Raw genomic sequence first — 57,671 nt, forward strand, 5'->3', positions numbered from 1 at the left:
CTATCACTGGCGCGCCGTGGGCCGCTATAACCCCGCGGTTGCCGGTCCACACGGGGGGTGTGGCCCGGGGGTGGTAAAACCCCGCCGCGCCACCCCGCTCCTGGGGGTGGTACGGGAGGGGCGTGTTGGGGGTGGCGCCACCGCCGAGGACGATCGTGTCGACGCCCTCGTCGGTCGCCGCGCGCACGGCCTTCATGGTGAGCACGTCGGCGACCGCCTCCTGGAAGGACGCGGCGATATCCGGAATGGGCAGCTGGTCGGGGCCGATGCCCTGCCGCTGCGCGGCCTCCACGTAGCGGGCGACCGCGGTCTTGAGGCCGGAGAAGGAGAAGTCGTAGCGGGCGTCGCGCGGGCCGGTCATGCCGCGGGGGAACGCGATCGCGTTCGGGTCGCCGTCGGCGGCGGCCGCGTCCAGGAACGGGCCACCGGGATAGCCGAGGCCGAGCAGCCGGGCGACCTTGTCGAACGCCTCGCCCGCGGCGTCGTCGACGGTGCTGCCGAGCTCGGCGATCGGCTGCCCGAGGTCGGTGACCCGCAGCAGGTGGGTGTGCCCGCCGGAGACCAGCAGCGCCACCGCGGGCGGCAGCGGTCCGTGTTCGAGCGTGTCCACCGCGACGTGTCCGCCGAGGTGGTTGAGCGCGTAGAACGGCACATCCCAAGCCGCCGCGTACGCCTTGGCCGCGGCGACGCCGACCAGCAACGCACCGGCGAGGCCGGGTCCGATGGTGACGGCGAGCGCGTCCGGCTTGCTGATCCCGGCCGCCGCCAGCGCCCGGCGCATGGCGGGCACGATCGCCTCGAGATGCGCGCGCGAGGCGATCTCGGGGACCACGCCACCGAAGCGGGCGTGCTGGTCGACGCTGGAGGCCACCTCGTCGGCGAGGAGTTCGAGCGTGCCGTCCTCGTGCCGCCGAACGATGCCGACTCCGGTTTCGTCGCACGAGCTTTCGATGCCCATGACGATCACGACAGCACCTCGTCCTGCCTGTCGCGCGCGGCCCATTCGTCGGCCGCGGCGGTGAGTTCCGGGCGCCGCATGGTGTACGCGTCGGCGCCGCTGGGGTGGTAGTAGTTCTTGCGCAGCCCGATGATGTGGAAGCCGTGCTTGGCGTAGAGCGCGATGGCGGGCGCGTTGTCGGTGCGCACCTCCAGGAAGACCGGTCCGCCGCGTTCGGCCGCCGTGGCGAGCAGCGCCTCCAGCAGCAGCGTGCCGACACCGCCGCGATGGCACCGCGGGTCGACCCCGATGGTGTGCACCTCGGCCTCGGGGTGGGCGGCGTCACCGAGCAGCGCGATACCCGCGTAGCCGACCATCCGGCCGTCGGTGTCGCGGGCGGTGATGTAGCGGTTGTGCGCGCCGGCCAGCTCGGACCGGAACGACACCGCCTGCCACGGGTCGTCCTCGGGGAACAGCAGGTGTTCGAGTTCGACGCAGCGGTCGATGTCGAGCACCGTCATCGGGGCGATCCGGTATCCGGACACGGCGCTCACGCTCCGGTCCGGTCGAGGGTGCGGAAGCTGTTCTCCACGGCGTCCGGCCTGCGCAGATACAGCGGGACCAGCGGCTCGGGCGCGGTACCGGCGAGCAGCGCGGTCGCCGCGACGGTCACCAGACCGGCCGGCGACGGCGTTTCGGCGGGCACGACCGGCAGGTCGAAGTAGTCCACGTGCGCAGCCGAACCGGCGATCGCCACGGCGTCCCCGAGCGGCACCTCGGCGGGCTTGCACACCTCCGGGCCCGCGACCCTGGCCCCGTGCAGGTAGCGGGCCCAGTAGACCTCGCGTCGGCGCGCGTCGGTGACCACGAGCAGTTCGCCCGCGTCACGCTGTTCCCCGGCGGCCGCCGCGGCGATGGCGTCGAGACTGCAGACGCCGTGGACGGGCAGGCCGAGCGCGTCACCGAAGGCGGCGGCGGTGGCCATGCCCACCCGGAGCCCGGTGAACGGGCCCGGCCCGATCCCGACGACCAGCGCGTCGAGTTCGTCGCGGCGCACCCCGGCTTCGGCGAGGCATTCCAGGATCTGCGGGGTGAGCACTTCGGCGTGGGCGCGGGCGTCGACCTTCACGCGGGCAGCGAGCGTCGCCACGGCGGGCCGGGTGTCCGCATCGGCGGCAGGTGACAGGTGCACCAATCCCGCTGTAACGGCGGGCGTCGCGGTGTCGACTGCTAGTACGAGCATGATTGTCTCAACAATACCGGGTGGTATCCGCGCCCGGCGCGCCACTGTGCCACGGGCACGGCGGGTTATCCGATCCACTCCCAGATGGCCGTGCGCACATCGGATTCCGGCTCCCGGGCGAGTCGCACCCGCAGGTGCCGCTCCGCGAGGTGCTCCACGACACCCTTGCCCCATTCCACGACGACGACCGCGTGATGCAGGTCGGTGTCGAGGTCGAGGGCGTCGAGTTCGTCGAGGTCGCCGGCGAGCCGGTAGGCGTCGACGTGCACCAGCGGCACGCCGGGCGAGCCGTCGGGCCGCTGCCCGGCCTTATGCGCCCTGGCGATGATGAACGTCGGCGAGCTGACCCGCCCCTCGACGCCGAGACCGGCGGCGATCCCCCTGGTCAGCGCGGTCTTCCCGGCGCCCAGCGGGCCGTCGAGCACCACCAGGTCGCCCGCGCGCAGGTTCCGGGCCAGTTCGCGGCCGAAGGCCTCGGTGTCCTCGACCGTGGTCAGGACGCGTTGCTGCGGCTCAGCCACCGACGACCTCCTCCGTGGCGCGCGGGTCACCGAAACCGGCGCGGGCGAGCAACCGGTCGACCGCGTCGACGGTGCGTTCCGGGTACTGCAGGTGCGGCATGTGCGCGGCCTCCGACATCCGCACCAGTTCGCTGCCGGGCAGCGCGGCGGCCAGCGCACGCGAGTTCCGGAACGGGATCACCATGTCGTGGGTGCCGCCGAGGATCAGCACCGGCAGTTCGGCGAGCACCGCGAGCGCGGCCGACTCGTCGTGCAGCTCAATCGCTTTCAGGAACTTCTCGATGGTCGCGACGGGGGTGCGGTCGATCATCATGGTGGTGAACCGCGACAGCGTCGGGCTCACCGGACCGTGGAACGAGCTGACGTGCAGGAACGGCGCCACGACCTGCTTGCCCGCGCTGCGGCTCACCTGGACGACGGCGGGCGCGGTGCGCACGGCCAGCCGGAAGCCGTCGATCGCGGGGTTGCGCAGCAGCTGCGGGAGCCCGGCCGAGGTCACCTCGGCCGCCGCCGTGCAGAACAGCCCGACGCCGACCACGCGGGCGGCGAACAGTTCCGGGAACTGCGCGGCGGCGGCCAGCACGGCCATCCCGCCGAGCGAGTGCCCGATCAGCACCACCGGCCCGCTCGGCGCGCATTCGCGCAGCACGGCGGCGACGTCGTGGCCGAGCTGCTGCACCGTGCAGCTGTCGGTGGTCGGGGCACCGGAGCGGCCGTGCCCACGCTGGTCGAAGCAGACCATCCGGAGGCGGTCGCCGTACCGTGCGGCGAGGTCGCGGCGCTGGAAGTGGAACGACTCCATGCTGTTGCAGAAACCGTGCACGAACACGATCGTCAGCTCGGCCGCGTCGGTGCCGTACGTGCGGGTGGCCAGCGACACACCGTCGTCGGCGAACACCACACCCGGCTGGTCGTCGTCGATCAGCGCGAAGTTCTCGTCGCGGTACTCGTCACGTTCGGCGGGCCACAGCACGCGCGCGCCGATCCGGCGCAGCGTGTGGGTGACGGCCAGCGCGCCGAGCACGCCCGCGGTGGCCAGGCCGCCGCGCCGGAGCACCTTCGCGCGCCTCATCGGCCGGTCCCCACATAGCGGCGGACCGCGCGGCCCCGGGGCGAGCACACGATCTCGTAGTCGATGGTGTCGAGCAGCCGGGCCCAGTCGAGCGCGCGCGGGTGCCCGGCGCCGCCGCCGAACAGCACCGCCTTGTCGCCCGGGCGCACGCCGCCGACGTTGTCGCCGAGGTCGACCATGAACTGGTCCATACACACCCGACCGACGTTACGGTGCCTGGTGCCGCCCAGCCACACCTCGAAACGTCCACTGAGCGAACGGAAGACGCCGTCGGCATATCCGGCGGGGACCAGCGCCACGGTGGTGTCGCGCGGCGCGATCCAGCGGTGCCCGTACGACACGCCCTGCCCGGCGGCCACCGACTTCACCAGGGTGACCTCGGCCTGCAGCGTCATCGCGGGCCGCAGCCCGAACTCGCCGAGCTCGGGGATCGGGGACAGTCCGTAGACGGCGATGCCGGGCCGCACCAGGTCGAAGTGCAGATCGGGCCGGGTCAGCGTGGCGGCGGAGTTGGCCAGGTGGACCTGCTCGGGCTCCAGGCCGTACTCCTTGGCCTGCGCGATCGTCTCCACGAAGCGCTCCCGTTGCCGGTCGAGCATGGGGTGTTCCGGCTCGTCGGCGTGCGCGAGATGGGAGAAGATCGCCCGGAAGCGCACGGCCTGCTCGTCGACCAGCGCGCGCAGGGCCCGCAGGACCTGCGGATACTCCTCGACCGCGACCCCGTTGCGGTTCAGGCCGGTGTCGACCTTGAGCGAGACGGTCGCGGTGCGGCCGCTCAGCCGGGCGCCCCGCTCGACCGCGCGCAGCTGTGTGAGCGAGGACACCCCGATCTCGATGTCGGCGGCGATCGCGGCGGCGTAGTCGGCGTCGACGGTGTTGAGCCAGCACAGGATCGGCGCGGTGATTCCGGCGGCGCGCAGGGCCAGCGCCTCGGCGACGGTGGTCACCCCGAGCTCGGCGGCCCCCGCCCCCAGCGCTGCCCGGGCCACCTCGACCGCACCGTGGTTGTAGCCGTCCGCCTTGACCACCGCCATCACCCCGGCGCCCTGCGCGAACTCCCGCAGCACGCGCACGTTGTGGGCAATGGCATCCAGGTCGATGACGGTTTCCACTTGCGCGTTCACGGCATAGATCCTGCCAGGACCCGCGCCCTTCGTGGCAGCTGGGTCGCCACGGCCCGACCGCTGCCGCGCGATCCTCGCCCGCCCACAGTGCGGCCGGTCACGCCTCGGCGAGTTCGCGCAGTACGCGGATGGCGGGCCTGATGTGGTCCAGCAAAGGCGACGCCGAGATCGGGGCGGCGGCGGGTTCACCGTCGTAGGCGGCGAGGTTCGCGGCGAGGGCGTGCACCCGGGCGGCCGCCGCTGCCGACCAGACCGGTGGGTGCCCCGCCGCCAGCAGGGCGCCCAGGATCCCGGACAGCACGTCCCCCGAGCCGGCGGTGGCGGCCCATGATCCGCGCGCGTCGTTGACCAGTGTCGGTTCGCCCGGCCCGGCGACGATCGTCGCGCGCCCCTTGAGCAGCACAGCCACCTGCCACTCGGCGGCGAGCGCGCGGACGGCCGCCACCCGATCCGGTCCCGGGTCGGCGCCGGTGAGCCGCGCGAACTCCCCGGCGTGCGGGGTCAGCACCGTCGGGGCCGTGCGGCCACGGACCAGCGCCGGTTCGGCCGCGAGCAGCGTGAGCCCGTCCGCGTCGACCACCACCGGCAGCTCGGTGCCGAGTACCTCAGCGAGCCGGTCGCGGGCCGCCGAGTCGGTCCCCGCGCCCGGCCCGAACACCCACGCCTGCACCCGCCCGGCGTCCGAAAAGGTCTGGCTGGCAATCACTTCGGGCAGCTTCGCGAGCACCTCGGCGTCATCCCCGACGTACCGCACCAGGCCCGAAGTCGCGGCCACCGCCGCGCCGGTGCTCAGCACGCCCGCTCCGGGATACTTCGCGCTGCCCGCGCACAGTCCGACCACGCCCTGGGAGTACTTGTCGTCCGAGGCGCGCGGAACCGGCCACTCCGCGCCGATCGCCGCGGGCTCGAGCTGGGCCAGCTCCGGTTCCGGCAGCTGTAAACCGATCGGCACCAACACGATTCGCCCACACTGCGGCGTCGCCAGCGCGTGTACCGGCTTGTAGGCACCGAACGCCACCGTCACCTCGGCACACACCGCCGGCCCGTCCACCGCACCGGTATCCGGATCGACGCCGCTGGGCAGATCGGCCGCGATGATCGGAACATCCAGTGCCGCAACATGCTCCGCGGCGTCGGGCCGAAGCGGGCCGCGACCGGAGATCCCCACGATCCCGTCGATCACCAGATCCACCGCGCCCAGCCGCTCGACAACCCGGCCACCGCACTTGCGCAGCGCCGCCAGCCCTTCCCGGTGCGCGCGTTCGGGATTCAGCAGCACCGCCGTCACCGCCACCCCGCGCCGCGCCAGCATCGACCCCGCCCACAGCGCGTCGCCGCCGTTGTCGCCGGAGCCGACCAGCAGGCCCACCGCTCGGCCGACCACACCACCGGTGGCGGAACGCAATTCGTCGGCGACCACCGTGGCCAGCCCGTACGCGGCCCGCCGCATGGGCAGTCCCGCGGGCACGCGGGTGAACAGTTCCGCCTCGGCCGCCCGTACCTCGTCGGCGGTGTAGTAGCCGCGCCGATCCGCCATCGTCGCCTCCCGGGTCACCGGCGCGGGCCACGACCGGCCCGCGATCGTTGGCAGACTACGCTCCACAACCATGTCGATGGTTCGTCACCGCGCCGCATCCGCCCGGGTTCTCACCGGATTCGTCGTGGCCGCCACCCTGTTCGCCGCCGGTTGCTCCGGCGACGCGGACGACGCCGCGTCCACCACCACCCGCAAGCCGCGCCCGGTCAGCACCACGACCACGCAGACCGAGCAGAAACCGACCAACCTCACGGTCGAGGTGTCGGGGATGAAGTACTCCCCCGCCGACGCCACCATCAAGGTCGGCCAGACGGTCACCTGGAAGTTCTCCGACAAGGCCCCGCACAACGTGCAGGGCATCGGCGACAAGGCGATGGGCATCAACAGCCCCATCATCGACAAGGGCGAATGGTCCTACACCTTCACCCAGCCCGGCACCTACCGCTACCTGTGCAGCCTGCACCCCGACATGCGCGGCACCGTCACCGTCGAGTGAGCTACTCGACGGTGACCGACTTGGCCAGGTTGCGCGGCTTGTCGACGTCGTAGCCGCGGGCCTGCGCCACCTCGGCGGCGAAGATCTGCAGCGGCACCGTCGACAGCAGCGGCTGGTAGAGGGTCGGCGCCGCGGGGATCTCGATGAGGTCGTCGGCGAACGGGCGCACCGTCTCGTCGCCCTCCTCGGCGATCACGATGGTCCGTGCCCCGCGCGCCTGGATCTCGCGGATATTGCTGAGCAGCTTCGAGTGCAGCACCGGCCTGCCCTTCGGCGACGGCATCACCACGATCACCGGCAGGCCCTCTTCGATCAGCGCGATCGGGCCGTGCTTGAGTTCACCGGCGGCGAAGCCCTCGGCGTGCATGTAGGCCAGTTCCTTGAGCTTGAGCGCGCCCTCGAGCGCCACCGGATAGCCGACGTGGCGGCCGAGGAACAGCACGGTCGGCACGTGAGCCAGCTCGCGCGCGATGGCCCGCACCTGCGACCCGGTCTCGAGCACCCGCCCGATCAGCTTCGGCATGGCCTCGAGCTCGGCGAACTCGCGGGCGACCTCGTCCGGGTACTTCACGCCGCGCGCCTGCGCCAACGCCAAGCCCACCAGGAAGTTCGCCGCCACCTGCGCGAGGAAGGCCTTGGTCGAGGCGACACCGATCTCCGGGCCGGTCCTGGTGTAGATCACCGCGTCGGACTCGCGCGGGATCTGCGCCCCGTTGGTGTTGCAGATCGCGAGCACGCGCGCCTTCTGCTCCTTGGCGTGGCGCACTGCTTCGAGCGTGTCGGCGGTCTCGCCGGACTGTGAGATGGCCACGACCAGCGTCGAGCGGTCCAGCACCGGGTCGCGGTAGCGGAACTCGCTGGCGAGCTCGACCTCCACCGGCACTCTGGTCCAGTGCTCGATCGCGTACTTCGCGAGCAGGCCCGCGTGGTAGGAACTGCCGCAGGCCACCACGAAGACCTTGTCGAACTCGCGCAGTTCCTGATCGGCGAGGCGCTGCTCGTCGAGCACGATCCGGCCGCCGTTCTCGTCGACGACGAAATGCCCGATCAGCGTGTCGGCGACCGCGGACGGCTGCTCCTCGATCTCCTTGAGCATGAAGTAGTCGTGGCCGCCCTTCTCGGCGGCGGCGAGGTCCCAGTCGATGGTGAACGGCCGGGTGACCACGCCCTCGGTGTTCCCGGCGAAATCGGTGACGGTGTACCCGTCGGCGGTGATCACCACGGCCTGGTTCTGCCCGAGCTCGACCGCCTCACGGGTGTGCTCGATGAACGCGGTGACATCGGAGGCGATGAACATCTCGCCCTGCCCGACCCCGACGACCAGCGGCGTAGACTGCCGCGCCGCGACGATCGTGCCCGGATGATCGGCGTGGGTGAAGACCAGCGTGAACGCGCCCTCCAGCCGCTGCAGCACGGCCAGCGCGCTCGCCGTGAAGTCGCCCGCGGTGGGCCCTTCCGCGTAGGCGCGCGCGACCAGATGCACCGCGACCTCGGTGTCGGTGTCGCTGAGCAGCTCGACCCCGGCGTCCTCGAGCTCGCGGCGCAGCGGCGCGAAGTTCTCGATGATGCCGTTGTGGACGACGGCCAGCTTGCCGCTCGCGTCCCGGTGCGGGTGCGCGTTGCGGTCGGTCGGCGCGCCGTGCGTGGCCCACCTGGTGTGGCCCATGCCGCTGGTGCCCGCGAACCGGTCGGTGCCCGCCGCGTCCAGCTCCGCTTCCAGATTGGCGAGCTTGCCCGCCTTGCGCTCGATCGCGATCGACCCGTTCCCGTCGAGGATCGCGACCCCCGCCGAGTCGTATCCGCGATATTCCATGCGTCGCAACGCGTCGACGACAACGCCGAGCGCGTCCCGGTACCCGACGTAGCCCACGATTCCGCACATGGTGGTCCAGCCTAGCGATATGGGCTGGATCTCGCCGGGGCGGTGTAGGTGTCCGCGACGAACCGATCCGATACCCTTCTCTCCGTGTCGGTGTCGGTGAAGTCGCTCCTCAGCACCCTGTCCGTGCGCGGTCCCCACCGGGTGCTGCGCGGAAATCTGGGGATCGCTGGCCAGCCGGGCGTGGTGTACACGCCCGAATCCGGGTCGAATCTGCCCGCCGTCGCGTTCGCGCACGGCTGGCTGACCAGCTCCGAGAACTACAAGAGCCTGCTCGAACACGTCGCGTCCTGGGGTTTCGTCGTCGCCGCGCCCGACACCGAACGCGGCCCGATCCCGTCGCACCTCGACCTCGCCAGTGATCTGCTCACCACGCTCGACATCGTCAGCAAGGTGCGCCTCGGCGACGGCACCATCAGCGTGCACCCCGACCGCCTCGCCCTCGCCGGGCACGGCATGGGCGCCGGCGCCGCCGTCATCGCGGCCGCTCAACGCCGCGTCGCCGCGGTCACCGCGCTGTTCCCCGCCCCCACCTCCCCCGCCGCGGAGAACATCGCCGCCGACCTCGACACGCCCGGCCTGATCCTGGCGGGCGAGCTCGACCTCGACTCTTCCAACTCCAACGCCCGCGCCCTCGCCACCGCCTGGTCCGGCCCCTCGCTCCTGCGCACCGTCGACGGCGCCACCCACACCGGCATCATCGAGGGCCGCCGCCTCTTCGCCGCCCTCGGCGCGGGCCGCTACGAACACAAGACGGAAAAGACCACCCGGGCCCTCCTCACCGGCTACCTCCTGCACACCCTCGCCGCCGACAAGACCTACGCCCCCTTCACCGACCCCGAAGCGGTCATCCCCCACACCACCCTGGTCGACCCGACGGCCCCGGTGGAAGAAGCGGCCCCGAAGCTCTCCCTCGGCACGGTCGCCAAGCTCATCCGGGGATAGCTGGGCATTTCACCGCGGTCATGCGCGAGTAGGCCTAGTGTGGAAGGGCCACACCTCAGCGGGCATCACGCAGGCTGCGGTTGATCCTGGTTCAGACCAGAGCCACCGGTGAGAATCGCACCGACCTTGCCGATCGGCTCCATGAGCGTCTTGATGTCGGTGAAGATCTTCTTCAGATCGCTCAGCATGTCCGCGTACGAAAGACTGTCCCGTGCGATACGCCGCAGGGCAGCAGGGATTACGTGCGCGGCGGCGGCACCGCTCGTCGCGATCAGCTCGATCGTCCAACCGATCGCTGCGCCGACAAGGTTGGCGAGCAGGTCGCGAACCAAGGTGCGTACCGCATCGACAGCCTTGGACACCGATTCCATCGACTTGCCCATGGACGCAGCTATGCCGCTGGCGGCATCGATTTGATCGATAAGACTCGAAGCACTCACACGGTACTGCTGGCCGGAGGCACCCTGCCAATCTTCGATATCCTGCTCTACGCTGGCCTTCCAATCAACGGCGACAGCCGACAATTCCGTCGATATTTTCGTCCACGACTTCGCATACGCCTCGACGATATCCGGGTTACCGGCCAGCTCGTCCAGGCCTTTCCGCATGAACTCGACGTGGTCGAGGATCCATTTCGCGACCTGACTGCCGATGAAGGCGAACGGATCCAACACCTTGTAGGCGACTTCCATGACGGTTCCAGCCAGTCCGAGCATGCCGAGCATCGCCGCATCGACTTGACCCGATGCGAAGTTTCCGTAGACGTCCCATGCATCGCCCGCGACCGTGCCCTTCAGAACTCCGGGCGTACCGGTTTTCTGATCGCCGTTGAGCCCCACATTCGAGAGCAGCGGAAATCCCTCTTGATAGTATGCGCCGTTCGAGTCCACGCCACTGGCAAGCATTCCGTTTGTGGGCGCGGTCGGGTCGTCGAAACCAACCACTGCTATTTACCCCCGTTCGAGTTACCGATCTCGGCTTTGAGTCCGGCCAAGCTCGAACCGATTTTACCGTCGACGTCTTCGACAGTCGATGCCACAGTCTCGAGTTTGCCCGGCAGAACCGAAACCGACTCAGCCAATTTTCGAATTGCCGCGATCGCAGTCTCGTGATCGTCGTCATATATCCATTCGACAAAAGGTCGGGGTATCTCACCGAACCCGTCGTCGGCCGAGCCGAGATAGGTGGCCGCTTGCAGGGCCGCCGTCATCTTGGACATCAGATTCGTCATCTTGGTGGCATGAGCGCGAACTTCATCGGGATCGATCGAAAAATCAGCAGGACTTCCCATTTCAGACCAGCCACGACTTCCTGTTGTAGTACTGCTCGTCCTCGTCGGGCTCGTCTGGTGCCACAACCTGATCACGATTGGGCTTGCGACTCCATGGCTGCGCGGAGCTCGACGGAACCGGCGGCACGTCGAAGGGTTCCGCAACCGGTGGCCGCGAAGCATAATTCGATACGAAATTGTTCGATGCGGCGACATCCTGTGTCACCGCGGTGTCGACCGGATCTGTATCCGGGAACCGCTGCTCGTATCGACTGACCATGTCCACCGCGGGCGAATCGTCCCCCACCAGATCGCTGACAAGGTTCGTGACCCGCTGGCGAAGTTTCGCCTGAGCGATCCGCATGCACTCCATGATGGCGGCAGATGTCATCGCGGGATCCTTGCCCCGAGTGGATTCGGCCAGTTCAATGGCAACGGGAACCCCATTGCTGTCGACAGTGATTTGGACGCTGCCGTCGTCGGATTTTGCCGTTACAGACAATTCGGTCATCGAACGCTGCAGATGGTCATATTTCTTTGCCGCGTCTTCGAGCTGCTCCGCGAATCGACGAGCATGATCGATCGACTGATCAAGCCTGTTCTCCACCAGAATATTCCTCCCCATACCCCGAATCTCGACACCCATGACAGCGAAGTCAAGTTAGCAGATACCCGAGTGGTGAGCCGCGGCCGGCGTTCGCGACATCCGCCGAATCAGACGAGCTTCAGAGCCACGGTGGCGTTGCGCCCGGTCAACGAGGACTGGCAGTGACGTGCCTATGCCAGAATGGCGCGATGAACGTGGGCGAGAGCGAGGTCGAGCGCGGAGGTGCCGTCACCACCCGCGGCCGAGCCGCGAAATATCATGGCGCACCGGGGGATCCGAGGTACCCCTCACCTCGTGCAATGCGCGCTTCGATGGCCGGCTTGGTAGACGGCCTCCTGTGGTGGGCCACATTCTTCGGCTCTGTCCTATCGCTGATCGCGCTCCTCGAAGGGCCTGGAAGCATCGTGGCAGCGGTTCTGGTCCTACCCGTCGCGACCGTCATCACCGTCAACTCGATACTCCTGCCGCGCTGGGTGCATGCGAGCATCGGCGACCTCATTTTCGGGCTGGTCAAGATCCGCCCCGGCGACGGAGGCCGGCCTTCGGTCAGCGATCTCGCGCGCAACATCTGGAACCCCAAGCCGAGTCGAGGCGACTCGGCCACCCCGCGGGTTGTACAGGTCCGCCGCTGCGACACGGTTCGATGGGCGACCACTTCGGAGAACTCGCCGAGGTGACCGACAGGGCTCAGACAGCCCATGGAGCCATCCCAAGCCTGTGCGCTACGACACATTTGGTCGTTCCACGTCACTGACGCGGAACCAACAGTGGAGTCGGTGCGTCCAATCATCGTGTGGTCACCCGAAATTCCCTGTGGACGATGATGTCGAGACGTCTGCATGCGCGGGTGACGATGGCCCCGGCAACAGCGGAGACCCCTCCGCTGCGCATCCCTACGCCGATCGACCGCGCCGTGCATCGACCGTGAACGAGCAGCCTCGTTCCCACTACCACGGTCCGGTAATGTCAACCCGCAATGGGCGGGGAGTCCCGCGGGATACCGGTGTCGGTGGGAGGAACCTGTGCAGATGAGTCGGGGATCGCAGGCGGTCGCTGGGCTGGCGCTGGCGGGGATGCTGCTGGTGGGGGGATGCGGGCAGGAGAAGCCAAGCGACGAGGCGACGCCGGCGCCGACGTCGAGCGACGTGCCGCTGCCCACCGGGTTCGATGGATGCAACCTGCCGCAGTCGTTGATCGCCGCGGAGCAGTTGAAGAACATGGGCGAGGACAAGAACTGGAACTCCCCGGGGAGCTCGCGCAAATGGTCGGGCTGCACGTGGGTTCAGAGTGATGGCTTCACAGCAGGGGTCACGGTAACCACAATCACTCTCCAGAACATTCTCGACAGCCCAAGCAGCACGTGGACGATCGGCGATCGGTTCGCTATCGGAGATCGGGCTGTGGTCACCTACAGCCAACCGGTAGACGACCCTGCGGAAAAATGCATGCTCAACGTCGAGATGAGCGGGGGAAGCATGGAGATCACGTTGCTCAACCAGCCGTCCGCCAGAAAGTCGAAGGGCCGTCACGCCTGCGACATCGCGAAGTCATTGGCAACACAGTTGGCGCCGACGATCCCGGCTGGAAGCTGACGGCGAGCCGGCACGGATAGTCAACTCAACAAGAAATAAGGAGGGGGTTGTGGCTGACGATACGCCATTGGCGAGTTTGATCGAGCAAGCCAGGAACGGCAACCTGAACGTCGGATTCAGTGACAACATCGCAGTCAATGCCGATGAGTTCGTCTACATCGAACGGGACTGCGAGGCTTTCAAAGACAAGATCCGAGTCCTGCAACGCACCGCCGAAGGCATTTCGAAGCGCGAGAATTGGGGACTCGGCGAAGACAAGGACCGCCTGGCCTCCGCCCAAACCCTGGTCGGCCGATTCCGCGGGAAGGCCAAGATCGTCGACCCCGCAAGAGATTCCGACAACAACGTCTACGACGTCCTCGAGCAGCACTACAAGATCGTCGACGACATCCAGATCCTGCATCGCACGATCGCGCAGAAGTATCGCGAAACCGACGCCGCCTTCGCCGCGGAGTACGACCGGATGACGGCGAACCTGCCCGCCAGCCCGATCACCACGAACCCGCCCGGCAAGATCGAGCCCGGCACGACTTCCATCGCGGTGGGGCAGTCATGACGCACTCGACCGAGAAGCCGAAGATCACCGACGATATTCGCGAGCACGCCGACCAGTTCGAGCACTGGGACATCTACCGGTCGTTCAACCCGCTCGACCCCAATGCCGCGCAATCGGCCGCCCAGGAGTACTGGGCGTTGGCGAACGGCTGGAACAACGCCGTCGAGTACTTCGCCGCACGGATCAAGCATTCGAGCACCGCGGCCTGGGAAGGAACCGCCGCCGAAGCCTCCCGGACAGCGATCACGAACTACGCAGCGCGCGCACTGGAGCTCTCACCCGCGTTGTCCGCGTTGGCCTCCGAGGTGACTGTCGCGGCAAATTCGATCGTCACCACCAAACAGTCGGTGGACGAACCCCAAAATGGCCGCGGCACATGGGATCTGACGGGAAAGATCGCGGACTGGGTCACCGACGGACCGCGCTCGCGAGACGAAATCGACCGGGCGAAGACGGAAGCCCGCGAGGCGATGCAAACCCACTACATCGACAAGTTCAAGGTGACCGACGGCAAGATCCCGGTGTTCCCGACGGCGGTGAGCCCTGTCGATCCCCTCTACTCCTTCGATCCGAGCAGCGACCCGGGCGGGACTCCGTCCGACGGCGGCGGGAATCCGACCACACCAACGGCGACGAACCCGTCGGCCACCTCTCCGACCACTGATCAACCCGCGACGACCGAAGATCCGACCGCCACCGAGGGCGACTCCGAGGACGATTCGACCGACGACTCGAGCAGTGCAGATCCGGATACCGGCGATTCGACAGAACCGAGTTCGACGGATCCCGAATCGCCCGCGACAAATCCGGCCGCAACCAACCCGGCGGCGGCCGGCGCTCCCGGATCGGGCTCGCCCGGCGGCGGGACAGGTGGAGGCGGCGCGGGATCCCCGGGCGCCGGAACGCCTTCCGCGCCCGCACCGGGCAAAGGGATGCCGGGCACGCCCCTCGCGGCGGGCGGCACTGCCGCCGGTCTCGGTACCGCCGCCGCGAATGGTGGCCGCGGCATGGCGGGGATGGGCGGCATGGGCGCGCCTGGCGGGCGCGGTGGCGGCAAGGACGACGAATCGACCCACGAGATTCCCGAGTGGTTGAGAAACATGGAGAACACCGAGGAACTCCTGGGCGAAACCCCCAAGACGTTGCCCGGCGGCGTGATCGGCCTGGACCTGTGACGGAATGGACCTGGGAGCCGGACGATTTCGCCGCGCTCTGGTACAGCCTCGGCCGAGACCGCTTTCCCTTTCCGCTCGGCTACACCAGTCGACTGGTTTCGGTGGCCGAGGTCGATCGGCACCGTTCGATGATCCAGAGCCGGTACGACACCGACGAACGCGAGCTGATCGAGCTCGCCTTCCACACCCTCACGGCCTCTCAACTGCGGATCGAAATCCTCGGCGAATCGAATGCCATCGGCAAGAGCGGGACGAAGGAATACCGCGTCATCGGCGCTCGAACGCCACATCATGCGGTGATGCTCACCCAGACAGCGACGCTCGAGGGCGTCGAGGAACGGATTCGCTGCCGGCTGCTACGGCCTGAACAGTTGCCCGGTCGGCTGTCGTGGATTGTTCCCGAATACGCCGCCGGACGTGGCGCCACCGAGACGTTCCATCTCGATGAGCTGGAATCGAAAGGTCGCGAGTCGGACAGCTGGTCGGTCACTCCGCGGCAACGCTTCGACAAGTTCGTCCACCGGCCCCGTGAAGGTACTGCCTGGGCGCAGTTGCGGACAGGCCAGATCACCGACCGTCCTCAACCATGGTCCAGCGCACGCTGGTTCGACTTCCGCGATGACGGTCGCTACCTCATGCAACGCAACCGTGAACACGTGCGGATGACCCCGGCCGGTTCCGAGGATCTGACCAAGCTGTTCACCAACTGGATCGATCGAGCCCTCACTCGGCTACGCGAACAAGAGGAGCAAGCTGTGCCGACCCCGTGGGGAGGAAGTGCGCGATGAACTGGCTCGCCAGAATCGACAGCATCACCAACGAACACATCGACGCCACGCGGCAGGTCGAGGAGCGCGTGCAACAGGTCCAGCGGGAAGCCGAAGAGGCGACACAGCGGATCGGTGAGCGGGTGGCGGCAATGGGATTCGGGCAGGAGACACCGGAAGAACGCGCTGCTCGCGAGGCACGGGAAGAGCGGGACCGCTTGATGTACGAGTACCGCATGCGGGCGCAGCAAGCGGAGGCGCCGGGCCGCCACCGCGAGGTCTATGTGCAGCCCTCGGACTGGACCGACGTCGACGAGGCGCGAGCCGAAGGGTTCGGTCGCGATTCATGGCTGGTGTAAGCACGTTCGAAGGGGCCGCTGATGAGTGACATGCTGAACATAGACACGAATACCGTTCGCGCACAGGGCGCGAAGCTGCAGAGCACCGCGCAAGAACTGACCGCGGTCGCGAACTCCTGGGTGAACATGTTCGACAAGAACGACCTGGGCACGGAGTACGCGGCCGAGGCGGCGGCGATCGTCACCGGGTTCGAACACACGGCAACCGCGGTGAAGAACTGGTCGGGCGCGTGCACCGCGTTCGGCGATGCCCTGACCAACAGCGCCAACAGCGTGCAGTACACCGATGATCAGTTCTCCAGCGCCATCGGCAAAGTATCGGTCGACGGCAATGGTGATCTGACAGTAGGGGGGAAGTAGGGCATGGCAGACGACTCCAAGCTCGGACTCGGCGAGGGAAATGCCGGATCGTGGGTAACCATCAACGGCACCGGCCGCGACGGGTCCGCCGTGTGGGCGGGGTACGGCGATCATGCCGCCGATGACGTCAAGGTCAACGAGGCGCTGGCCGCCGATACCGGTGCCTACAACCCGGGATACGATGCCGCCACAATTCTCATGTGCGGCGGAAACGGCCTGAGCCCCAACCAGGTTTATTCCACCCAGAGCAACTACGACATTCTGTTCTGGTTCCACCTCGTGCAGGCGCGCTATGCGTTCTCCGGCGGCAAAGCAACCGGAATTTCGCTCGAATCGAAGGACGCGATCAGCAAGGCGTACTTCAAACAGAGCAACATGAAGCTGAACAACCTCGTCGGTGCGGCTCAGCGCATTTCCGCCGCCATGCCGAAGATCGAGACCGCCCAGAACGATCAGGAGCAGGTGGTCCGTGTTCTCGACGGCGCCTGGCAGGGTGCGAGTGGCACGGCGGCGAAGACCAAGCTGAGCAACCTCAATACCTGGTCGGACGAGGCCTCCACCGAAATCGGCCAACTGCCCGGCATTCTGAACGCCGCCGTCGACGGGATCAAGAGCTGCCTGCAGCGGAAGGCCAATGCATTCGGCGAACTGTTCAACATCACCAAGATCAACGGTGTCGAGATGGCGAACGGGGACAGTGGTGGTCGAGGGATCAATCTCAACGGTGGGGATGACGATGCGGCCGGAAACGACGATGTCTCACTGATTCTCAGATACGCAGACCGGAGCGGAATCGGCGACAATGTGCGTGCTCGAATCCAGGTACTCGCAGACCAAGGGGTGTTCGGCCCGAACCGCGGCGGGTTGGCCAGATATGCCAACGCCTGGGATCAGGGGCCGAAATGGCAGAACGAAGACCGAAGCGAGCTTGGGTCTGCATACTTCGATGATCAGGCGGTACAGCTTTGCATCCAGTGGCGTACCCATTTTCACGAGAGTGCCGAAGGCTTCTTCCGGGCTTATACCAACCTATGTACCGAGACGGACGCTGCAGTCAAGGGATACTTGAAAGTCATCACAGATGCCCTGAACAACGTCGAGCATCTGTCCACTCCCCCAGCCCCCGAATCACAGCCCGCCGATCAACCGGACACCGGCACCCCGAAAACCAACCCCGCGGGCACCACCACCGACACCTCGAACGGCGGCGGCAGTCTCTCAACCGGTGACACGACCGACGACGGCAAGACTGCCGCGGCCGCAACGGTGAACCCGACCACCACGGACGACACCGACACAGACGATGACACCGACGACGACAACAACTCGTCCACCGACCTGAGCAGCCTGTTGTCCACGGTCTCGAGCGGGCTGTCGACGCTGAGTTCGGTGGTCAGCGAGCTGTCGAGTCTGACCTCGGGCTCCTCGACCTCGGCCGAGTCGATCGCCGAATCAATCGGCACCGGTCTCAGCTCGCTCGGGACATCGATCACCAGTGGCATCGAGCAGCTGAGCACCATGTTCAACAGCGGAGGAACCACCGAATTCACCATCGCGGGAACCACACTGAGTGTGGGGACCGGCGAGAACGGCCAACTCGCGCTGACCACCACGGACTCCACCGGCACGACCCACCAATACGGCCTCACTCTCAACGAGCAGGGAATCCCGGTGGTCACCGACAACACCTCGACAGATTCAGCCGACGGCGGCGCGCCCGCTGCTCCTGCTGACCAAGGGCCTGCGGCTTCTGGCGACGGTGGCAATCCGGCGAACGCGACACCGAACCCCACCGGCGCACTCAACGCCAAAGGCCAGGAAAACGAACACAATCCGGGCACATACACCGGAGGACCGGCGTGGACACCCGAAGAAACGCCCGACACCCAGCAGTTGGCGACCCCGCCCGAGCAGCAGCCCGGCAACTCCGGCGCGCAGCTTGCGGAGGCCGGCCCGCTGTGATCGTCGACATTCCTACCAGTTGGTGATGTCGGTGAACACCAGAATGCACAGGATCACCAACAGCGACACGTAGAACAGGATCAACAGCTGGCGCGGCTGCAATCGTCGCGCGCGTGGCATCGGGAGCGGAACCCGCAGCTGCGGTTCGTCGACTGGCCGCCGCTCCGTCATAGCCACCCACCCGGGCTTGCCCTTGACGACCGGTGGCCGCACCGGGCCCGCGTCGACCAGACGCCTCCGAGGCGGGGCCGCGTCGGCCACTGCCGTCGCCGTCCGGGTGGGGAGGTCCTGACGGGTGGCCACCGGTCGCAGCGGAGCGGCGTCGAAGACCTGCCGGACGGCCGCTGCGAATTCGCCACACGAGTCGAATCTGTCCACCGGGCTTTTGGCCGTCGCCCGGGCGAGAATTGCATCCAGCGCCACCGGCAGATCGGGCCTCGCTCGCACGATCGACGGCGTCGGTGCGGACATGTGTGCCTGGATCACCGCCACCGGGTTGGGGGCCCCGCGCGGCGGCGCGCCGGGGGGAAGGGGGCAGAACCGGCGCCCGCCCCCCGGTTTTTGGGCTAGGGGGGGAAAGGCGCGCAGACGGAGCCCGCCCGCCAGATTTTGGGGTGGCGGGGGGGGGGGGGTCTTGGGGGGCGTGTATCACGGCCAGGGGGTTGGGCGCGGCTACGGGGTACGAGCCTGTCATCAGCGCGAAGAACGTGCACGCCAACGAGTATTGGTCGCATCGCGGATCAAGGGGCAGTGCGGCGAGTTGTTCCGGGGACGCGAAGGCCAGCGTGGCCGTGAACGAGCCGGTCTGGGTCAGGGGATTGTGGTCGACGTGGAGCCGCGCGATGCCGAAGTCGGCGAGCACGACGCGCTCGGGCCGCCCCGGCTCCGCGGCACCGAGCAGGATGTTCGCCGGTTTGATGTCCCGGTGCAATACCCCGTGGTTGTGCGCGAAGTCGAGTGCGTCCGCGACCTCGCAGAGGACGTGGACCGCTCGGGCAGGATCGAAGACACCGACCTCCGCGGCATCGGTGCCTCGCACATACTGCATCGCGATCCACGGGCGCTTACCTTCTATGCCGCGGTCGAATACCCCGACGATGTTCGGATGGTCGAGCCGTGCCGCGAGGTCCGCCTCTCTGGCGAACCTCGCTCTGGCCTCCTCGTCACCGAACATCTGCTCGTCCAGAAGTTTCAGCGCCACCGACCGTGGCAGCCTGGGATGCCGAGCCAGATAGACGGTGCCCATACCGCCGCGCCCGAGCGTCCGCTCGATCTCGTACCCGGCGATGTACCCGTTGTCAGACACTCTGTTGTCCCCCACTGCATTCACCGGTTCTTCGGTGCCCACCAGACGTGCTCAGAGTGCACGATCGGATCGCCTCAGTCCAACCAAGTCGACCGCCGGTAGTACTCGGACTCGGAATCGAAGTCGCCGTCCGACGGTGTCACCGTCGATCTCGCCTCGCGTGCCGCCCTGGCTCGGGCGACTGCCGCGCGGATCTCCGCTTGCCGCTGCTCGTCCGGTGACATGGTCGGGTCGGGAACGAACGGAGCAGGAATCCGGACCGCGGTACGGACGATCTCCTGATCAGATCCAGAGTGAATCGATTGCGGCTCAACGGTTTCACTCGCGTCAGGCTCCGATTCCGGTTCGGTCGCCTCGCGCAGTCGCTCGGCCGCATCGATCGCGAACCGCTCCGCGCGCAGTGCGGTCTGCCGGTTGATCTCCTCGATGTCGTCCATCAGCATGGCCGAACGTCGACGGGCCTCCGCCGCGATCTGTTCGATCTCTGCCGCATAGTCCATGATCGGTCACCCTCCCGGCGTCACGTGTGATCCGCGAAGGCACGGCGGCGTCACAGCGGGCCCGCTTCGGCGAGAACCGCGCCGCTGCCACCGGAATCGCCCACGGGGTGGTTCTCGACACTGGGAGTGTGTTCGCCGTCGGACTCCTGGTTCGTCGAACGTGGCACAGCGGGGATGCCGCCCGGCACCGGGCCCGAAGGCTGGCCCCCCGCACCGTCATCGGTGGGCTCCGGAGCATCCGGGACTGCGCTGTCCGGCTGGTCGGCCGCGTCTTGCCCCGCCGGGTCCGGCTGGCCGGTCTCCTCAGCGCCGGGTTCGGATTGTGGTGTGCCCGAGGCCGGTTCACCCGCTGACTGGCCGTCTCCCTGATCGGTCGATGCGCCCTCGCTATCGGCAGTGCCGGAATCCTGTGTGAGTACAGGGTTCCCGTTCTCGTCCAACGTCAACGAGTATTCGGTCGTCGTGCCGTCGGCGGCCGTCGTGGTCAACGACAGCCCGTTCTCCCCCGCCGTGATGCTGACCTTCGTATCGCCGAGCTGGAACGACGCCTCGTGCTCGCCCGAGAGGAGACTGCTCGCCTGCTCGCTCAACTGCTCGATGCCGTCGCTGACGGAGGTGCCCACCGATTCGATCGCCGAGGTGATCGAATCCCCGAGATCACCGGTCAACGCGCTCGACAGGGTGGTGCCGAGCTCGCTGATCGTCGAGGTGAGCGTGTCCAGGGCCTCGGTGGTGTCGGAGTCGTCGGTCGAAGTCGAATCGTCGGTGCTCGCATCGTCGGTGTTCTGCGTGACAGTTTTCGTTCCCGAGGTGTCGCCGGTCTGTGTTCCGGCGGTAGTCGTCGGATTTCCGGCGGACTGTTGAGTGCTCCCACCGGTCTGATCGCCCTGCGACTGGTTGTCGCCGCCCTGGGCTTGTTGCTGCTGCGGATCACCCTGCGGCTGCTTCTGCTCGCCCGGCGTCCCGGAAACGTCTTTCGCCCCGTCGTAGGACTTCTCATCGACGGCGTCGAGTGCGGTGATGATGGCGTCGTACTTGCCCTCGATGGCGGTCCGCGCGATCGAGCAGGCCGTGGTGAAGGCCGTCAGCGTCTTGTCGTATCGAAACGCGAAGACGTCCTTCAGCCAGCGCTCGCACTCGGTCTTGATCAGTTCTGGCTGCTTCTTGGGGAAGATGGCCCCCGGCATCAATTTCTGCCAGACGTCCTTGTCGATCTCACCGGAGGCCTTGGCGTCGATCACCTGGTCGATGTCCGCCGGCGTGAGGGTGGCGACCTCGACCTTGCCGTCGACCAGAGCCCCGTCGATGGCCTGCACCTTGTCCTTGACCGTCTGCAGGATCGCCGTGCTCGCGGCATTCAGCGCGTCGAGAACCTTCTGCACCGCCGTGGCATCGGTTTCGGCGTGGGTGGCGAGGTTCGCCACGATGCGAATACCGCTGGTCGCCGCCTCGCCCTGCCACGCGACAGGGAGGACCTGGCTGATCTGCTTCTGCTTGTCCTTCTGAGTATTCGCGGTGGTCAGCGCGAGTTGCAGGCCGGCTGCCGCGGCGGACAAGGTCTGCAGGTTCAGTTGACGTTCCGCGTCGTAGGTGGTGTAGATCGCCTGCAACGACAGCGTCTGGGCAGTGGGAAACGCTCGCAGATATCGTGGCGTCAGGTCGGTGAAGAAGCCCAGACCGCGCGCGGCGCCGTCGTCGAGTACGCCGTCCACCGTCTCAGCCATTGGCGTTCACCTGGGCGGCGAGCTTCTTCTGGTCCTGCGCGCCGGCGTTGTCGACGCCGACCAGTTCGATGGTCGTCTTGCCGATCGCGTTCGCCGTCACATCGGTGGCTGTGGTCCACCGGTTCAGCCAGCCGCTGATCCGATCGAACCCGGTGGCGATCCGCTGGCCACGATCGGCGTAGGCCCGCCCTGCTTCGCTGCCCGCGCCCCACGCGTTCACGTTCACCGCCGCCTTGCGCAGCTCGCCGACCGTGCCCCGCAGATCGTTGACCGATTGGGTGATCGCGGCCTCGTTCACCACGACACCGTTCGAGACGGTTGTGCTCATCCCCCACCTCCACGTTTCCGGGCACGCCGCAGCAGCGCGCTACCTACTTCGACGCGGCGCGGCGCCCGACGGTTCCCACCTCCGCCGACCGAAAAATCACTCCCCCAGGTTTCCCTGGTCCGTCCGCCTCCACTCCGAGGTACCGTCCGGGTTCCGGTGGTACTCCCAGGCCGCGTAGTCACCGTCGGATTCGACCACCGTCACGTGGTCGGCGATGCCGTCGTGGTCGTAGTCGGACCAGATGCTGGTGTCGTGGGGGGTGGCGTTGGTGATGGAGTCGACGACGCCGTCGCCGTCGAGGTCCTGGGACGGCTGGTGGAGTTCGACGGGGCCCAGGTTGCCCAGGGGGGTGTGGGCGTCGATGTCGGGTAGGCCGAGGCCGGGGATGTCGCCCGAGGTGACCATGGGACTCCTCCTCAAACGGGAAACTCGCGGATGACGGCGCGGCGGGGGTGCCACCATCTTGTCATCCGCGAGCCGGGACGGGAGGGGTCGGGCCTTACTTCTTGGGCATCATCAGCCACAGGACCAGGTACAGCAGGAACTGCGGGCCGGGCAGGAGGCAGGAGACGACGAAGACCAGGCGGACGATGTTGGCGTTCCAGCCGAAGTACTCCGCGATCCCCCCGCAGACACCGGCGATCCATTTGTCGCTGGTCGAACGGGTGAAGCGGCGGGCGGGGGCAGTCATTGTGTGTTGCCTTCCTGTCGTGCAAGTGATGACTCCACTGTGCCGAGCGGGAGCCCCCGGTCGCATCGGTCGGCAGACCCATTCGCACCCTGATTTCCGCCGGGCCCGATCTCAGGGTCCTACCCCGAGGCGGGCAGACTCTAGGAGGTGAGCACGACATTGCAAGCCACCGGTCTCTCCGCCGGCCACGCCGAGCGGACCCTGTTCGCCGACCTCGATTTCACCCTCGCGCCCGGCGATGTGATCGGGTTGGTCGGGGTGAACGGGGCGGGCAAGTCGACGCTGCTGCGGATGCTCGCCGAGCGGGCGCCGGGCGCGGGCAGCATCACGGTGAGCCCACCGGACGCGACGGTCGGCTATCTGGCGCAGGAGCCGGAACGGATCGAGGGCGAGACGGTGCTCGAATTCCTGGCTCGCCGAACCGGTGTCGCGCACGCGCAGCGGGTGATGGACGACGCGGCGGAACGGCTCGGCGAGGGCGGTGACGACGACTACTCCCCTGCCCTCGAACACTGGCTCGCCCTCGGCGGCGCCGATCTGGATCAGCGGACCGAGGAGGTCGCCGCCGATCTCGGGCTCACCGACGGTCTCGCCGGCGGACTGGCCACGCCGATGACGGGACTCTCCGGCGGGCAGGCGGCGCGAGCCGGCCTGGCCTCGGTGTTGTTGTCGCGCTTCGACATCCTGCTGCTCGACGAGCCGACCAACGACCTCGACCTCGACGGCCTCGACCGGCTGGAACGCTTCGTCACCGGAGTGCGCGTGCCGCTGATGGTGATCAGCCATGATCGAGAGTTTTTGGCGCGCACGGTGAATCGGGTGCTCGAACTGGATCTGGCGCAGCAGCAGGTCGGCCTCTACGACGGCGGATACGAGGCGTATCTGGCCGAGCGGGAGATCGCCCGCAGGCACGCGCGCGAGGCCTACGACGAATTCGCCGACACCAAGGCCGGTTTGGAGGCGCGCGCGCAGATGCAGCGCAACTGGCTCGAGCACGGCGTGCGCAACGCGCGGCGCAAGGGCAAGAACGACGCGGACAAGATGGGCCGCAAGACCCGCGCCGAGTCCACCGAGAAGCAGGCCGCCAAGGCCAGGCAGACGCAGCGGCGGATCGAACGGCTCGACGTGGTCGAGGAACCGCGCAAGGAGTGGGAGCTGCGGATGGAGATCGCGGCCGCCCCACGCAGCGGCGCGGTGGTGGCCACCGCCGTGCAGGCCGTCGCGCACCGCGGCGCGTTCACGCTCGGCCCGATCACGACCCAGATCGACTGGGCCGATCGCATCGTCCTCACCGGCGCCAACGGCTCGGGCAAATCCACCCTGCTCGGGCTGCTGCTCGGCAAGATCAGCCCCGATTCCGGTTCCGCCACCCTGGGTTCCGGCGTCGCGATCGGCGAGGTCGACCAGGCGCGTGGCCTCTTCCGTGGCGCCGACAGCCTCTCGCACACCTTCGGCGCGGCCATGCCGGACTGGCCCGACGCCGAGGTCCGCACGCTGCTGGCCAAGTTCGGGCTGCGCGGCCCGCACGTCACCCGCGCCTGCGACACGCTCTCCCCCGGCGAACGCACCCGCGCCGCGCTGGCCCTGCTACAGGCGCGCGGAGTGAACCTGCTCGTCCTGGACGAACCGACCAACCACCTCGACCTGCCCGCCATCGAACAGCTCGAACAGGCTGTCGAATCCTTCACCGGCACTTTGATTCTGGTGACACACGATCGCCGGATGCTGGATTCTGTCCGGGCGACCCGACGTTGGCACATGGCCGACGGCACGCTCATCGAGAAATAGGACCCGGCATGGACCTCGGCATCGACACCCGTATCACGCTGCTCGCCACCGGCCTGATCTTCCTGAGCGCGCTGCTGCTCGGGGCATGGAAGTACCACGGCATCCGGACCTCCGTCGAGGGCGCGGCGCACGTCTACGTCGACATCGCGCATCGCGCGGCGCTGATGTATTCCTTCGCCGGGATCCTGCTCGCGGTGTTCACCGAGCTCAGCGCGTGGCCGACGGCTGTCAACCTGAGCGCCGACCTGGTGATCCTCGGGTTCTTCGCGGGCGCGATCGCCAGTTACGCGATGCACGGCGCCAAGCGCGACACCACCAACCAGTTCGCCGGCGCGATTCCCGCCGGGCTGCGGCTGTCGATGTACGGGCTGATCGCCGGGGAGATCGGCGGGTTCCTGGTGCTGTTCAGCGGCTTCGTCGCCGGCCAGTTCTGATCAGAACGACTGCACCACAGCCGTTTCCGCGGCGCCGAACAGGTCGATGTCGGAACCGAACTTGGCGCCGAGCAGACCCGCCAGACCGGTGGCGAGCAGAATCGCGACCACGGCGATGAGCGAGCGCGACCGCGGCACCCGCGGCATGGGCAGGGACAAGCCGCGCGTCGGTTCGGGGACCGGTTCGTAGTGCTCGACCGGCTGGCCGTAGCCCTCGTCCCGGATGGGGACGGTGTGGTGCGAATAGCCCTGCGGCACATCCCGGCACCCCGGCCTGCCACACGCGCCACCGCAGCGGTGATAGGGATCGGGGGTGCTGTAGTCGAGCGGGTACCGGTCCTGGTCGTGATAGTTGCGGGCAGGCAGCGACGCCATGGATCGGCCCCCTTCGAATCGTGCTGCGCGCCAAACTATCCGGTGCGCCGAGCAGCACACGCGCCACCGGCACACAGGTCCTACGGCGTAGCCCGATAGTAGAGCGGACCGGCGCGGCCCGCCAGACGTACAGCTAGACGGCCGCGACCCGCTTGGCCAGATCGTCGGCCAGTTGTCGCGCCTGCGCCGGATCGGTCGCCTCGACCATCACCCGCACCAGCTGCTCGGTTCCGCTGGGCCGCAACAGCACCCGACCGGATTCGCCGAGCACGCGCTCGGCCTCGGCGACCGCGTCACGCACCTCGGGGGCCGCGGCCACGGCGGCCTTGTCGCTGACGGGCACGTTCACCAGCACCTGCGGCACCGTGCTCATGACCGAGGCCAGCTCGCCCAGCGAGCGACCGGTCTGCGCCATCCTCGCCATCAGGCGCAGGCCGGTGAGCACGCCGTCACCGGTGGTGCCGAAGCGCGGGAACACCACGTGACCGGACTGCTCGCCACCGAGGCTGTAGCCACCGCGGCGCAGCTCCTCGAGCACGTAGCGGTCGCCGACGGCGGCGGTGAGCACGGTGATCCCCGCGGCGCGCATGGCGATGTGCAGGCCCAGGTTGCTCATCACGGTCGCGACCAGGGTGTCGTCGACGAGTTCGCCCGCCTCGCGCATGGCCAGCGCCAGCACGGCCATGATGGCGTCACCGTCGACGGTCTCGCCGGTGGCGTCCACCGCGAGGCAGCGGTCGGCATCGCCGTCGAGGGCGATGCCGAGATCGGCGCCGTGTTCGAGCACCGCGGCGCGCACCGCGTCGAGATGGGTGGAGCCGCAGCCGTCGTTGATGTTGAGGCCGTCGGGTTCGGCGTTGATCGCGATCACCGTCGCGCCCGCCTCCCGGTACACCTGGGGCGCCACCTCGGCGGCCGCGCCGTGCGCGCAGTCGACCACGACGGTCAGCCCGGAGAGGTGCTGGCCCGTCGATTCCAGCAGGTGCTCGACATAGCGTTCGTGGGTGCCCTCGACGGTGTAGTCACCGCGCACCCGGCCGATCCCGGCGCCGGTCGGGCGCACGGTGACGCCGTCGGCGATCAGGGCCTCGATCCGCTGTTCCACGGCGTCGTCGAGCTTGTGCCCGCCCGCCGCGAAGATCTTGATGCCGTTGTCGGGCATGGGGTTGTGCGAGGCGGAGATCATCACGCCGAAGCACGCGTCGTAGAGGCCGGTCAGGTACGCGACGGCGGGCGTCGGCAGCACACCGACGGAGAGGACGTCGACACCCACCGAGGTCAGGCCCGCGGTCACCGCGGCCTCGAGCATCTCGCCGCTGGCCCGCGGATCACGGCCGACCACCGCGACCGCGCGCTTCTTGCCGCGCGAGAGCACCTGCGCCGCCGCCGCGGCGACGCGCATCGCCAGTTCCGGACTCAGCGTGTCGTTCGCGAGTCCACGAACACCGTCGGTGCCGAACAGCCGTCCCATAAAACCCTCTACTGGTAGTTGGTCCCCGAATACAGCACGAGAGCAGGCAACCAGCCGTGCTGGAAGCCTGCTCTCGCACACGTGCTCCGCCGACCGGGCTCATCCCCGCTCTCGCGGGGAGCATACCTAGCGAATGCGAAAGACGATGGTCGGCAGTGCGTAAATCAGCGCTTCGAGTACTGAGGCGCCTTACGGGCCTTCTTGAGGCCGTACTTCTTGCGCTCGGTGGCACGCGGGTCACGGGTCAGGAAGCCGGCACGCTTGAGGGCGGGACGGTCCTCCGGGGTGACCTCGATCAGCGCACGGGCGATGGCCAGACGCAGCGCGCCGGCCTGACCCGAGGGGCCGCCACCGACCAGGCGAGCGTAGATGTCGAAGCTCTCGACACGCTCGACGGTCACCAGCGGGGACTTCACGAGCTGCTGGTGCACCTTGTTCGGGAAGTAGTCCTCGATGGTGCGGCCGTTGAGCACGAAGTTGCCCGAGCCGGGCACCAGGCGCACGCGAACGACGGCTTCCTTACGGCGGCCGACGGTCTGCACCGGGCGATCGATCACGATCGGGGCGTAGGTGGCTTCTTCGACGTACTCGGCCTCGTAGCCTTCGCCGTCTTCGACAACCTCGACCACGGTCTCGTCGACCGCGTCGAACTCTTCGGGGGTGAACTCTTCAGGAGCGGTCACTGGGCCACCTGCTTGATCTCGAACGGAACCGGCTGCTGCGCGGCGTGGGGGTGGTTCGGGCCTGCGTAGACCTTCAGCTTGCCCGCGATCGCGTTGCCCAGCTTGTTCTTCGGGATCATGCCCTTGACGGCCTTCTCCACGAGACGATCGGGACGGGTCGCCAACACCTCGCCGACAGTGCGCGACTTGAGGCCGCCCGGGTGTCCGCTGTGGTGGTGGATCAGCTTGTCCTGCTTCTTGTTGCCGGAGATGGCAACCTTGTCCGCGTTGATGATGATGACGAAGTCGCCACCATCGACGTGCGGTGCGTAGGTCGGCTTGCCCTTGCCGCGCAGCAGGCCAGCGGCCTGCACGGCGAGACGGCCGAGGACTACGTCAGTGGCATCGATGACGTACCACTTGCGGGTGACGTCACCTGCCTTGGGGCTGTACGTAGGCACAGTCGTTCCCTGTCTGTCGTCGGTGTTGCCGGCCACGGGGTGCGGTTCGAAGCGTCCCGGCGGCCGGTGGAGACCCGGGACTTCGACGTGCTGTCTCCCTCACGAGAAGGGAAACGTTCCACACACCAGCGGACCACGATACCAGCCACGCATCACCGAGCCACAATCGGGCTCGGTCCCCTAGATCACCACCGGCGGTCCCGGATCGGTCGCCCGCGCGGGACCGGGGAGGCGGTAGCGCAGGGTATCGATGCCGGGGGTCGCGCAGGAGTCGTCGTCCACCAGCCCGCCGCCGCGCGCGCTCGCGATGCCCTCGGGCGGGACCGTCTTCGCGTACGGGGTGAACGCGCAGGCCACCGGCTCGGCCGCGACCGCGGGAGCGGTGGCGCCCGCGTGCCAGGCGGTCGCGGCCAGCGCGACGGCGCCGACCACGGCCGGTGCGCCGAAGAAGCCCTTCTTCACCTTGCCGAGCAGGTTGCCGCGCGACGCGTCGTCTTCGGGGTCGTCGAGCGCGTGCCGTCCACCGGACTGCGCGGGCGGACCGGCGACGATCCCGGCCGGGCTCGGCGGCTGCCCCGGTGCCGGCACCGCGGGCGGCGCGCCCCAGCCGACCTGCGCGGCATAGCCCTGACCCGGATGCTGCGAGTCCGGGTAGTCGTCCTCGTCGAGCCCCGGCTCGGTGACCAGCAGGTGCGCGGCGCCGAGCACCAGCGCGTGCATCGGATGATCGGCCACCTGCAGGCGCTGGCCGAGATGGTTCTGGAAGGCCAGGCGCAGCGCGTCGTTGAAGCAGACATTGCCCGCCAGCAGCACCGTCGAGGTGTCGGCACCGATCGAGCGGGCCGCGGCCATCGCCTCGATCACCACGTTGTCGGCCGAGCGGGCATCGCGCAGCGCCTCGGCGCTCACGGCGACCTCGACCGATTCGGTGGGCTGTTCGTCGTCGCCGTGCACCGCGACCACCAGCAGGGTGCGGCCGTCGGAGTACACGCCGGTGGCGCCGATGCCGTGCCGGTGCCGCTCGCTCGGCGGGGAGACCAGCCCGAGCGCGCGCACATAGCCCGAGAGCGCGACGCTCTCCGGCAGCGGCTCGACGACCACGTCGAGCTGCTCGACCAAGGCCGCGTAGATGTCGACCTTCTCGTCGGGCCAGCTGTCCGGGTACGGCAGCGCGACCAGCTGCGGCTTGCCGCGCAGGTACTTGCCGACCGCGGCCAGCGGGTTGTACAGCCGCGCCCGGAACACCAGCTCCGCGGGCCAGGTGGCCCCGGCGATCACGATCTGCGGGTGCCCGAGGATGTCGCGCACGTCGGCGATCGCCATGCCGAGATCCGGCCGCTGCCGGTCGACGCCCGCGGTGTGCAGCCGGCCCGCCGCGTCGGCGAGCAGATAGGCGGGTGGGGTGTAAGTGCCCTCCACCTGAACCGGGCGGATCGGGGTCTGTCCGCCGCCCGCGGCCACGGACACCACATCCCACCCCAGGTGCAGGGCGCCAACTCGAACGGTCACAGGCTCAAGTGTGCCCGGTCGGCGAGCGACGCGCGCAGCTTGCCCGCCGATACGGCTCTGACCTGCCGATCGCTCATGATTGCGTCTTCTTCAGGCGTAGCCGGCTCCAGGTGATGACCGCCAGGATCGCGGTGATCACGGTGAGCAGCACGATGTTGAGAATCCAGATTCCCGGCTCGTGCACCCACAGCGGGTCCTCCTGCGCGCCGATGACCAGCTCGCGCAGGTCGACCGTCGCCGCGCCCGCGGCGTAACCCCAGCGCGACGGGAACAGGTACGACACCTGCTCGAGGCCGACCCGGTCGGTCACCGGGATCAGACCGCCCGCCATCACCAGCTGCACCATGATCATCACCACGAGCATCGGCATCACCTGCTCGTTGGACTTGGCCAGGCTCGACATCAACAGGCCGAACACCACGCAGCAGACCGCGGTCATCGCGATGTCGAGGTAGAGCTCGACGCCGCCGGGCGGGATCAGCGCGCCCTCCGGCGGCGCCTTCTTGCCGAGGAACGTGATGCCGACCAGCACCGCCGACTGCAGGAACGCGGTCACGCTGAACACGACGATCTTGGCCATCAGATACGCCGAGGGCAGCAGGCCGACGGCGCGTTCGCGGTAGAAGATCGACCGCTCGCCGACCAGGTCGCGCACGGTGAGCGTGGCGCCCATGAAGCAGGCGCCGAGGATGAGCACCACGAGCAGCTGCTGGGCCTCACCGCCGCTGGACCGCGCGAACGAACCGTCCGGCTGGGCGATCAGCGGTCCCTCGGTGAAGCCGTCGCTGCCGGGCACCACCAGTGACAGCGCGCCGAGGATGAACGGCAGCACCACCAGGAACGCGAGATAGCCGCGGTCGGCGAAGATCAACCGCAGCTGCCTGCGCGCCAGCGTGCTGAACTGGCGCATCCCGCTGGACTGCGGCGGCGCGCCCGCGTTGCCGCGTTGTAGCGGCTGGGGTGGCGGTGGCGGCGGCACGTAGGCTTGCCGGGATCGGTAGGCGGCGAAGGCCTGGTCCGGGTTGGCCGCGACCTTGGCGAAGATCTCGGCCCAGTCCGAGGTGCCGAGGGCCGCGCCGACACCACCGGGATGACCGGCGAAGGCGGTCTTACCGCCGGGGGCGAGCAGCACCACCTGGTCGCACATGTCGAGGCAGGCGACCGAGTGCGTCACCACGATCACCACGCGGCCCGCGTCGGCCAGTTCACGCAGCATCTGCATGACCTGCCGGTCCAGCGCCGGGTCGAGGCCCGAGGTCGGCTCGTCCAGGATCAGCAGCGAGGGACCGGTGAGCAGCTCCATCGCGACGGACGCGCGCTTGCGCTGGCCACCGGAGAGCCGGTCGACGCGGGTGTCGGCGTGCTGGGTGAGCGAGAGCTCCTGCAGCACACCGTCGATCACCTGCTGACGGTCGGCCTTGGTGGTGTCGGGCGGCAGCCGCAGCTCGGCGGCGAAGCCCAGGGCCTGGCGGACGGTGAGCTGACGGTGCAGTACGTCGTCCTGCGGGACCATGCCGATACGGGAGCGCAGCGCCTCGTACTCGGCGTGCAGGTTGCGGCCCTCGAAGGTGACCACACCGCCCGAGGGCTGGGTGTTGCCCGCGATGAGCTTCGACAGCGTCGACTTGCCCGCGCCGGAGGGGCCGATCAGCGCGGTGAGGGTGCCGCGGCCCGCCTGCATGTTGACGTCGACGAGCAGCTGCTTGTTGCCCTCGACGGTGAACCCGACGCCGTGCACCGAGAGCCCGAGTTCGGCGACCGGCTTCTGCCGATGCGCCAGCGCCCCCTGCGCGACGACGAAGTCGATGTTGCCGATCGTGACGATGTCGCGCTCACGCAGCACCGTGCGCTGCTGCCGATGACCGTTGACGAAGGTGCCGTTGGCCGACCCCAGGTCCTCGATGACCAGGCCCTCGGACGAAGACACCAGGCGCGCGTGCTTGCGCGAGGCCAGCGGATCGTTCACCACGATCTGGTTGTCGGAGGTACGGCCGATGCTCAGGCCGCCGGGCGGAATACGGTCACCGCGGGCCACCGGCTCGGTGGAGGCCGACTTGCGCACCGGTGGCAGCATCGAGGAATCCGCGCGCCGGGTCATGTTGATGTTGTCCTGCGGCGCCATCGGCTGCGGTTGCGACGGCAGCTGCGAGGTCGGCACGTACTGCGGTTGCTGGGGCGGATTCGGCCGGGCCTGCTGCGGCGGGAAAGGCTGTTGCGGGCGTTGCGGCGGCGGCCGGTGCTGGGCGGGCGGCTGGGACGGCTGGGCGAGCATCGTGGCCGCGTGGCGCGAGTTGGGCGCCGCCGGGACCAGGTGCAAGAGCGGCCCGCTGATGGCGTCCCCCAGACGCACCTGCGTGGGCCGGTCGATCGAGACAGGCTGGCTCAGCCTGCGCGCGTCGACGAACACGCCGTTGGTGCTGCCGTTGTCGGCGAGCACCCAGGCGCCGTTCTGGAAGCGCAGAGTGGCGTGCACGCGAGAGACCAGCGGACTGTCCACGAACAGGGTGACCTCGGGCGCCCGGCCCATGGTGATCTGCTGGCTCGCTTCGAAGACTCGTTCGGTTCCATCATGGCGCACGGTGATGGTCTGCGCCCCCGGTGAAGACATGGAGCGGATACTATGCCATCGCCCGGACATCGGCGGTGCCCCCGAGACGGCTGAAAGCCCGATCCGGCACTCGACCTGCCCATGTTTCCGGCCGATCAGGGGGACTGATGTCGAAAGGCCAAGTGTTCGTTGCGATCACCGCTGCGCTGGTCACACTGCTGAGTGTGGGCTGCACGCGGGCGATCGACGGCCACGGCGTCTCGATCTACGACGATCCGTTCAAGGTGGCCGGGCTGCCGACCACCGGCGGACCGAACGGACCACGCCCCGGCGTCCCCGATACCACGCTGACCGCGTCCAACGGCGACGGCGGCGAGGTCGACACCCTGGCACTCAACGCGATCGACGACATCCAGGCCTACTGGCAGGGCGTGTTCGGCACCGAGTTCCGCGGCGAGACCTTCGAGCCGGTCGAGAAGCTGATCTCCTGGAACGCCCGCGCCCCGCGCGGTCAGGCCGTGGAGTTCTGCAAGGAGACGACCTACCACCTGGTCAACGCGGCCTACTGCCGCAGCGACAACTCGATCGGCTGGGACCGCGCGATGCTGCTGCCCACCATGACCGAGACCTTCGGAAAGATGTCGGTGGTGATGGTGCTGGCCCACGAGTACGGCCACGCGATCCAGACCATGGCCAAACTGGTCACCAAGAAGACGCCGGTGCTGGTCAAGGAACAGCAGGCCGACTGCTTCGCAGGCGCGTTCATGCGCCACGTCGCCGAGGGCAAGTCGAAGCACTTCACGATCAACACCTCCGACGGCCTGAATTCGGTGCTGGCCGCGACCGTTTCGATCCGCGACTCCGACCCCGACGATCCCGAGAGCGTGCACGGCTCGGCGTTCGAGCGCGTCACCGCCGTGCAGATCGGCTTCACCGACGGCCCGCGCGGCTGCAAGGGCATCGATGACGAGGAGATCGACCAGCGTCGCGGCAACCTCCCGCAGAGCTTCTCCGGCGACCAGGGCCGCGGCGAATACCCGATCTCGAGGGACAATCTGGTCGAGCTGAGCAAGGCGCTGCAGGCCATCCTGCCGGTCGAGGACAGCCCGACCTACGACTACTCCGGCGCCAGGATCGACTGCGCGGACGGCGCCGCCACCGAACCGGTCACCTACTGCCCGGCCAAGAACGTCATCGCCACCGACGTGCCCGGCCTGGCCGAGCGCGGCGCGGTCGACAACGACGACGACGGACCGCTGCCGGTGAAGGTCAGCGGCGACTACAACGGCTACGTCGTGTTCATCTCCCGCTACACCCTCGCGGTGCAGCGCGGTCACGGCCAGCAGCTGACCGGCGCGAAGACCGGCCTGCGCGCGGCCTGCCTGTCCGGTGTGGTCACCGGCAAGCTGGCCGAGCCCGGCCGACCGGTCAGCCAGGGCGACATCCAGCTCTCCGCCGGCGACCTCGACGAGGCCGTCTCCGGGCTGCTCACCGACGGCCTGGCTGCCAGCGACACCGAGGGCAACACGGTGCCCAGCGGATTCTCCCGGGTCGACGCGTTCCGCGCGGGGGTGCTCAACGGCGAGACCACCTGCCTGTCGCGCTACAGCTGAGTTTTTGGAGCGCTGGCGCGCTCGAGGTCGCGGCCCCTTGTGTCCCGTCGCTGACGCGGCGGACCCTCCTCGAGGTCGGGTCGTGCGGTGCCGGTGGGGCGAGGGGACTTGCGGGGTCAGCCGAACGGGGGTGGTGCGGCGGGCTCGTAGCGCAGGACCCGGTTGCCGATCATGATCTCGGTGCCGGGGATCAGCACCAGCGGCTGGTTCGGGGTGAGCCTGATCCAGTCGCGATAGCCGGGCAGCCGGCTGCGCGTGCCGTTGGTCGACCCGCGATCGAGCAGCTGCACATCCCAATTCACCAGGTGCACTTCGGCATGCGCGCGGGACATGCCGCCCGAGGTGTCGTCCACCCGCAGCGGGATGAGGCCGCGCTGGGCGGCCTCGGAGTGCTCCGGGTCGCGGCCGATCACCGCGTCGGCGGCGAGCAGGTAGGTCATGCCGTCGTCGAGGACGAGCATTCCCAGCGGCGGCCGCACGACCTCGCTCAGCGCCTGGGTCTGGTCGACGGGCATGCCGCAGACCGTGCAGAACGCCGAGCGCGGATCGCTGGGATGCGCACGCGCGCACTTGAATCCCATCACCTTGACCGTGAGCACCGTCGCCCGCGCGGTCGCCTCGAGGCGTCGCTGCAGGTCGGGATCGGGTTCTGGAGCCGGATTGGTGCCACCCGCGCGAGTCTCGGCGTTGTGCGGATCGGCCTGCGCGACCGCGTGCGGGTCGACCGAGGGATGGCCGGGGCCGGTGGCCCCACTGGCCGCGTCCAGCATCGAGGTCGCCGGTTGCATCCCGGTGGCGGGCTGCTCGACGGGACGCGAATCCGCTTGCGGCGGACGCGGTTCCCGATCGATGCGCGCGGTGGGCGGCGGCGGCCTGCGGACCTCACCCGCCGGCTCGGCGGTGCGCACCCACGAGCGCGAGCCGTTGGACCAGATCACCGCCCCACCCGCCTGCGCGATGCCCTCGACCAGCCAGCCGACGCCGCGTTCAGGTGGCAGATCGGGGATGCGGCCCTTGGCGTCGTCGACGAACAGCGCCACCGCCCTGGCCGGTTCGGAAGCGACCCGGTCGACGGTGAAGGCGGCATCGCTGCCCCGGTAGTACTCGTTGGCGCCGTCACCGGCCAGCACGGCGGTGACCGCGCCGTGCAGGAAGATCGCCACGCCGCCGTTCTCGGCCGCCGAGAGCACCCCGAAATCGATCGGGACGCCGGGCGAGATCTGCTCGGCGTACTTCATCAGCCAGCGTGTCGCCTCGCGGGCGACCACGGAGCCCGGCCCGCCGGGTTGATCCTCGGCGGCGGCGCGCACCAATTCGGCCAGCGATTCCAGGGCGACGGCCGCGGTGTCCTCGGCGGTCGGGCGACCGGGCCCCCGGTGCGCCACCACGATCACGGCGCCCGCGACCCGCGCGACCGCATGACTTCCTGGCACGACTTCGACCTGCCGATCCTTCACAGGTATCGGCCTCCACCGGAACCGCGCAGCAGGGTCGTCGCCATGTACTCCAGACTATGGCAAACCCGCCCACATCGGTCCCCCTGGGCGGCTTTCGTCCGGTAACTTCACTGCTACAGCGCGAAGAACGCGAGGGGCCTGTGATGAGCAATTCGACCAAGATCCGGATCGCGTCCGCGCTCTGTTGCGCCGCGCTGACCACTGTTCTCACCGGGTGTGCCGTGAGCGGCACCCCGGTCGCCGGTGAACCCGATGTGCGCGGCCTGGAAACCGGCACCTACGCCACCGACCGGCACAGCTACGACGACACCGCCGGCGACGAGGGCGCGCTGGTCGAGGGGATGCGGATGTCGGGCGCGGTCGTGCCCGCCGTGCGGATCGACCCGTCGCTGTCGCACGGTCGCGGTGGCACCGTCATCCCCGATGTGGAGCGGGCACTCGATTTCGTCGCCAATGTGTCCAAACCCGTTCTGGAGAACCGGAAGTTCGTCACCGGCTACGCCGCGCTCGGCTCCGACAAGCCCGATCCGGTCGGCCAGACCCGCCCCTCCGACGACACGACGGCGGTCACCACCGCCCTGCTCCGCTTCCCCGACGCCACCGCGGCCACCCTCGCCGCGCGTGAACTCGAGGACGTCGACCTCGCGGTCTCGCCGGAGAACCGCAAGCTCGCCTCCACCAAATACCCTGAGGCGTATGTGCATTGGCGTCCGAACGTGCCGACGATCGGCGCCTTCCTCGCGCACAAGGAATTCGTGATCTCGCTGTTCATCCAGCGCCCACGCGCCGACTCCGCCGACCTCACCGCCTGGGTCGACAAGACCCTCGCCGCCGAACTCACCCAGCTCGCGACCTTCACCGCCACGCCCCTCGGGGAACTCGAGGAACTTCCCGTCGACGGCGAACGCATGCTGGCCCGAGCCGTCGTCGAGGATCGCGCCGGCCTCGACCCGGATCAGCACTCCTTCGCGGTCTACAGCCCCACGCACCTGGTGAACAACGCCGACGATCAGGCCGCGCGCCAGCGGCTCATCGAGGCCGCCGGTGCCGAGCACATCGCCCTGGTCGACGGCGGATCGGTCACCCGGGTGCGCGACCTGGCCGGCGCGCAGACCCTGATGACCGGCCTCATCGACAGTTCCGGCCACTACGACGCCCTGCCAGCGCCCACCGACATCCCCGGCGCCAAATGTCTGCAGCTCAACGACGACGGCGACTCCGAGGAGGAGTACAAGTACCGCTGCTACGTCCCCTACAAGCGCTACCTCGGCATCGTCAGCTCCGACCAGGAGCCCGACGTCCGCCAGAAGATCTCCGCCCAGTACGCCCTGCTGGCGAACAGTCTGTGACCCGTCGAGCCCGCCCGTGTGTCGGCGTGGTGTCGTAGGATTCCGCCGACCATCGATTCGGGGAGGGTGATCGTCGTGCGGACCCGGGGAATACCGAGAAGGGTGTGCGTCGCGCTGGCGGCCACACTCCTCACCGTGGCCGCGTGCGGCACCGGCGACGAGTCAGCCGAGGCCACCGACCCGCCGGTCGATCTGGCCTCGCTCGATGTCGGCGGCTACGCCACCCAGCCGCGCGAGGTCGGCGTGGTCGCCAATCTCGATCAGGGCCGGTTCATCGAGGCCGAGCGGCTCGGCGATTTCGTGCCGACCCCGGCCGATATCGACCCGCGCTTCGTGCACACCAATCCCTCGATCGCGACGGTGTTCCTCGACGCGGAGGCCTCGCTCGGCAAGATCATGGCCGTCGACCGGTTCGCCGAGACCGCGCCGGATTTCATCGGCGGCTTCGTGAGCTCCGCCGAGACCGAGCGCCAGAACAAGGGCATCGACATGGTGAACGCGGTCATGATCTTCCCCGACGCGCAGAAGGCCGCCGCGGCGGCCGTCGCCCTCGAGCGCGCCGATTTCGAGTACGCGCCGAACAACCAGCCGATCGAGATCCCCGGCTACCCCGCGGCGAAGGCGCATTGGCAGCCCGATCAGCAGTCGATCGGTTCCTGGTTCGCCACCGGCCATCTCGTCATCTACACCTGGCTCTACGACTACCTCAAGATCTGGCTGGAGAAGGTGGACAAGCAGGCGCTGCTCGACCTGACGCGCAAGAGCCTCGACACCATCGTCCCCTCGGTACAGAAGTTCGTCCCCACCCCGAGCGACAAGCTGACCTCGCTGCAACGCGACCGCGACGGCATGCTCGGGCGCACCGCGCCGCGACCACGCGAGGACTCCTGGATCAATCCGCCGGGCGTCTACGCCGGGCGGACCGCGCGCCACTTCACCTCCGACCCGGTCGCCATGGCGAAGATCATCGACAGCGCCGGCGTGGATCTGTACGCCAGCGACGGTTCCGACGTCTACCGGGCTCGCGACATCGCGGGCGCTCAGGCGGTTCGCGACGAGATCGGCGGCCTGACCAAGAAGTTCACCCGCTCCGAGGCGCCGAAGAATCTGCCCTTCGCCCAGTGCAAGGAGTACATCGGCAGGGAGCGGATGGCGGTGCGGTTCTACTGCGCGGTGTCCTACGACCGCTACGCCGCCTATGTCTGGTCGAACCAGCTCCTCGACGCCCAGCAGCGGATCTCCGCCCAGTACGCGTTGCTGGTGAACGCCGCATGAGGCGCCGCGGCACCGCACTGCTCGCGGCCTCGTTGATCACCGTGCTCACCGGCTGCGGTTCGGTGTCCGGCACCGCGACGCCGGCCGAGGTCGATATCCGCACCCTCGACGTCGGCCCGTATCCGACCGAACCGTACGACGCGCACGACGATCCGAAACTGCCCGACTTCTACGAGATGTACAAGGTCGCCGGGATGCGGATCGCCGACTACGTCGTCAACTCCCACGACATCGATCCGCAGATGATCTACGGCAAACGCGCGTCCACCGTGTCCGCCGGGCTGCTCCCGCAGGCCCTCGGCAACGACAGCGCGCTCGAACCCGTCGCGAAGAAGCACAAGCTGCTCTACGGGTTCGAATCCAGCGGAGCCTCCGCCGACGCCACGATCAACAGCCCCAGCACGTGGCCGAGCAAGAAGGACACCACCAAGTTCACCGCGACCACGATGGTCCTGCAGTTCCCCGACGCCGCGGCCGCGACCGCGGCGGCCAAGGAATTCCACGACGTCGATCTCGCCGCCCAGGAGGGTCGCAACCAGCCCGTCTCGCTGCCGAAACATCCTGCGGCACTGTCGCATTGGCGTCCCGACGCACCCTTCCTGCGTACGGTCATGCCGCACGGTCCGTACGTCATCGCCTTCCTGCTCTCGGTCCCGACACCGGATCTGGCGGGCCTCACCACCATGGCCGAGACGGCGTACACCAAGCAGATCGAGTCACTCGCCAGGACGACGCCCCTGACCGACGAAGAGGTCATGTCGCTGCCCTGGGATCCGGACCGACTGGTCGCACGCACCCTCAATCCCGAGGAACTGTCGAACCCGGACGGTTCGGGAACCCTGCTCGTCACCGGCAAGCACGGTGTCCTGCACTACTCCGGCGACGCGCTCCCGAGCGATCGGCAATACGTCGACCAGCAGCTCACCGCCATGAAGGCCGAGCAGGTCGCGCTCTCGTGGGGTTCGATCGGCATCCGCACGCCGGACCCCGGCACCGCCAAGCGCGCGGTCGCCGACAAGCTGTTCCCCTGGCGGACCAAGGCCGAGGCCGCCGCGCCGCCCAACGTGCCCGACGCGGTCTGCGTGGAGAACCAGTCGCTGGCCACGAAAACCCGCTTCAGCTGCATGGTGGCCTACAACCAGTACGTCGGGATCGTCGGCGGCCACCAGCTTCTCGACGCCCACCAGCGCGCGGCCGCGCAGTACGCCCTCTTCGCCAACACCCGTTGAGCCGATGACTGCGCACTGTCGCGGCGGCCAGTATGCTCCGCCCGAGAAGCTGAAGCACGGTAACGACTCAGGAGATCGTAGGACATGGCGATGAGCCCAGGGACCATCGTCGGCGGGTACCGCATCATCCGCAAGCTGGGCGCCGGCGGCATGGGTTCGGTCTATCTCGCCAGCCACCCGAGCCTGCCGAGGACCGACGCGCTCAAGATCCTCAGCGGCGAACTCAGCCGCGATCCCGAGTTCCGCGCCCGCTTCGAACGGGAGGCCAATCTCGCGGCCGGCCTCGACCACCCGAACATCGTCTCGGTCTACAACCGCGGCGAGGAGAACGGTCAGCTCTGGATCGCCATGCAGTTCGTCGAGGGCACCGATGCCGCCGCCGAACTCGCCCGCGACCCGCAGGCGATGACCCCACTGCGCGCGTTGCGCATCGTCACCGAGGTCGGCAAGGGCCTGGACTTCGCGCACCACCGCGGCCTGCTGCACCGCGATGTGAAGCCGGCGAACTTCCTGCTGTCGAACACCTACGGCGACGAGGAACGGGTGCTGCTCACCGACTTCGGCGTCGCCAAGTCGACCGACGACGCCTCCGAACTCACCCAGACCGGCAGCTTCCTCGCGACCATCGCCTACGCCCCGCCCGAGCAGCTCTCCGGCGGCCAGCTCGACCACCGCGCCGACATCTACAGCCTGGCCTGCTCGTTCTACAAGCTGCTCACCGGCCAGAACCCTTATCCCGCAACGCAACCAGCCATGGTCATGATGGGCCACCTGCACGAGCCGCCGCCCCGCCCGACCAGCGTGCGCCCCGGCCTGCCGCCCGCCCTCGACCAGGTCTTCGCCCGCGCGATGGCGAAGAATCCGCACGAGCGCTTCCTGTCCTGCCGCGAATTCACCGACGCCGCGACGGCCGCTCTCGTTCCCGGATCGAATCCCACGGGCCACCACACGTCACCGACCTACCCGATCCAGGCGCCGACCCAGTGGGCGTCCCAGGCACCCACCGTGTCCGAGCGGACCCTCCCGCCCGCCCCGAAGTCGTCGAAGAAGAAGCTCGCGCTCAGCGTCGGCGCCATGGTCGCGGCCATCGCGGTCGCGGTGGGCGTCGGCGTCTGGGCGGCCAGTGGGGACAGCGGACCCGGCGTCGCCGGCTCGACGACTCCGCCCTCACAGAGCGCACTGAGCCCCATCGAACAGGCCCGCCAGGACAACCCCGCCTTCACCGGCAAGACCATCCTGATGGTCGACGTCGACGCCGAGAACAAGGTCGCCACCTACCTCGGCGGCACCCTGCAGACCCAATTCCTCCAGGATCTCGGCTTCGTATACAACTTCAACTACACCAAGTCCGGCGACGAGCCCTCCCCCCGTCCGGTGGCCAGCACCACCGCCCGCCTCGACGTCCCCGACGACAGCTACATCCTCGTCGTCCGCAGCGACGAAAAGGCAGGCGGCGGCGGCCTCCTCGGCCTCCCGTACCAGATCACCGGCTCCCGAGCCACCGTCATCCCCGTCGACGACCCCATCACCGTCACCTCCATCCGCACCTGGACCACCAACTCCGAACAAACCCTCCTCTCCCGCATGCTCCCGATCCTCAAGAGCCGGGTGAAGTAGGTGAGGTAGGACACACTCCGAACGGTTCCCGGCCGCGAAAAGAATTCTCACGCGGGCACCGTGGGCTCACGGCACAGTGAGCAGACGGATCGGTGTGAGTGCTATCTTCTCTCCAGCGCTCGGGTATGTAGCTGTGGAGGCTCCGGGCCGCTGCGACCGCTGAGCACGACGCGGTCGCCTCACCACGGAGGGGAATCACATGAGGAGAACGAGTTCGGCGCTGCTCGCTGCCGGTCTCGCTGTGGCGATGGTGGCGACCGCTGGATGCGGGTCCGACAGTGGGGAGTCGTCGGCCGAGCAGACAATCGACCTGAGCAAACTCGACGTGGGCAATCTCCCCGTCGAGCCGAAGGTCTATGGAAAACCGACCAACATGGATATGGCGGGCATGGTCGAGGCCATGCGCATCGGTAATGCGATGCCGCTGCCCATGGAGATCGAGCCCGAGGCGAAATACTCCGCGTCGGCCATGGGCAGCGCCGTCCGCATTTTCGTCGACTTCGAGTCCGCCGCGATCAAGTCGCGAATGAGCGCCGACGCAGCGAAATTGAATGAACGAGCGCCGGGATTCATCACAGGATTCGTCACGACGGCGCGTTCCAACGCGGAACCGGCCCTCGCCTATGAACTCGACAACATCGCGATGCTGTTCAACACTGAACAGGATGCCGCGAAGGCCGCCGAAGCCTTCGCCGCCGAAGAGGCGGCCACCGATCCGGACGCGTACTTCCCGCAGGTCGGAACGGGTGTCGGCCACCTCAATGACGTCCGTGCGCAGATGAGCCCGAAGTGGCCGGGCATGATCAAGTCCTGGAAGCCCGTCGGCCGGTTCGTGATCTTCACCTACGTGTACGACAGCGTCATGGGCACCTTGAAGACCGCGGACGAACAGAAGCTGATAGCACGGGCGCAGAAGAGCATCAACAAGATCGCGCCGGCGCTGCAGAAATTCACCCCGACGCCGGTCGACAAAATGATGGACCTCGACGTCGATCCCGACGGCATGCTCGGCCGTGCGATGCACACGATCTCTCTCGACTCGAACCAACGCGGAATTCCCGGAGTTTACGATCGCAACGGCGGTCTCCAACTGACCGGTGATACCGAAGACATGTCGAAATTGTTCGAGGAGAGCGGGGTCGACCGTGTCTCCTGGCAGGGAAACTTCGTCTTCCGCGCCAAGGACCCCGCCGGCGCGGCGAAGATCGTGGACTACTTCGGCGATTCCTCGAAGTTCCTGCGTGACGCCCCGGCACCGGCGAACCTGCCCACCGCGAAATGCCTCGAATACATCGGCCCCGACAAGTTCGCGACGAAGTACTACTGCAGCGTCGCCTACGACCGCTATGCCACTCAGGTCGCCGCGACGCAGCTGATCGATGTGCATCAGCGGGTCGCGGCCCAGTACACGATTCTCGCGAAGGCCAAGTGATGCGGAACAAATTTCAAGGATCGTCGATGCCTTCGACACGAACCCGTGTGGTGAGCTGCTTGGCCATCGCGGTGACCGCTGCGCTGACCGCCTCCGGATGCGGCACCACGAACGGCACCGCGGCACCCGGCGAACTGGATGTTCGCACTCTGGATGTGGGCTCGTACGCGGCGGCCACCGCGCCGTTGGATATGCGGTACGACTACCACAACGATCTATCCGGCGCGATGAATCTCGCCATTATGCGCCTGTCCGACCACGTCGTCACAGGCGTCGATATCGACCCACTGATCAAATTCGGTACCGGGTCCATCGCCATCACGGACGCCGAGAAGGCCACCGATGTGCTGGCGAACGTCAACAAGCCTGTGCTGGAACGAAATCGGATGCAGTTCGGTTTCGCCAGCAGCTCGACCGACAAACAGGACGACAAGTCGACGAAGGCGGTGCCCGGCTCCACCTTCACCACCGTCACGGTGATGCAGTTCCCCGACGACGAGACGGCGAAGCGCGCCGCCACCGAGATCGAGGAAACCGACTTCGCCGTCGCCGCCGACAAGAACGAGCGCGTACCGCTGTCCAAGTATCCTGCGGCGCATACGCATTGGCGTCCCGGTGTCGCTACGATCGGGTCCACACTGGCGTACGGCCGCTATGTCATCAACCTCTATCTCGGTACGCCGGAGGCGAATCTCAGCGCGTTGACCGCTCTGACGGAGAAGGTCTACGCGGCACAGCTGCCGCTGTTGGACCAGATCCCCGCGCTGAGTCCGACCGAGATGCTGTTCCTGCCGGACGATCCGGACCAGATGCTGCGCCGCACACTCAATCCCGACGGCTTCGGGTCACCGAGCATCGGACAGCAGGCAGCGCTGAATGTCCGGGGCTTCCTCCACAAGGTGGGCCCGCAGAGCCATTGGAAGACCGTGCTGACCGACGCGGGCGTCGACCGGTTCTCCCTGTCCATCGCGATGTCCAGTGCGACCATGCTGTTCCGCGCCCGCGACGAAGACTCGGCAGGCAAGCTCATCACACAGATTCTCGCGCGCGTCTACCCGGCTCCCGCGGCTCCGCCGGCGGCGGTACCGGACGCACTGTGCGGTGAAGATCCCGACGACGACTACAAGACCAAGCGTTTCCGGTGCGCGGTGACCTATCGCCAGTACGTGGCGACTGTCGAAAGCGACCAGCTGGCCGACGCGCATCAGCGCGCCGCGGCACAGTACGCGCTGCTCGCGAACAGCCAGTAGTACGACTCGGACCACCGCGTCAACGTGAACATCCCTTCGAAGCGCGACAGGAGACGATCAGGGTGGCGATAACCCCTGGGACTGTCATCGGCGGTTACCGCATCGAGCGAATCCTGGGTGCCGGCGGCATGGGATCGGTCTATCTGGCCAAACATCCCAGCCTGCCGCGCATGGACGCGCTCAAGATCCTCAGTCCGGAGCTCTCCCGCGACGCGGAGTTCCGTGCCAGGTTCGAGCGCGAAGCCAATCTCGCCGCGGGCCTGGATCATCCGAACATCGTCTCGGTGTACAACCGCGGCGAGGAGCACGGCCAGCTCTGGATCGCGATGCAGTACATCGAGGGTACGGACGCGTCGGCGGAGATGACGCGGGACCCCCATTCGATGAATCCCCTTCGGGCCCTGCGGATTGTCACCGAGGTCGGTAAGGGCCTTGACTACGCTCACCGAAAGGGCTTGCTGCATCGGGACGTGAAGCCCGCCAACTTTCTGCTTTCCTCCGCTGTCGCCGGTGAAGACGAGCGGGTCCTGCTGACGGACTTCGGTGTCGCCAAATCCAATGACGACGCGTCCGAACTCACCCAGACCGGAAGCTTCCTGGCGACGATCGCTTACGCGCCACCGGAGCAATTGGCAGGCGGCTCCCTGGACCACCGCGCCGACATCTACAGCCTGGCCTGCTCGTTCTTCAAACTGCTGACCGGCCGGAATCCCTACCCGGCCACCCAGCCCGCGATGGTCATGATGGGGCACCTGCACGAGCCCCCACCGGCCGCCACGTCGGTCAATCCTGGTCTGCCACCGGCCATCGACGGGGTCTTCGCCCGGGCATTGGCGAAGAATCCTGCGGAGCGGTTCGCATCCTGCCGGGAATTCACCGACGCTGCAGCCGGTGTCCTGATGCCCGGCCACAACCCGGTGGCGACGAATACTTCGCCCACCTACCCGGTTCAGGTCTTCGATCAGGGGCCGCACAACCGGTTCAGTCCGATCTCCACCACGGGACCACGCACGGCGGTGACTCCGTTGCCGATGGACCCGGCGACGGGGCCCGGGGCCCGGCCCGCCGCCAAGAGCCGATCACGTCTGCTCATCACGGGTGCGGCCGTGGCCGTCGTCGCGGTGGCGGCCGCCGTCGGGATCTTCGCTATGTCCGGCGGCGATGAGCCGGCGGGCGGAACGGCCGGTTCCACCGTCGCCCAGAAGCCCATCGACCGCGCCCGCACCGCGAACCCAGGGTTCGCCGGGAAGTCCGTCGCCATGGTCGATATCACCGACGGCACCAGCCTGGACCCGAACATCTCGGTGTATCTGTCGCCGACCCTGCAAACGACCTTCCTGAGCGATCTGGGTCTGGCGTACAACCCGATGTTCACCAAGGCCGCGGACGAACCGTCACCGCGCGCGGTGTCGAAGGACGATCGATACACGATCTTCTCGAAGTTCAAGAGCAACAACTACATCATCGCCGTCCGAACCGACGAAAAGGCCGGCGGCGGAGGACATCTCGGCATGCCTGGTTCGATCGCCTCCTCCGAGGCGACAGTCATCGTCGTCGACGATCCGGCGACGGTGACAGCGATCAGGAACTGGACCGACAAGTCCGAACAGCAATTGGTCGACCACTTGGTCCCACTGCTCAGCAAGCAGATCAAATAGCCTCCGCTGAAAAGAAATTCGGCCTCAGGTGACTAACCTGAGGCCGAATTTCTTTGTGAGCGAGCTGTCAGACGAATTTGCCGGCCAGCCACTTGTCGGTGTCGTGCAGTTCGGAGTTACCGGTCTGAACCAGCTTCGCCGCCTCCTGCAGAGTGGTGTTCAGCTGAGTGGACTGGGTGTTCCACTCGGCCTGCATCTGGGTGAAGGACTCGTGGGCGCTACCACCCCACCGGTTGGCCACTTCGGCAACCTTGTTGTGGAAAGCCTGGAGCTTGTCAGCCAGCATGTTGGCCGTGTTGATCATGTCCTGAGCACCGAGATCGACGGAGTCCCGGTTAGACGCAATTTCCACCATGACAGTGAATCTCCTCTAGTGAAGGTTTGTAATGAGCCGAATGGTCAGATGGCGGGCAGGTCGAGCTCAGCCATCTTGGCGTCGACCTGGCCCTTGAAGAGCGCGTCCTGCTCGGAGTAGCTGTTCGTCGCCTCCATCAGCTTCTGCGAGGTCTCGAGGAGCTTGTCGTTCAGCTTCTCGGCGCGCGCGGCGTAGGAGTCCATCAGCTGGTCGAAAGCGACCTGCGCGCCGCCCTTCCAGGTCTCGGTGGTCTGCATCTTGCCGGCCCAGATCTTCTTCACGAGACCCTCGATCTCGTTGTAGGAAGACTCCGCTTCCTTGGCAAAGGTCTGGAGATCGGCAACATCTGCGTGGAGAGTCATCGTTGTCCTTTCGGGTTGTCAGCGCCTCTGCGGAGAGGGTTCACTGAGCTCTTCATTTGGTTAGACGCGGCACTGGGGCGTTTGGTTCCACTCATCTGGCCGTCGATTCGAAGTTTTTTGCCGGAGCTGAGCCACAACACCGCGGAGCGCACAGACGGGTGCCCACTGACGGGTGGTGCTGAAGTCGATCCCCCAAACCATCAATCCCCCAACATTGATGTGAAACCATGCCTCGGCGACGATACCCGGTCCCGGTCGAGTGGGCAATTGGTCCGATCGAGCCCGGCGTCACGTGATGCCGACCGAGGTCGACCGTCACGGGTTGACCCTGATCGCGCTCACGGCCTGCTCACAAGCGGTCGAAACCTCGTCCCACCGGCCTGCCATGTACTGGCAACCGACGCTGACCTGGACGCCGCGTTCGACGAGGACGTGCCAGCGGACTTCTGATCCGTCCAGGGGTCGCTCCTCGTAGGCGATTCCAGGCCGGCCCGCGAAGACGACGTCGCGGCGGATCTCCGAGACGGTCCCCTGCGGTTTGCTCTTGGTCTGGGTGGTGAGGTCGGCGGCGATGTCGTCGTACCCGGCGTCCGTCGCGACCGTCTGCTGGGCGATCGTAATCCGTTGGCGGGCACCGCTATCCGGTGAGAGGTCGATGCGGGTCGCAGGGGACGTCACCGCCGCGCGCCGCCAGCCCGGTGGGACCTGCAGGGTGATCCGCCCGATCGTCTCGGTGGCGGATCGCGGCGTGGTCGGCGGTGGTGCCGTCGTCGGGGCGACCGGGTCCGCGTGTATGGAGGTCGTCTCCGCGTTCGCAGACGGCGCCGGATCATCGCCACCGGCCCACAGGACGACGCCTGCTGTGACGGACGCGATCACGGCGACGGCGGCTACGGCCGCGAGATACATCGGTCGTCGATCGACCGGGTGAGTCGCGGCGGCGCGCTCCCGCAACGGTTGCATCCACTCGGATCGCGCGGGCGGAATGCTAGGCGTGTACGGAGTCGGCTGCTGCGGGCGCCGGGCTACGTCGGTCCCGGTCAGGGGGCTGATCGCGATCGACGACCCGGCCACGGCTTCGGCGACCTCACCCACCACCGTCATGATCTCGGGATCGGTGGTGCCGAACACCTGCACTACGTCCGCCGGACGGTCGGTGAGCAGGCGCCCCAGCAGATCGGTCAACGCCGCCCGGCCGTGTGCCGCGGTGAGTTCGACCACCGCGAGGTTGGGTTCGGCCTCGACGGCTTCGATATGCGTGCCGTTCGCGTCGTAGACGACCGTGGTCGCGGTGGTCGACAGCAGGCCGAACTCGAGGATCGCGGAGCGGCGGCTGCGCCGGGTCGCGGTATCGACCTCGGAGGCCCGCACCGCACACGGCTCGAACGTGACCTCACGGGCGAATCTCTGTGCGACGGAGGCGAACATCTCCAGCGCACGAGTGCCCCAGGCCGTGGGGTGCACGCAGACGAGACGATCGCACGGAACCGCCACCCCGAGGGAATCGAGGATCGCGGCGACCACCGCAGTGAGCGCCTCCAGCGAGGAAGGCACGCGCGGCGGCACGGCGACATGGTCGGACATCAGGTACTGGACAGCCGACACGACCTGGGTAGGCGGCGTCAGCGGCTCACCGACGACCAGGTCGGAATTGTTGCTACCCAACACAATCGAGGGCGGCACATCCCAGTGGGTGGTCGCGCCGCGCGCCCAGATCTTCGCCTCGGTGACGACGAGCTCGACGGTGGTCATTCCGGCTGCGGCATCCAGGCGGTCTGCACGAGCCCCTCGCTGTTGCGAGTCACGAACGTACCGCGACCGGTCGGCTTGGGGCCGGGACGCGTCGTGCCGAGTAGAACACCTTCGTCACGGCTGCAGCTGAGGATGAGGCCGGCCGACCCGAGATCCTTCATCCGCGCCAACGTGGGCTCGTACATGGCTCGACCAGCGCCGCCGGAGCGGCGGGCGATGATCACGTGGAATCCGAGGTCACGCGCGTGCGGGAGATGTTCGACCAGCGCGCTGACCGGGTTGCCCTGCGAGGTGGCGACCAGGTCGTAGTCATCGATGATCACGTACAGCTCCGGCCCGCTCCACCACGAGCGCTCACGCAACTGCTGCGGCGTCACGTCCGGCCCGGGTGTTCGCTTGGCGACGTACTGGCCGAGTCCGGTCATGTAGTCCGAGAACTGCTTGGCCGTGGAACCGTAGCCGGCCTGATAGCCGTCCGGGATCAGGCCCAGCATGGAGCGGCGGTAGTCACCGACGATGAAGCGCGCCTGGTCGGGGGTGTTGGACGCGGCGATGCCGTCGATGAGCGAGCGGAGCAATGTGGTCTTACCCGACTCGGTGTCACCGATGATGATGAAGTGCGGGCTCTCCGCGAAGTCGATGTAGACCGGCGCGAGTTCGGATTCGTTGATACCGATGGGGATTCGCAAGCACTTGGTGGCGGGGTCGACCCGCGACGGCCAATTGCCCGCCAGGTACAGCAGCTGTTCACGCGGCAGCTGGTCGGGCAGCATACGCACCTGTGGAGCGGGCCGGCCCGGCGTCATCCGCGAGATGGACTCGACCGCGGCGGCCACCGCCTGGCCCAGGTTCGACGGGTCGGAGGAGCCGTCGATCCGCGGGAGGCCGGTCAGCATGTGCAGGCACTCCGCGGTCATGCCACGTCCCGGGCGGCCCTGCGGGACGAGCGAAGCGAACTTGCGGCCGAGATCGGAGTCCATCGGGTCGCCGAGTCGGAGCTCGATGCGCGTACCGATCTGATCCTTGAGCGCGGGCCTTGCCTCGGCCCAACGGTTCAGCGCGATCACGACATGGACGCCGTAGGACAAGCCCTGCACCGCGAGGTTCATCACGACCTGCTCGAGCGCGTCGAAATCCTGGCGGATGGAGCCGAAGCCGTCGATCACCAGGAAGACGTCACCGAACGGATCCTCGTGCGCGCCGGCGGCAGCGGGACTGGACGCCGGATCCATCGAGCGCAGCCGACGGAATTCCACCATCGACTCGATGCCCAACTGGCGGAACCGCGCCTCACGGGTCCGCACGATGGTGGTCATCTCCGCGACCGTGCGGCGGACCTGGTCCTCGTCGAGACGGCTGGCCACCGAGCCGACGTGCGGCAGACCTTCCAGCGCGGCGAGCGTGCCGCCACCGAAGTCGAGGCAGTAGAACTGCACCTGCTCGGCGGTGTGGGTGAGCGACATCGCCATGATCAGCGTGCGCAGCGCGGTGGACTTACCGGACTGCGGACCACCGACCACGGCCACGTTGCCGCGCGCGCCCGACAGATCGACGATGAACTGATCGCGACGCTGATCGTAGGGACGGTCGACGATACCCATCGGCGCCCGCAGCGTCGCGATCGCCGAGTATTCGCCGGTGAGGATCGAGCGCGGAACGAGCTGGTCGAGGGTGGGAGCCTCATCCAGCGGGGGCAGCCAGATCTCGTGCGCGGGCCTGCCGTGCCCGGCGATCCGGGACACCAGCATGTTCAGGTTCGAGACCTGTTCACCGTCGTCGCTGTGCGATTCCGGCTCATAACTCGACTCCACCGGTACCGGCACCCGATCCGACGTGCGGAACTCGACGTGCGTGGCGTGGAACGGGCGGGCGTTGACGTCGATTTCGCCGCCGACGATGCCGGCGCTGGTGACCTCGCGCTGGGGGCCGCCACCGACGTAGGGGCCGGAGACGTAGGAGGCCTGGAAGCGCTGGATCTCGCCGGAGTCGGCCTTGAGGTAGCCGCCGCCGGGGGAATTCGGGAGGTTGTAGGCGTCGGGGACGCCGAGGACCTGGCGGGATTCGTTGGCGGAGAAGGTCTTCAGGCCGATGCGGTAGGACAGGTGCGATTCGAGGCCCTTGAGCTTGCCCTCTTCCAGGCGCTGGGAGGCGAGCAGGAGGTGGACGTGCAGCGAGCGGCCGAGGCGGCCGATCATCACGAACAGCTCGGCGAAATCGGGGTGCTGGGTGAGGAGTTCGGAGAACTCGTCGAGGACGACGAACAGCGCGGGCAGCGGGTCGAGGTCGGCGCCGGCGGCGCGGGCCTTCTCGTATTCGGAGACGTTGGCGAAGTTGCCCGCCTGGCGCAGGACTTCCTGGCGGCGGTTCATCTCGCCCGCCAGCGCGTCCTTCATACGGTCGACGAGGTCGGCTTCCTCTTCCAGGTTGGTGATGACGGCGGCGACGTGCGGGACGCCGTCGAGGCCGAGGAAGGTGGCACCACCCTTGAAGTCGACCAGGACCAGGTTCAGCTGGTCGGGCGAATGGGTGGCGAGCAGGCTGAGTACCAGGGTGCGCAGGAACTCGGACTTGCCGGAACCGGTGGCGCCGATGCACAGGCCGTGCGGGCCCATGCCGTTCTCGGCGGCCTCCTTGATGTCGAGTTCGACGGGGTTGCCGTCGGCGCCGACGCCGAAGGGCACGCGCAGACGCTCACGGCCGTAGCGGGGGCGCCAGGCGCTGGCGGGGTTGAAGTTGCCGATGTCGCCGAGCGACATCAGCTGCGACCAGGTGGAGATGGCCTCGCTGTCGTCGGTTTCCACATCGCTGCTGCGCTGGGTCGCCGCGCGGAACGGCGCCAGGCGGCGGGCGGCCTGCTGGGCCTGCTCGGCGCTGACGCGGTCGATGGTGGCGAAGCGTTCCTGGTTGCCGGTGGCACCGCGGCCGAGGCATTCGCCGTCTTCGACGACCATCTTGATGCCGCGCGAAACAGCGAGGCGCGGAGCGTAATTGCAGAGGTCGATGATGGTGACGCCCTCGTAGCCGGACTCGCGGAGCTGGTCGTCCTCGGCTTCGAGCAGGCCACCGTCGACGACGATGACCACGTGCACCAGGTTCGGGTTGTTCGGCTGGTTACGCGAGTAGCGGACGCGGTTGCCCAGCAGCGGGTGCAGGCTGCTCAGCGCCTCGCGGATGGAGCCGTAGAACATGCGCTGGGTGCCGATGCCGTCGGAGACCTCGGGGTGCTGGGTGTGCGGCAGCCACTTGGTCCATTCCCATTCGCGCGCGGTGTCGGGGCCGCACACCACGGCGATCAGAACCTGGTCGGGCGCCTGGAACATGCACAGCTGCAACAACATCGCGCGCGTCATGTCGCGGGCCTGGGCGCGGTCGCCGTCGAGGGCGATGGTGCCGAAACCCTTCACGGCGATGGCGGTGGGCAGGTCGGGCACGGTGGAGTGGGCGCGCACGAAGCGGCGCAGCGAGACCGCGGCGATGGGTTCGAGCTCTTCCACCGGGCCGGTCTCGGGGGCGACCAGCCGGGTGGCCAGGCGCTGACCGCCGAGGCCGATGCGGGCGTGGCAGAAGTCCTTGTCACCGGAGCGGCGCTCCCACATCCGGCTGGTGCCCGCCAGCATCCAGATCAGGCCGGGTTCGGGGTGGCTCCACTCGACGGCGGCACGCTGCTGCTTGGCGGTCTCGTCGACGTCCTTGCGGACCTGGTCGAGGTAGCGCAGGTAGTCTTTGCGGTCCTCGTTGGCTTCGGCGGCCTTGGCCCCCTTGCCGCTGCCCTGGCCGAACATGGTGACCATCGACATGATCATCATGAGCGGGAACATCATCGACATCGGGTTGGACAGCATGCCGCTGCCCTGGGTGAACATCAGCGCCATCATGCCGACCATGCCGACCACCATGACGACGGGCATCAGCTTCATGAGCAGGTTGCCCGGCGTGATCCTGGGGATCTCGGGCGGCGGCTGCAGCGTGACCTCACCACCGGGCGTACGCGGCATCTCACGCCGGGCACGGCGCTGGAACCGGACTGTGCTCATGGTCGAGACTCCCCCTGCTTGACTATTCGCTGTCCTCGCGACCGGCTCAGTGTAGAGGTCGCGGCCGACATGTCGTATGGTTCGTCAGGCATTCTGCTGTCCGAACGGTGAGTTCCGCAAACTGTCGATCGCCCGAGGGGTCGAGCGGAAACACGAGGTAGAGACGGAGTTGGGGGAGTTTTGACGCACGCGCGACTCGATCATCTGGAAGAGGATTCCGCGCGCGGCATCGTTCGCGCACCGGACCTTGCCCGGGTGACGATTCTGGCCAAGCACACGCAGGTCGACATGGCGATTCCGGTGGATGTTCCGGTCGCCCTCGTCATCCCGAGCGTCGTCGACATGGTCGCTCAGCACAGCCGGTCCAATGACTTCGACAACGACGGCGAACGCTACGAGCCCGCCGAATGGGTGCTCGCCCGGATCGGTCATCCCCCCTTCTCGAACTCGCTCAGCCTCGGCGAACACGGCGTGCGTGACGGCGAACTGCTCATGCTGGAGAGCGCCTCGCACACGGCGCCGACGCCGCTGTTCGACGACATCATGTACAACGTCGCGATCGCCGACGCCGAGCACTACCGCAGCTGGACGCCGAAGACGGCGCGCGTGACCGGTTCGGTGCTCGCCGCGATCACGATGCTGGTCGGCTGTTTCGGTCTGCTCGCCGCGCCGGACGCGCTGCCGTTCTGGGTGACGGGCTCGCTCGCGCTGCTGGTCGCGATCCTGTGCGTGGTCGCAGGCACCGTGCTCAGCCGAATGTACGGCGACACCGCGGCGGCGCTGGTCCTCGGTGGCTGCGCGCTGCCGACCGCCTTCGCCGCTGGGATGTTGCTCGTCCCCGACCATTACAGCTGGGCGCACCTGCTCCTCGGCGCCACCCTCTTCGGCGCCACCGCGGTTCTCGCGTGGCGAGTGACCGGCGTCGGGCTCGCGCTGTTCATCGGCGCCGCGACGGCCTCGGTGTTCACCATCCCGGCCGCGCTGGTCGGGCTGCTCACCGACCAGCCGCTCAAGGCCATCGGCGCCGGTGTCGCCGCCTTCGGCCTGGCCGGGCTCTCGCTCTCGCCGCGGGTGTCGATGCTGCTGGCCAAGCTGCCGCTGCCGCCGGTCCCCTCCCCCGGCACCCCGATCGACCCGACCGAGGACGATCCGGACGACCACCGCGCCCTGCCGACGCTGGACGCGCTGCGGGCCAGGTCGGAGCGGGCACGCAACTACCTCGCCGGCCTGGTCACCGCGACCACGCTGGTCACCGTCGTCGGCGCGCTGCTCGCGGTCGACGCGGGCGCCGACGACCCGTACTGGCCCGGCATCGCCCTGGCGCTGGTCTGCGCCGTGGTGCTGATGTTCCGCAGCCGCACCTACGCGGGCGCCGAGCAGGCCATCGTGCTGATCGCCGGTGGCGCGTCGATCGTGCTGCTCATGCTGATCGGCATCTCCCTCGAAATGCGCCAGCCGCTGGTGGTTTTCGGCGCCGCGCTGGCGATCCTGATCGCCGCGCTGGTGCTCGGCCTGATCGTGCCGAACCAGACGGCCACCCCGCCGATGCGCCGAGCCGTCGAACTGCTCGAATACGCGTTCGTCGCCGCGGTGCTGCCGCTGGTGTTCTGGGTCGCCGAGCTCTACTCCCTCGTTCGCGGGCTGTGAACGCGAGCCTGCGCGTCGCGGCGGCGGCCGTGGCGCTCGGTGTCGGTGTGTCGTTCGGGTTGGGCGCCGCGCCCGCCTCGGCCGACCGGCCACCCGCCGCCGATCCGGCGAACCTGCCCGCCGGTGACCCGGCCGCACCGCCGGAGAAGACCGAGGTCGGCTCGAACGCGGTGTGCACCACGGTGGCCACCGGTGGCGACGGACCCGCCATCCCGGAGGCGCAGCGGTCGCTCGGGCTGGAGCGCGCGTGGGAATTCTCCCGTGGCGCCGGGCAATTGGTCGCCGTCATCGATACCGGCGTGACCAGGAACGATCGGCTGCCGGACATGATCGCAGGCGGTGACTTCGTCGCGAACTCGGGTGACGGCGCCGACGACTGCGACGCGCACGGCACCTTCGTCGCCGGACTGATCGCCGCGACCAAGGTCGACGGGCAGGGCTTCTCCGGGGTCGCGCCCGAGGCACAGATCCTGACCATCCGTCAGACCAGCAAGATGTATCAGAAGGAAGGCGCCAACCGGAACAAGGCGCCCGAGGATCTGCCCGACGGGTACGGCAACCTGGCGACGATGGCTTCGGCGATCCGGCGGGCCGCCGACATGGGCGCCTCGGTCATCAATGTCTCCGAGGTCTGGTGTGGCACCAACAAGGGTGTCAACGACAGCGCGGTCGGCGCGGCACTGCAGTACGCCGTCGAGGTGAAGAACGCGGTTCCCGTTGTCGCGGCGGGTAATTCGGATACCTGCAAGACCGCCAACACGGTGATCGATCCGCTGGACCCGAATGCCGATCCGTGGTCGAAGACCGAGATGAACGTGAGCCCGGCTCGCTGGGACGACTACGTGCTCGCGGTCGGCTCGATCGACGCGAACGGCGCGCCGTCGAAGTTCACCGTCGCCGGGCCGTGGCTCAGTGTCGCCGCGCCGGGCGAGAACATGGTGTCGCTCAACCCGCGTGGCGCGGGGACCGCGACCGGGACGGTCAACCAGCAGGGGCAGACCAGCCCGATCAGCGGAACCAGTTTCGCGACGCCGCTGGTCTCCGGGGTGGTCGCGTTGGTGCGGGCCAGATTCCCGGAGCTCAGCGCCAAGGAAGTGATGAAGCGGGTGCAAGCGACGGCGCACGCGCCCGCCGAGGGGTGGAACCAGTACATCGGGTACGGCAGCGTCGATCCGATGGCGGCGCTCACCGCCGAGGTGACGGGCTCGCTGCCGCCGAAGCGGCCGTCGCCCGCGGCGCAGGTGCAGCTGGCAGTGCCGGCCCCGGCACCGGCACCGGACAACACCGCCAGGAACGTGTCGCTGATCGGCGCGGGCGTGGTCGGGCTGCTGTTCGTCCTCGGGATGCTTGCCTCGTTCCCGATCCGACGGCGGATGGGTGTGCGGGAAGACGTCTGACCCGGTGATCGACGGTGCCGCGCGGGTCCACGCGGTACCGTCGTCCTGCGCACCGCAGCGCATCCCGTCGACACAGGTAGCAGCATGGACTCGAGCGAAACACCCCTGACGCGCAGGCAGCGCTGGGAACGCGCGACCAATCTGCCGCTGATGGCACTGGCCGTGCTGTTCCTCGTCCTCTATGCCTGGCGGGTGCTCGACACCGATGTCTCACCGCGTCTCGACGCGGCGCTGGTGTGGGCCGACGTCGTGATCTGGGCGATCTTCGCCATTGATTTCGCCGTGCGGCTGCGCCTGTCCACCGATCGGCTGCGGTTCGTACGCAAGCACCCGCTCGACCTGCTGGTGGTGCTGGTGCCGCCGTTCCGGCCGCTGCGTCTCGTCCGCGCGGCCCTGCTGCTGCTCGACTCGCTCAACCGCGCGACGAAGCCGCGCACCCGCCTGGTGAGCTTCGTGGCGACGAGCTCACTGCTGATCCTGCTGCTGTCCAGCCTGGCCTTCTTCGACGCCGAGTACGGCGCGCCCGACGGCAAGATCAAGACCTTCGGCGATGCCCTGTGGTGGTCGGCGGTGTCGGTGACGACCGTCGGCTACGGCGACGTCTACCCCGTGACCACCGAGGGACGGTTGGTCTCCCTGGTCCTGATGACCCTGGGCATCGGCCTGATCTCCTTCGCCATCGGCACCATGACCAGCTGGGTCGTCGAGCAGCTCAAGACCGTCGACGAGGCCGCCGATCGCGCCGACCGCACCCTCACCGAGCTGGTCGAGGAGGTGCGCTCGCTGCGCGCCGAGGTCGCCGAGCTGCGGGCTCGCACCGAGGAACCGCCCGGCTAGTTGGCGGCCGGATTGACCGTCGCGACAGGCTGTTTCGCGGGCGACGGGTCGGGGGCGATGCCGTCGTGGGCGACCATCGCGTCCTCGCGGCCGAGGCTCGGGCCACCGGCGAGCAGGCCGACGATCGGCCACGGCGCCGGTTCGGCTTTCACGTTCTCCAGGCCGAGCGCCTTGACCGCGTCGGCGTTCTTGATGCCGAAGCGCACGCCGGTGTCGGCGATGTAGAACAGGCTGTCCTTGCGACGGCTGTCGACCTCGATGCCGGTGGTCTGGACGTAGGCACCGGTGGCGGGTGGGATGTAGACGGTGTCGGCGTTCGGGCCCGCCGCGTCGGCCTGGGCCAGGTTCACCAGCTTGGCCTTGTCCGGGATCGGCAGGTCGATGCCGACGAGCACGTCCAGCTCCGCGCGGGCGGTGGCGTCGGTGTTGTCCATGGCGCCGGCGATCGGCTTCCAGGTGATGCAGCTGACCGACTTGTCCTTCGCCGAGATCAGCGCGGGCCGGTCGGCCGGGTAGTCCTGCACCTTCAGCGGATTCCGCACGGTCGGCGCGTAGGTGCGGTCCGTCGACTGGATCGTGGTGCCGTTCATGACCGTCGGATAGAAGTTGCGGATGATCTGCGCGGTCAGCGCGGAGACCGGCTGCAGCCCGTCCTGGAGCACCACGTAGTTCTGGTTGGGCTCGTTGAAGACCTGGACGACGTCACCGATCCGATGCCCGCTGACGTTGTAGGTCGGCGTGCCGCCGGGGTTGTCGATCCGGGGCGTCTCGATCGGGAGTACCTCGGGGATGGCGTTCAGCAAGCCCTCGCTGATGGGGCGCGGCGTCACGCCGCCGATGCCGAGGGCCTGGATGACCGGTGCGTCGTCCAGCTTCACCCTGGCGCGCTTGTTCTCGTAGACGAGGTAGGTCGAATCCTTGCCCTTGACGAGCAGGGCCTTGCCGTTCTCCATCGCCGACGCCTTCGCGCCGAGGTCAGGATCGCCGGCCAGGACGGAGGTGGTCAGGTTCGCGGTGCCGTCGGACTTGAGCTGATCGCACACCGACCACGGGCGGCCCTTGCCGTCCTTGTCGTACATGATCGAGGAGGGGGCGCCGGGGATGCCGATCAGCTGGCCGCGCGGCTTCTTGCCGAGTTCGGATTCCTTGACGATGACCGCCTTGGCCGCTTCGCCGGCGGCCAGCCGGGCCGAGGCGAGGTTGAGGGCCGGGTGGACGACGTTTTCGATGACGACGTAGACGCCGCCGGATTCCTTGCCGATCAGGATCTTGTTGTCACCGATCTTGTCCTGCGGGCGCAGCAGCGCGAGGATGCCGCAACCGGCGAGGACGACCAGGCCGAGAACCAAACCGACCGCGTAGGCACGGGTCTGGGCGCGCATCGGATCGTGCAGCATACGGACGTCGCGACGCACCAGGGCGTGCTCCATCCGCCGCACCAGGAAGCGGTAGCCGCTGACCTGCCAGCGCGTGGTGGGTTTTGAAGGCATGGTTCCTCCCCCGAACAGTGCTCTCGTCCGCGCAACACAGTACAGTTCCCCGCAGCACTTGTTCACATTCGGGGGAGGAACCAATGGCCGAGTTCACCGGTGCCGGTCCGCGTCCGCTGTTCGGTCGTGTCACGTTGCCGCAGCTGCTCATCGCGCAGGTGCTCGGAATGCTCGCGGGCGTCATCGTGCTGGTGGTAGGCCTCGGGGCCTTGCCCGCGCTCGGCGTCGCCCTCGTGGTGGCCGTGATTCCGTTGATCCCGATCGGCAAGCGCACCGTCCTCGACTGGCTCGGCACGATCCGCCGCTACTCGGGCAAGCGCGACTACACCCTCGGCGACACCGTCGACTTCCGTGACACCGACGGGCGTTCACTCGGCCTCTACTGGGACGGCAGCCGCGTAGTGACCGTCGTCGAGGTGCTGCCGCCCAGGGGCGGGCTGACCAGGATCGCCCGCAACGCCGTGCACGCCTCCCACCTGCTCCCCCTGCCCGAACTCGCCGCCTGCCTCAACCAGCACGACATCCTGCTCAGCGGCATCGACATCATCAGCCACGGCCACCGCAGCCGCTCGGGCACGCCCGCGGGCGCGATCTACGAGTCGCTGCTCGGGCCGCTGCCCGCCACCGCGCATCGCACGGTCTGGCTGGCGATCAGCTTCGACGCGGTGCGGTGCCCCGACGCCACCGAGCGCCGCGGCGGCGGCACCGAGGGCGCCTC

Annotated in this window: 53 protein-coding genes and 1 pseudogene (1 of these 54 running past the window's edge); 24 read left to right on the plus strand and 30 right to left on the minus strand. The window is 68.1% G+C overall.

From position 1 onward, the window contains the following. The 7 genes from tsaD to QH270_RS04800 all read right to left on the minus strand — a co-directional run. The coding region (tsaD, locus tag QH270_RS04770; RefSeq protein ID WP_280339098.1) for a tRNA (adenosine(37)-N6)-threonylcarbamoyltransferase complex transferase subunit TsaD at window positions 1-967 on the minus strand (967 nt) is incomplete at its 3' end. Continuing rightward, entirely contained in the window at window positions 964-1,458 is a 495-nt protein-coding gene (gene rimI, locus QH270_RS04775; RefSeq protein ID WP_280339163.1) for a ribosomal protein S18-alanine N-acetyltransferase, read from the minus strand. The genes tsaD and rimI, both read right to left, overlap by 4 nt. A gap of 29 nt (window positions 1,459-1,487) precedes the next feature. Continuing rightward, window positions 1,488-2,180 carry a tRNA (adenosine(37)-N6)-threonylcarbamoyltransferase complex dimerization subunit type 1 TsaB gene (tsaB, locus tag QH270_RS04780; protein ID WP_280339099.1) on the minus strand — a complete coding sequence of 231 codons (693 nt, stop codon included), beginning with the start codon at window positions 2,178-2,180 and terminating at the stop codon, window positions 1,488-1,490. Window positions 2,181-2,245: 65 nt separating this feature from the next. Then, window positions 2,246-2,701 (minus strand): tRNA (adenosine(37)-N6)-threonylcarbamoyltransferase complex ATPase subunit type 1 TsaE, encoded by a 456-nt coding sequence (gene tsaE / locus QH270_RS04785; protein WP_280339100.1) that lies wholly within the window; start codon window positions 2,699-2,701, stop codon window positions 2,246-2,248. Then, window positions 2,694-3,773 carry an alpha/beta fold hydrolase gene (locus tag QH270_RS04790; protein WP_280339102.1) on the minus strand — a complete coding sequence of 360 codons (1,080 nt, stop codon included), beginning with the start codon at window positions 3,771-3,773 and terminating at the stop codon, window positions 2,694-2,696. Before QH270_RS04790 ends, tsaE begins: the two co-directional genes overlap by 8 nt. After that, window positions 3,770-4,897 carry an alanine racemase gene (gene alr, locus QH270_RS04795; protein WP_432420294.1) on the minus strand — a complete coding sequence of 376 codons (1,128 nt, stop codon included), beginning with the start codon at window positions 4,895-4,897 and terminating at the stop codon, window positions 3,770-3,772. The genes QH270_RS04790 and alr overlap by 4 nt, the downstream gene beginning before the upstream one ends. Window positions 4,898-4,994: 97 nt before the next feature. Beyond that, the gene (locus QH270_RS04800) at window positions 4,995-6,434 is read right to left on the minus strand and encodes an NAD(P)H-hydrate dehydratase (protein WP_280339104.1); all 1,440 of its coding nucleotides are present in this window, start codon (window positions 6,432-6,434) and stop codon (window positions 4,995-4,997) included. A gap of 70 nt (window positions 6,435-6,504) precedes the next feature. Between QH270_RS04800 and QH270_RS04805 the strand changes: the two genes are divergently transcribed. Further along, a complete protein-coding gene (locus QH270_RS04805; RefSeq protein ID WP_280339105.1) occupies window positions 6,505-6,930 on the plus strand; it encodes a cupredoxin domain-containing protein in 426 nt (141 codons plus the stop codon). 1 nt (window position 6,931) lies between these two features. Here QH270_RS04805 and glmS read toward each other — a convergent pair whose 3' ends face one another. Next, window positions 6,932-8,812: a glutamine--fructose-6-phosphate transaminase (isomerizing) gene (gene glmS / locus QH270_RS04810; protein WP_280339106.1), complete on the minus strand. Its 1,881-nt coding sequence runs from the start codon at window positions 8,810-8,812 to the stop codon at window positions 6,932-6,934. Window positions 8,813-8,896: 84 nt separating this feature from the next. Between glmS and QH270_RS04815 the strand changes: the two genes are divergently transcribed. After that, window positions 8,897-9,754: a chlorophyllase/cutinase-like alpha/beta fold protein gene (locus QH270_RS04815; protein WP_280339107.1), complete on the plus strand. Its 858-nt coding sequence runs from the start codon at window positions 8,897-8,899 to the stop codon at window positions 9,752-9,754. A gap of 65 nt (window positions 9,755-9,819) precedes the next feature. On the opposite strand, the gene QH270_RS04820 is transcribed toward QH270_RS04815, so the two are convergent. Genes QH270_RS04820 through QH270_RS04830 form a run of 3 tightly spaced genes read right to left on the minus strand, consistent with a single transcriptional unit; the run spans window position 9,820 to window position 11,670 of the window. Further along, the gene (locus QH270_RS04820; RefSeq protein WP_280339109.1) at window positions 9,820-10,698 is read right to left on the minus strand and encodes a hypothetical protein; all 879 of its coding nucleotides are present in this window, start codon (window positions 10,696-10,698) and stop codon (window positions 9,820-9,822) included. Between the two features lie 2 nt (window positions 10,699-10,700). Continuing rightward, window positions 10,701-11,045 carry a hypothetical protein gene (locus QH270_RS04825; protein ID WP_280339110.1) on the minus strand — a complete coding sequence of 115 codons (345 nt, stop codon included), beginning with the start codon at window positions 11,043-11,045 and terminating at the stop codon, window positions 10,701-10,703. A gap of 1 nt (window position 11,046) precedes the next feature. Then, entirely contained in the window at window positions 11,047-11,670 is a 624-nt protein-coding gene (locus QH270_RS04830) for a YbaB/EbfC family nucleoid-associated protein (protein WP_280339112.1), read from the minus strand. A 260-nt stretch (window positions 11,671-11,930) separates the two neighbouring features. Here QH270_RS04830 and QH270_RS04835 point away from each other — a divergent pair, with 260 nt between their 5' ends. From QH270_RS04835 to QH270_RS04870, 8 genes are all read left to right on the plus strand, one after another. Beyond that, window positions 11,931-12,308, plus strand: coding sequence for a hypothetical protein (locus QH270_RS04835; RefSeq protein WP_280339114.1), 378 nt, complete (start codon window positions 11,931-11,933; stop codon window positions 12,306-12,308). A gap of 351 nt (window positions 12,309-12,659) precedes the next feature. Then, a complete protein-coding gene (locus QH270_RS04840) occupies window positions 12,660-13,223 on the plus strand; it encodes a DUF3558 domain-containing protein (RefSeq protein ID WP_280339115.1) in 564 nt (187 codons plus the stop codon). Between the two features lie 49 nt (window positions 13,224-13,272). Next, complete coding sequence (locus QH270_RS04845) at window positions 13,273-13,779, plus strand: hypothetical protein (protein WP_280339116.1); 507 nt, start codon at window positions 13,273-13,275, stop codon at window positions 13,777-13,779. Beyond that, window positions 13,776-14,954, plus strand: a complete 1,179-nt coding sequence (locus tag QH270_RS04850) for a hypothetical protein (RefSeq protein ID WP_280339117.1) — start codon at window positions 13,776-13,778, stop codon at window positions 14,952-14,954. Before QH270_RS04845 ends, QH270_RS04850 begins: the two co-directional genes overlap by 4 nt. A gap of 101 nt (window positions 14,955-15,055) precedes the next feature. After that, entirely contained in the window at window positions 15,056-15,742 is a 687-nt protein-coding gene (locus QH270_RS04855) for an ESX secretion-associated protein EspG (protein ID WP_280339118.1), read from the plus strand. Beyond that, window positions 15,739-16,080: a hypothetical protein gene (locus QH270_RS04860; RefSeq protein WP_280339119.1), complete on the plus strand. Its 342-nt coding sequence runs from the start codon at window positions 15,739-15,741 to the stop codon at window positions 16,078-16,080. The genes QH270_RS04855 and QH270_RS04860 overlap by 4 nt, the downstream gene beginning before the upstream one ends. Before the next feature lie 21 nt (window positions 16,081-16,101). Continuing rightward, the gene (locus QH270_RS04865; protein ID WP_280339120.1) at window positions 16,102-16,440 is read left to right on the plus strand and encodes a type VII secretion target; all 339 of its coding nucleotides are present in this window, start codon (window positions 16,102-16,104) and stop codon (window positions 16,438-16,440) included. Window positions 16,441-16,443: 3 nt separating this feature from the next. Then, entirely contained in the window at window positions 16,444-18,402 is a 1,959-nt protein-coding gene (locus QH270_RS04870; protein ID WP_280339121.1) for a hypothetical protein, read from the plus strand. Between the two features lie 12 nt (window positions 18,403-18,414). Here QH270_RS04870 and QH270_RS34605 read toward each other — a convergent pair whose 3' ends face one another. From QH270_RS34605 to QH270_RS04905, 7 genes and pseudogenes are all read right to left on the minus strand, one after another. Continuing rightward, the gene (locus QH270_RS34605) at window positions 18,415-18,873 is read right to left on the minus strand and encodes a hypothetical protein (protein WP_280339167.1); all 459 of its coding nucleotides are present in this window, start codon (window positions 18,871-18,873) and stop codon (window positions 18,415-18,417) included. 235 nt (window positions 18,874-19,108) lie between these two features. Continuing rightward, window positions 19,109-19,648: pseudogene (locus QH270_RS34610) on the minus strand (serine/threonine-protein kinase); the annotation flags it as partial. A gap of 134 nt (window positions 19,649-19,782) precedes the next feature. Continuing rightward, the gene (locus QH270_RS04885; RefSeq protein ID WP_280339122.1) at window positions 19,783-20,151 is read right to left on the minus strand and encodes a hypothetical protein; all 369 of its coding nucleotides are present in this window, start codon (window positions 20,149-20,151) and stop codon (window positions 19,783-19,785) included. A 107-nt stretch (window positions 20,152-20,258) separates the two neighbouring features. Next, complete coding sequence (locus QH270_RS04890; RefSeq protein WP_280339123.1) at window positions 20,259-21,932, minus strand: hypothetical protein; 1,674 nt, start codon at window positions 21,930-21,932, stop codon at window positions 20,259-20,261. Next, a complete protein-coding gene (locus QH270_RS04895) occupies window positions 21,925-22,260 on the minus strand; it encodes a hypothetical protein (protein ID WP_280339124.1) in 336 nt (111 codons plus the stop codon). The genes QH270_RS04890 and QH270_RS04895 overlap by 8 nt, the downstream gene beginning before the upstream one ends. A 96-nt stretch (window positions 22,261-22,356) precedes the next feature. Further along, the gene (locus QH270_RS04900; protein WP_280339125.1) at window positions 22,357-22,665 is read right to left on the minus strand and encodes a DUF6802 family protein; all 309 of its coding nucleotides are present in this window, start codon (window positions 22,663-22,665) and stop codon (window positions 22,357-22,359) included. Window positions 22,666-22,759: 94 nt separating this feature from the next. Continuing rightward, complete coding sequence (locus QH270_RS04905) at window positions 22,760-22,951, minus strand: PspC domain-containing protein (protein ID WP_280339126.1); 192 nt, start codon at window positions 22,949-22,951, stop codon at window positions 22,760-22,762. A 147-nt stretch (window positions 22,952-23,098) separates the two neighbouring features. Between QH270_RS04905 and QH270_RS04910 the strand changes: the two genes are divergently transcribed. Next, complete coding sequence (locus QH270_RS04910) at window positions 23,099-24,739, plus strand: ABC-F family ATP-binding cassette domain-containing protein (RefSeq protein ID WP_280339127.1); 1,641 nt, start codon at window positions 23,099-23,101, stop codon at window positions 24,737-24,739. Window positions 24,740-24,747: 8 nt separating this feature from the next. Next, on the plus strand, window positions 24,748-25,173 hold the full coding sequence (locus QH270_RS04915; protein WP_280339128.1) for a hypothetical protein: 426 nt from the start codon (window positions 24,748-24,750) through the stop codon (window positions 25,171-25,173). On the opposite strand, the gene QH270_RS04920 is transcribed toward QH270_RS04915, so the two are convergent. The 6 genes from QH270_RS04920 to QH270_RS04945 all read right to left on the minus strand — a co-directional run bounded on the left by QH270_RS04920 (window position 25,174) and on the right by QH270_RS04945 (window position 32,259). After that, window positions 25,174-25,548, minus strand: a complete 375-nt coding sequence (locus QH270_RS04920) for a hypothetical protein (protein WP_280339129.1) — start codon at window positions 25,546-25,548, stop codon at window positions 25,174-25,176. Between the two features lie 133 nt (window positions 25,549-25,681). Next, window positions 25,682-27,019, minus strand: a complete 1,338-nt coding sequence (gene glmM, locus QH270_RS04925) for a phosphoglucosamine mutase (protein ID WP_280339130.1) — start codon at window positions 27,017-27,019, stop codon at window positions 25,682-25,684. A gap of 164 nt (window positions 27,020-27,183) precedes the next feature. Beyond that, entirely contained in the window at window positions 27,184-27,702 is a 519-nt protein-coding gene (gene rpsI / locus QH270_RS04930) for a 30S ribosomal protein S9 (protein WP_110037104.1), read from the minus strand. Then, window positions 27,699-28,142 (minus strand): 50S ribosomal protein L13, encoded by a 444-nt coding sequence (gene rplM / locus QH270_RS04935; RefSeq protein ID WP_022567307.1) that lies wholly within the window; start codon window positions 28,140-28,142, stop codon window positions 27,699-27,701. The genes rpsI and rplM overlap by 4 nt, the downstream gene beginning before the upstream one ends. Before the next feature lie 180 nt (window positions 28,143-28,322). After that, window positions 28,323-29,651, minus strand: coding sequence for a hypothetical protein (locus QH270_RS04940; RefSeq protein ID WP_280339131.1), 1,329 nt, complete (start codon window positions 29,649-29,651; stop codon window positions 28,323-28,325). Between the two features lie 73 nt (window positions 29,652-29,724). Beyond that, window positions 29,725-32,259, minus strand: a complete 2,535-nt coding sequence (locus tag QH270_RS04945) for an FHA domain-containing protein (RefSeq protein WP_280339132.1) — start codon at window positions 32,257-32,259, stop codon at window positions 29,725-29,727. A gap of 107 nt (window positions 32,260-32,366) precedes the next feature. Between QH270_RS04945 and QH270_RS04950 the strand changes: the two genes are divergently transcribed. Continuing rightward, on the plus strand, window positions 32,367-33,812 hold the full coding sequence (locus QH270_RS04950; RefSeq protein ID WP_280339134.1) for a metallopeptidase: 1,446 nt from the start codon (window positions 32,367-32,369) through the stop codon (window positions 33,810-33,812). A gap of 116 nt (window positions 33,813-33,928) precedes the next feature. Here QH270_RS04950 and QH270_RS04955 read toward each other — a convergent pair whose 3' ends face one another. Further along, window positions 33,929-35,245: an FHA domain-containing protein gene (locus QH270_RS04955; protein WP_280339136.1), complete on the minus strand. Its 1,317-nt coding sequence runs from the start codon at window positions 35,243-35,245 to the stop codon at window positions 33,929-33,931. Window positions 35,246-35,412: 167 nt separating this feature from the next. Between QH270_RS04955 and QH270_RS04960 the strand changes: the two genes are divergently transcribed. From QH270_RS04960 to QH270_RS04990, 7 genes are all read left to right on the plus strand, one after another. Then, entirely contained in the window at window positions 35,413-36,618 is a 1,206-nt protein-coding gene (locus QH270_RS04960; RefSeq protein ID WP_280339138.1) for a DUF7373 family lipoprotein, read from the plus strand. A gap of 102 nt (window positions 36,619-36,720) precedes the next feature. Further along, window positions 36,721-37,893 carry a DUF7373 family lipoprotein gene (locus QH270_RS04965; protein ID WP_280339139.1) on the plus strand — a complete coding sequence of 391 codons (1,173 nt, stop codon included), beginning with the start codon at window positions 36,721-36,723 and terminating at the stop codon, window positions 37,891-37,893. Then, window positions 37,890-39,122, plus strand: coding sequence for a DUF7373 family lipoprotein (locus QH270_RS04970; RefSeq protein ID WP_280339140.1), 1,233 nt, complete (start codon window positions 37,890-37,892; stop codon window positions 39,120-39,122). Before QH270_RS04965 ends, QH270_RS04970 begins: the two co-directional genes overlap by 4 nt. 90 nt (window positions 39,123-39,212) lie before the next feature. Beyond that, window positions 39,213-40,739 (plus strand): serine/threonine-protein kinase, encoded by a 1,527-nt coding sequence (locus QH270_RS04975; protein ID WP_348537632.1) that lies wholly within the window; start codon window positions 39,213-39,215, stop codon window positions 40,737-40,739. 247 nt (window positions 40,740-40,986) lie between these two features. Next, the gene (locus QH270_RS04980; protein WP_280339142.1) at window positions 40,987-42,171 is read left to right on the plus strand and encodes a DUF7373 family lipoprotein; all 1,185 of its coding nucleotides are present in this window, start codon (window positions 40,987-40,989) and stop codon (window positions 42,169-42,171) included. Window positions 42,172-42,230: 59 nt separating this feature from the next. Further along, a complete protein-coding gene (locus QH270_RS04985) occupies window positions 42,231-43,421 on the plus strand; it encodes a DUF7373 family lipoprotein (RefSeq protein ID WP_280339143.1) in 1,191 nt (396 codons plus the stop codon). A gap of 62 nt (window positions 43,422-43,483) precedes the next feature. Next, window positions 43,484-45,079 (plus strand): serine/threonine-protein kinase, encoded by a 1,596-nt coding sequence (locus QH270_RS04990; protein WP_280339145.1) that lies wholly within the window; start codon window positions 43,484-43,486, stop codon window positions 45,077-45,079. Window positions 45,080-45,146: 67 nt separating this feature from the next. On the opposite strand, the gene QH270_RS04995 is transcribed toward QH270_RS04990, so the two are convergent. The 4 genes from QH270_RS04995 to eccCa all read right to left on the minus strand — a co-directional run bounded on the left by QH270_RS04995 (window position 45,147) and on the right by eccCa (window position 51,582). Further along, window positions 45,147-45,434, minus strand: coding sequence for a WXG100 family type VII secretion target (locus tag QH270_RS04995; protein WP_280339146.1), 288 nt, complete (start codon window positions 45,432-45,434; stop codon window positions 45,147-45,149). Between the two features lie 44 nt (window positions 45,435-45,478). Then, entirely contained in the window at window positions 45,479-45,796 is a 318-nt protein-coding gene (locus QH270_RS05000) for a WXG100 family type VII secretion target (RefSeq protein WP_280339147.1), read from the minus strand. A gap of 315 nt (window positions 45,797-46,111) precedes the next feature. Beyond that, on the minus strand, window positions 46,112-47,548 hold the full coding sequence (locus QH270_RS05005; protein WP_280339148.1) for a type VII secretion-associated protein: 1,437 nt from the start codon (window positions 47,546-47,548) through the stop codon (window positions 46,112-46,114). Next, on the minus strand, window positions 47,545-51,582 hold the full coding sequence (gene eccCa / locus QH270_RS05010) for a type VII secretion protein EccCa (RefSeq protein ID WP_280339149.1): 4,038 nt from the start codon (window positions 51,580-51,582) through the stop codon (window positions 47,545-47,547). Before eccCa ends, QH270_RS05005 begins: the two co-directional genes overlap by 4 nt. A 180-nt stretch (window positions 51,583-51,762) precedes the next feature. Between eccCa and eccD the strand changes: the two genes are divergently transcribed. From eccD to QH270_RS05025, 3 genes are all read left to right on the plus strand, one after another. Beyond that, entirely contained in the window at window positions 51,763-53,229 is a 1,467-nt protein-coding gene (gene eccD / locus QH270_RS05015; protein WP_280339150.1) for a type VII secretion integral membrane protein EccD, read from the plus strand. Beyond that, complete coding sequence (gene mycP / locus QH270_RS05020) at window positions 53,226-54,626, plus strand: type VII secretion-associated serine protease mycosin (RefSeq protein WP_280339151.1); 1,401 nt, start codon at window positions 53,226-53,228, stop codon at window positions 54,624-54,626. The genes eccD and mycP overlap by 4 nt, the downstream gene beginning before the upstream one ends. A gap of 84 nt (window positions 54,627-54,710) precedes the next feature. After that, entirely contained in the window at window positions 54,711-55,463 is a 753-nt protein-coding gene (locus QH270_RS05025; RefSeq protein WP_280339152.1) for a potassium channel family protein, read from the plus strand. Here QH270_RS05025 and eccB read toward each other — a convergent pair. Next, a complete protein-coding gene (gene eccB / locus QH270_RS05030; protein ID WP_280339153.1) occupies window positions 55,460-56,953 on the minus strand; it encodes a type VII secretion protein EccB in 1,494 nt (497 codons plus the stop codon). The genes QH270_RS05025 and eccB overlap by 4 nt on opposite strands. Before the next feature lie 83 nt (window positions 56,954-57,036). On the opposite strand from eccB, the gene eccE reads away from it, so the two are divergent. Next, window positions 57,037-57,671, plus strand: the start of a protein-coding gene (gene eccE, locus QH270_RS05035; protein ID WP_280339154.1) for a type VII secretion protein EccE. It continues 1,009 nt past the right edge of the window; 635 of the gene's 1,644 nt are visible here — the first part of the coding sequence; its start codon is at window positions 57,037-57,039; its stop codon lies beyond the right edge, outside the window.

Origin of the sequence: Nocardia neocaledoniensis, assembly GCF_029868625.1 — a bacterium.
Taxonomy (GTDB): Bacteria; Actinomycetota; Actinomycetes; order Mycobacteriales; family Mycobacteriaceae; genus Nocardia; species Nocardia neocaledoniensis_A.

Coding starts and splice junctions, on each gene's coding strand:
- QH270_RS04805 (WP_280339105.1), top strand. CDS start 6,505: ATGTCGATGGTTCGTCACCGCGCCGCATCCGCCCGGGTTCTCACCGGA.
- tsaB (WP_280339099.1), bottom strand. CDS start 2,180: ATGCTCGTACTAGCAGTCGACACCGCGACGCCCGCCGTTACAGCGGGA.
- QH270_RS04950 (WP_280339134.1), top strand. CDS start 32,367: ATGTCGAAAGGCCAAGTGTTCGTTGCGATCACCGCTGCGCTGGTCACA.
- QH270_RS04920 (WP_280339129.1), bottom strand. CDS start 25,548: ATGGCGTCGCTGCCTGCCCGCAACTATCACGACCAGGACCGGTACCCG.
- eccCa (WP_280339149.1), bottom strand. CDS start 51,582: ATGAGCACAGTCCGGTTCCAGCGCCGTGCCCGGCGTGAGATGCCGCGT.
- glmM (WP_280339130.1), bottom strand. CDS start 27,019: ATGGGACGGCTGTTCGGCACCGACGGTGTTCGTGGACTCGCGAACGAC.
- QH270_RS04960 (WP_280339138.1), top strand. CDS start 35,413: ATGAGCAATTCGACCAAGATCCGGATCGCGTCCGCGCTCTGTTGCGCC.
- QH270_RS04865 (WP_280339120.1), top strand. CDS start 16,102: ATGAGTGACATGCTGAACATAGACACGAATACCGTTCGCGCACAGGGC.
- QH270_RS04840 (WP_280339115.1), top strand. CDS start 12,660: ATGAGTCGGGGATCGCAGGCGGTCGCTGGGCTGGCGCTGGCGGGGATG.
- QH270_RS05000 (WP_280339147.1), bottom strand. CDS start 45,796: ATGACTCTCCACGCAGATGTTGCCGATCTCCAGACCTTTGCCAAGGAA.
- QH270_RS04825 (WP_280339110.1), bottom strand. CDS start 11,045: ATGGGAAGTCCTGCTGATTTTTCGATCGATCCCGATGAAGTTCGCGCT.
- QH270_RS04870 (WP_280339121.1), top strand. CDS start 16,444: ATGGCAGACGACTCCAAGCTCGGACTCGGCGAGGGAAATGCCGGATCG.
- QH270_RS04800 (WP_280339104.1), bottom strand. CDS start 6,434: ATGGCGGATCGGCGCGGCTACTACACCGCCGACGAGGTACGGGCGGCC.
- QH270_RS04895 (WP_280339124.1), bottom strand. CDS start 22,260: ATGAGCACAACCGTCTCGAACGGTGTCGTGGTGAACGAGGCCGCGATC.
- QH270_RS04885 (WP_280339122.1), bottom strand. CDS start 20,151: ATGCTGATGGACGACATCGAGGAGATCAACCGGCAGACCGCACTGCGC.
- QH270_RS04945 (WP_280339132.1), bottom strand. CDS start 32,259: ATGTCTTCACCGGGGGCGCAGACCATCACCGTGCGCCATGATGGAACC.
- QH270_RS04995 (WP_280339146.1), bottom strand. CDS start 45,434: ATGGTGGAAATTGCGTCTAACCGGGACTCCGTCGATCTCGGTGCTCAG.
- eccB (WP_280339153.1), bottom strand. CDS start 56,953: ATGCCTTCAAAACCCACCACGCGCTGGCAGGTCAGCGGCTACCGCTTC.
- QH270_RS05005 (WP_280339148.1), bottom strand. CDS start 47,548: ATGACCACCGTCGAGCTCGTCGTCACCGAGGCGAAGATCTGGGCGCGC.
- glmS (WP_280339106.1), bottom strand. CDS start 8,812: ATGTGCGGAATCGTGGGCTACGTCGGGTACCGGGACGCGCTCGGCGTT.
- QH270_RS04860 (WP_280339119.1), top strand. CDS start 15,739: ATGAACTGGCTCGCCAGAATCGACAGCATCACCAACGAACACATCGAC.
- rimI (WP_280339163.1), bottom strand. CDS start 1,458: ATGACGGTGCTCGACATCGACCGCTGCGTCGAACTCGAACACCTGCTG.
- QH270_RS04980 (WP_280339142.1), top strand. CDS start 40,987: ATGGTGGCGACCGCTGGATGCGGGTCCGACAGTGGGGAGTCGTCGGCC.
- QH270_RS04830 (WP_280339112.1), bottom strand. CDS start 11,670: ATGGGTGTCGAGATTCGGGGTATGGGGAGGAATATTCTGGTGGAGAAC.
- QH270_RS05025 (WP_280339152.1), top strand. CDS start 54,711: ATGGACTCGAGCGAAACACCCCTGACGCGCAGGCAGCGCTGGGAACGC.
- QH270_RS04790 (WP_280339102.1), bottom strand. CDS start 3,773: ATGAGGCGCGCGAAGGTGCTCCGGCGCGGCGGCCTGGCCACCGCGGGC.
- QH270_RS04835 (WP_280339114.1), top strand. CDS start 11,931: ATGCGCGCTTCGATGGCCGGCTTGGTAGACGGCCTCCTGTGGTGGGCC.
- QH270_RS04850 (WP_280339117.1), top strand. CDS start 13,776: ATGACGCACTCGACCGAGAAGCCGAAGATCACCGACGATATTCGCGAG.
- QH270_RS04975 (WP_348537632.1), top strand. CDS start 39,213: ATGAGCCCAGGGACCATCGTCGGCGGGTACCGCATCATCCGCAAGCTG.
- QH270_RS04970 (WP_280339140.1), top strand. CDS start 37,890: ATGAGGCGCCGCGGCACCGCACTGCTCGCGGCCTCGTTGATCACCGTG.
- QH270_RS04905 (WP_280339126.1), bottom strand. CDS start 22,951: ATGACTGCCCCCGCCCGCCGCTTCACCCGTTCGACCAGCGACAAATGG.
- QH270_RS04900 (WP_280339125.1), bottom strand. CDS start 22,665: ATGGTCACCTCGGGCGACATCCCCGGCCTCGGCCTACCCGACATCGAC.
- QH270_RS34605 (WP_280339167.1), bottom strand. CDS start 18,873: ATGTCCGCACCGACGCCGTCGATCGTGCGAGCGAGGCCCGATCTGCCG.
- QH270_RS04890 (WP_280339123.1), bottom strand. CDS start 21,932: ATGGCTGAGACGGTGGACGGCGTACTCGACGACGGCGCCGCGCGCGGT.
- QH270_RS04915 (WP_280339128.1), top strand. CDS start 24,748: ATGGACCTCGGCATCGACACCCGTATCACGCTGCTCGCCACCGGCCTG.